Consider the following 55,946-nt stretch of genomic DNA (forward strand, 5'->3'; position numbering starts at 1 on the left):
TCCGGACCTGCTGGCGATACCTGTCGGCAAGCCGAGACTGTTCCTCGCCGACAAAGGATATGACGGTGATTTCCTGCGCGAGGAACTCCTGATCCATGGGATCAGGCCAGTCATTCCGCCGAAGGCCAACCGGAAGAACCCGCCTGCCTGTGACTTCCGGGCATACAAGGATCGAAACCGCATTGAGCGGATGTTCAACCGCCTCAAGCAGTTCCGTCGCGTTGCGACCCGATACGACAAGACCCGAAAATCCTTCTCAGCATTTCTCGCCCTGGCTGCCGCTAAGATATGGCTGCCATACTTTGTCAACAGGACCTAACCGTCTGGCAGCATATTCGGATAATGATCAGCGCGCGATTTCGCGACAAATTTTTTGTTGTGCACTCAGCATTTGCCGAAAGAGTTTTCTTTGGATTGAGAGAACTATTTTGTGCTGGCTCTTCAAGGCATGGATGCTCACGTCGGTCATTAAACTCCCCACGCCATCAATCCGCACCGCATCGTCGCAGAAATCGGCGATCTGTCTGGAAAACCGCGTCCGATTCCCATAAATGGACAGTTGGCGTGTGCTGCGTGCGCTTCGGGCTTGCCCGAAATCGACGGAGACTTTGATCAATCTCTCTTCGGGAGTCTGACCCATGTCTTCGATCCTCACCAAGGGGCGAATCCAATCCAGTTTGCGCCGGTTCCTCGATCATGAGGCGGCAGGCGGGCTTGTGCTCATGGTCGTTGCCGCTCTGGCGCTGATCACCGCCAATTCGCCATTGGCGGGCGCTTATGCCGAGGCGCTGCATCTCGAGATCGGCCCGCTGAGCCTTCAGCATTGGATCAATGACGCGCTGATGGCTGTCTTCTTCCTGCTTGTGGGACTGGAGATCAAGCGTGAGATGCTGGACGGGCAGCTATCGAGCTGGAGCCGACGGCTTTTGCCGGGGGCCGCCGCCGCCGGGGGAATGCTGGTGCCGGCGCTGTTCTATATCAGCCTGAATGGATCGAACCCTGCCGCGCTGAAGGGATGGGCGATCCCGACGGCGACCGACATCGCCTTCGCACTGGGCGTCATCTCGCTTCTCGGGCGCCGCGTGCCAGCCTCGCTGAAGATCTTCCTCGCGGCGCTTGCCATCATTGATGACCTTGGCGCAGTGGTCATCATCGCGCTGTTTTACACCGCCCATCTGAACCTGTTGGCGCTTGGCGGCGCGGCGCTTGTTCTCATCGGGCTGTTCGCCCTCAATCGCTTGAAGGTAAAGGCGCTCTTGCCCTATCTGGCGCTCGGCCTCTTGCTCTGGATCCTGGTCTTTGCCTCCGGTATCCACGCCACGCTGGCTGGTGTCATGCTGGCGCTGACGATCCCCCTGAAAGTCACACCCGGCAAGCCGGAGGCAGACCACGCCCATTCACCGCTTCACCGCCTGGAACATTGGCTGCACAAGCCCGTGGCCTTTTTGATCGTGCCGATCTTCGGCTTTGCCAATGCCGGCGTCTCCTTTGCGGGCGTCTCCGCCGCCCTTTTTTCGGAGCCCTTGACCATGGGTGTTGCGTCCGGCCTGCTGCTGGGCAAGCTGATCGGCGTGTCGGGCGTCGTCTTCCTTCTGGTGAAGCTCGGCCTGGCCGATCTTCCGGCGCAAGCAAGCTGGGGGCAGATGATCGGCACGGCGTTTTTGTGCGGCATCGGCTTCACCATGTCACTGTTCATCGGCCTGCTCGCTTTCGATGAGCCCGCCGTGCAGGATCATGTCAAGATCGGCATCCTGCTCGGCTCGCTGGCTGCCGGCCTGCTCGGGGCGCTTTGCCTGGCACTCTCAGGCCGGCGCACACGAAGCGATGGCACGGCGCGGTGATCCCGGGGCGCAGCCGATTAAAGCGGATAGTTCGAAAAGACAAGGCGTAGCCGCTTGTCATCGGCAATGCTGACGGGCGTGATCAGCGTCTGCTGCAGAATCGCGGCATAGCACTGGTCGAAACCGAAGCCATTTTCCTTGCAGGGCGCGTGGCTCTGCCAGCGTTTGCGGATCAGGCTCTTCACCGCGACATTGTCCATGTTGAGCTCGGACACCGTCTGCACGCGGCCGAGTTCGATGCCGGCGGCCTGATAAGCGCGATAGGGCAGTTCGCTGCAGTAAATCGCATCGTTCTCGAAGGAGAAGAAGATGTCGTAAGGGCGACCATAAAGCCCGCCGGCCGAAGTCAGCACGGTCTCGACCTGCGCCGGGGTCAGGGCCGGATCACGGTAGATGGCGACGCGCTTGAAGAGACCGCGCGCGATCCAAGCATCCAGCGGCGTTTCCCGCACGCGACCGGCTGCTTCGATGACGACAAGCTGGCCAGCGCGATGCCGGATGATCCCCATATGGGTATAGGTGCTGGCCGTGGCCATCAGAATCGCGAGCGACTGGCTGCTCGTGGAGGTCTGGAAAATCAGATCGCCATCGTCTAGCGGCGGCAGATCCGGCTTGGCGTGCACGGCGATCCAGCCAAACACGAGCAGGACAGCCAGGCTGAGGCCAATGAACGCACGCTTCGTTTTCATCATTCCTCACGAGAGCCCAAGCCGCAGTCCGGCGCCAGGCAGCGCGCGTCTTTTGCCAGCAGCGATTATACAACGCAAGGTCGAATACGGTCTGACGGAAACACAATGAACATATCCCCTCGCCGCCTGTTTCGATGCTGGCGAAGCTATGGGGCCGCCACGTCCTCCAAAGCGCGGATCACAACCTCAAAACAGAAGCAAACGTCTGATTCGACTGGAATTTCCGTCTTTGACGTGTGATCTTTGAGAAGGCCGCGGAGAAGCGTCAAATCTGCCATGGAGCTTTGGACCAAAATGTGAATCGGTCCGGTGCTTTAGGCACGCCCACGGCCCAATGAGGAGAATGCCATGTTCGACCAATGCCACTGGATCAATGAGCCGCAGACATGGAGGGTCGAAGACGGCCGGCTGGATGTGACCACGGATGCGAACACCGATTTCTGGCGCGAGACTCATTATGGCTTCACGCGGGACAGCGGCCATGTCTTTGCCTATAGGCGCGAAGGCGGCTTTAGCGCGTCCTTGCGCATCCGTGCGCGGTATGAGGCGCTCTACGATCAGGCCGGCATGATGGTGCGCATTGACGAGAAGACCTGGATCAAGGCGGGGATCGAGCTTTCCGACGGTATGGCCTGCCTCGGCAGCGTGTTGACGGCAGGACAATCTGACTGGGCCACGGGTCGGTATGCAGGTGACCCGGGCGATTTTTATCTGCGCATCACCGTCGACAAGGGCGTGCTGCGCCTCCAGGCCTCAGGCGATGGCCGGCATTGGCCGCTGGTCCGTCTCTGCCCCTTTCCAGAGGCTGAGACCTATCTTGTGGGCCCAATGTGCTGCACGCCCGAGCGCGCGGGCCTGAGCGTCAGCTTCTCCGATTTCAAGGTCACGGATCCGCTCGGCAAGGATCTTCATGATCTGAGCTGAGACAAGATCGCCTCCCGCATCGGCCTTCTCAGCTCCGATAGGCGACCAGCACAGCGCCGGCTGCGATCAGGGCCACGCCGAGCCAGTTGGGCCCGGAAAGCTTTTCGCCCAGGAACAAAACGCCGAAGACGGCGACAAGAACGACGCTGAGCTTATCGAGCGGCGCCACGCGCGCCGCCTCTCCCGCCTTCAAGGCGCGGAAATAGCAAAGCCAGGACGCGCCCGTCGCCAGGCCCGAAAGCACGAGAAAGAGAGTGCCTTGCCGGCTGAGGCTGCGCATTGCGCCCCATTGCCCTGAAATGGAGAGAATCAGGGCAAGCAGCGCGATGACGACAAGTGTGCGCAGGAAGGTGGCGACATCGGAGGGCATATCGCCAACCCCGATCTTGGCGAAGATCGCCGTCAAGGCGGCGAATATGGCCGACATCAGGGCCCAGGCCTGCCATGGTTCCAGCATGCTCTTCATCGCGGCGCCCTCCCGCCTGCTGGATCAGGACTCGTGCCAAGCCTGACCCAGCACACGCAGCCAATTCTCCCGGCAGAGCTTGGCGAGCTCATCAGTGCTATAGCCGGCCTCGGCAAGCGCATGGACCAAGGCCTGGTTTCCGGCCGCATCGCCAATGGCGCTCGGAATGGTCGCGCCGTCGAAATCCGAGCCCAGGGCCACGCAGTCGATGCCCATGCGCTCGACCAGATAGTCGATATGGCGAACCATGTCGGCCAGCGGCGTGTCGGCATTTTCCTGCCCATCGGCGCGCAGCATCGTCGTGGCGTAGTTCAGCCCCACCAGCCCTTTGCCGGCGCGGATGGCATCCATCTGCCTGTCCGTCAAATTGCGGGCGACGGGGGTCAACGCATGGACATTGGAATGGCTGGCGATCAGCGGCTGGTTGCTGACCTTCTCTACGTCCCAGAAGCTTTGCTCCGTCATATGGGCCGTGTCGATCAGGATGCCGAGCGCATTGCAGGCCTTGACCAGCCGAATGCCGGCTTCCGTCAGGCCGGGGCCCGTGTCCGGGCTCATGGGATAGGCGAAAGGCACGCCGTGGGCAAAGGCGTTGTGCCGGCTCCAGACGGGGCCGAGGCTGCGCAGCCCGGCGGCATAGAAGGTTTCGAGCGCGGCGAGATCCTCGTCGATCGCTTCGCAGCCTTCCATATGCAGCACGGCGGCGAAAACGCCATCCGCCATAGCGGCGCGAATCTCGCCGGTGGTGCGGCAGAGGCGCCAGATCCCGGCGCGGTGAAGCCTCAGCGCGATGGCCGCGAAGTCGAGCGCGATATCGAGCGAGGGTTGCCGCTCCAGGGGAGCAGCGAGCGGGGTCTGGTAATGGCCGTTCTCGTCGGGCTGGCGCAGGATCAGATCGCCGGAGGGGATATAGATGGCGCAGAGCCCGCCGGCCAGGCCGCCCGCTTTGGCGCGAGGCGCATCGATATGGCCATGCGCGGCCCCGTCGCGAAACTCGGCCAGCGGGTCCCCGCCTTTGCGCGCGAGAGCCCAGAGCCGCAAGAGCACGTCATTGTGCCCATCGAAGACCGCCTGCATGAGAATCCCTGCCATCCTGTCGTTTCAAAGCCGGGACACAGAGAGCGCCCGAAACCGGCGCGAGCCTAGACAAAGCATCCGGCAAAAACAATGCGCGGAAAATCTCCTCCCGCATCAAGTGTATCTTGCCGAGGCATGGCGTCCAAATGGACAGTGCCTGTCAAACCCAGGGCTGTCCCCATCCGGCAAAATGTGCCAATGGACGCAGGCGACGATGGGAGAAGCGAGGCGTGGCATGATTCTCTTCCTGGGGCCGGAGCGGCTGGCCGCCAAGGCCCTGACGCTTTGCATGGTCTTGTCGCTTGCCGTCACCGCCGGCTGTGCCGGGCGGCCGCAAGGCGTGCTGATTCCCGAAGCCAGTGCGGCGACGGTGCGTTCCGTGGGCGCCTCGACGGTGGACATGCTGGTGGCGACAACGCGCGCGCCTTCCAAGCAGCCCGGCGTTCTCTTCAGCGGCGAGCGCGGCCAGGAGATGCGTGCAGCCGAAATCGTCGTGTCGATTCCGCCCGAGAAGAACCGCCAGGTCGGCCAGGTGCAATGGCCACGCAAGCTGCCGGCCAACCCCGCACGCGACTTCGCCACCGTATCAGTGACGCCGATGGACGACACGGCCAAGGTTCGCGGCTGGATCCGCCGAACCGCGCCGCGCCAAAGGCGCATGCTGGTCTTCGTCCACGGCTTCAACAATCGGTATGAGGACGCAGTCTACCGCTTCGCCCAGATCGTCCATGATTCACGGGCCGACGTCGCGCCGGTGATCTTTACCTGGCCGTCGCGCGGCAGCATCTTCGATTATAATTACGACAAGGACAGCACCAACTATTCCCGCGACGCGCTGGAAGAGCTGCTGACCACGGCCGCCAAGGACCCGGCAATTGCCGATATCACCGTCATGGCTCATTCCATGGGCTCTTGGCTGGTGGCCGAGGCCCTCCGGCAGATGGCCATCCGCAATGGCCGCGTGGCGCCGAAAATCACCAATGTCATTCTCGCCTCGCCCGACATCGATGTCGACGTGTTCAAGAAGCAGTGGGACGCCATGGGCCCACACAAGCCGAAATTCACGCTCTTCGTCTCGCGTGACGACCGGGCGCTCGCACTCTCGCGGCGCATTGCCGGCAATGTCGAGCGCTTAGGCCAGATCGATCCCTTGCAGGAGCCCTATCGCAGCGGGCTGGAGCAGGCGGGCATTACCGTGCTTGATCTCACGGCGCTCAAGGGCGGGGATCCGCTCAACCATGGCAAATTCGCCGAGAGCCCCGAGGTGGTGAAGCTCCTCGGCAACCGCCTGATCGCCGGCCAGACCATTACCGATTCCGAAGTCGGTATCGGCGAGCGCGTCGGCGCCGTGGCGCTCGGCACCGCCCAGACGGTAGGCAGCGCAGCCAGTGTCGCCGTTTCGACGCCGATCCTGATCTTCGACCCCCGCACCCGCGCCAATTACGGCGAGCAGCTGGACCGGCTCAACCAGTCGCTCGGCAATACGGTGGGCGCGGCCACGCTGCAGTGACATGATGATCGGCGCAAGCGGGCGTTCGGGTGGCTGCGCAGCCTGCCGTCTTTTGCTGCCCTGTTGAAAACGTCAATTTTTAAGCTGCGTAGATCGATGCGTCAGAGATCGGCTCCAAGACCGGCAGGTGGCCGGCATCGTCTTAATGGAAGGTCGATTTGGAAAAGAGGTTGAGGACCAGCACGCCGGAGATGATCAGGCCGAGGCCAATCAGTGCGGGCGTATCCAGCGTCTGCTTGAAAACCAAAAGACCGACCAGCGAGACCAGCACGATGCCGAGCCCGCTCCAGATGGCATAGGCGATGCCGACGGGGATGGCCTTCAGCGTATAGGACAGGCAGAAGAAGGCGACGGCATAGCAGACGACCATCATGACCGTCGGCCAGAGCCGCGTGAAGTGCTGGGCTGCCTGCAGGGCCGATGTGCCAAGCACCTCGAAGATGATGGCGATGACGAGAATGGCGTAGAGGGTGAGCGGATTCATTGCGCGGCAGTCTCCTTTTTGCCAAGCCCGCCGGCATGTTCCAACTAGGACCCTGTGCGACGATACGCATCTTTTGCGGGCCCGGCGTTTGCTTTATGCCATGGCACAACAATGGCCGGCGCCATGGCGGCGACGCAGGCTTGACCGCCAGCGGCAAGCGTCGAGGATGACAGTGACGATGAGCAAGACGGCGCAGACCATTCCTCTTTACGAAGCGATCGGCGGCGAGGACACGGTGAAGGCGCTGACCACGCGCTTCTACGTGCTGATGGACAGTCTGCCTGAGGCGGCACATTGCCGGGCGCTGCATCCGCAAGATCTGACGACGAGCCGTGACAAGCTGACCGATTATCTGATGGGCTGGCTTGGCGGGCCGCCTGTCTATGTCGAGAAATACGGGCATCCCATGCTGCGCCGGCGGCATTTCGGCGCGGCGATCGATGCGCAGGCGCGCGATGAATGGCTGCTCTGCTTCACCCGCGCGCTGGACGAGACGGTGGACCACCCACAGTTGCGCGCTATCATTCTGGAGCCGATCACGCGGCTGGCGCATCACATGCAGAACATGCCGTAGCAAAAGCGCCCTTGCCCGTCGGTCGGACGCCCCATGCCGTTGATCAGGCTGGCACACGGACCGATCGCGGGCATCCGCATGCACGGGCACATCATAAGGAACGCACAACATGGCCTTCGACAGCCGACGGAATGCTCTCTTCATCGCCGGCCTGATGGGGCTTGCCGGCGTGGCCAGCGCTGCCGGGGCTGCGCATGGCGCAGCAGAGGATGCGCGGTTGCTCTCCGCCGCATCCGCCCTCTGCCTGGCGCATGCACCGGCGCTTGTGGCCTTGGCCGCCGCATGGGATCGGCTGCGCACGGCTGCCCTTGCCGCACTGTTGATGGCGGTTGGCACTGCGCTCTTTGCCGGGGACATGACCATGCGCCATATGGCGGGCCACGGGCTTTTTCCCATGGCGGCGCCCGCAGGCGGCTTTGCCATCATGGCCGGATGGCTGGCTGTATCGATCGGCGGGCTTCTGCCTTCGCCCAAGGCCTGAACGACCGGCACATGACAGGTGCCGGTCCAGCGCTCACCCGTTGGTGCGCGCCGGCGGCGTGGTCTTCAGATCTTCCAAGGCGCGCTGAAGGCTGGATTTGCTGCCGTTGCGCAGGGGCACGAAGGCGGTGCCGAACTTCTTGCAGCCCGTCTTCACGCGCAGACATGCGTCATGGCTGATGCAGTCGATCGGGCAGAAGACACAATCGACCGAGGGAAGAACCCGATCGATCCGCGAGACCGCCTCGCGCAGGCCGCCATCATGATGCAGCAGTTCGGCGCCGAATTGGGCGGCGATTTCACGCAGATGCGCGACCTGACAATCCCGGCCGCCGACATAAAGAAAGCTGCGGCCTTCCAGCCCTTGCGCCGAAACGGTGTCGGCCGGGGCCGCGGTCTCGACCTTGTCAGGGACATCCTTGCGTTTGGTCTTCTTGCCCGAGCGCTTGTCGCCCATCTTGCCAGTCTCCGAATGGGTTCAAAAAGTCAGGTGAGAAACCTGAGATGGCCGTACGCTAGCGCAACTGTATGACGCCGGCAAGATAATATGAGTAATTTTATCATCTTTAAGGCGCCAGTTGCCAAAGGCTGGGCGTTCCTCGAGCAGCCTGCGGGAAGAATGACTGGCACCGCGGTCCTTCGTGGCTCCACATGAACCTTCCAGCTACCGACAAGCTGCCAGCGACCTAACCCCTGCTTTTCCTAACGCTTGAACTCCAGCGGCACCTTAAACAGCCAGCTGGTCCTGTCGACGGCGGCTGGAATGGCGGGAAAGGGCGCGGCTCGGCGGACATTGTCCATCGCCGCCTGATCGAGAACAGCAGACCCGCTGCTTGACAGAACCGAGACGCGAGAGACGCTTCCACCTGGCCCGATCAGGAAGGATACGACGACTGTCCCTCGCAGGCCATCCCGCTGCGCCTCACTGGGGTATTTGTTGGCGCGTCTTAGCCGTGACTGGATCATCTGCTGGTAGCGCGATGCCGCGGCATTGCCGGCATCGCTGGAGCGGCCGGACGAACCGGCGCTGCTGGTTGCGGCATTGGCTGTTTCCGCGCCATCGGCCTCGCCTTTGCGCGCGGACTCGCGGGCGGCGCCCTTTTCCCCGCCTGTCGGCTTGGCGCGGCGCGGCGTCTCGCGCTCTGCCACTTTTTTCGGCTCAGGCTTTTTCGAAAGCTCCGGCTTTGGCGGTTGCGGCTTTTCGGGCTTGGGCGGCTCCGGCCTTTCCAGCGGCACCACCGTTTCCACAGGCGGGGCGGCAGCCACGACGTCCGGCGGCGTTTGCGAGACCGGCGGCAGGCTTTCCTCCGGCATCACCACATCGGCATCAACGGGCGGGGCCGGCGGCTCCAAGGGCACGGTGGCCGTCTGGACAGGCTGGTTGGGTGCAATCTCCTGCGGTGCTACGCTCTCGCTCGTCTGCGGCGTTACCGTCTCCGGCGCAATCTCCGTCGGCGCCAGCGGGTCGATCTCCGCCGTTTCCGTTGGCTGCTCGCTGGGGCTCAGCACCTCGTTCGGCGCGCCAGCCTGGAGCGTTTCCTCGAAGGCATTGCCCAGCATGGCCACCTGCATGGCCTGCCCTCCTTCGAGCATATCGGGCGCCTCGGTCTTCGGCATGAGGATCACGGCTCCGGCAACGGCATGCAGGCACAAGGAAAGGCCGATCCCCACCGTCCAGCGCAGTGTCTTACTCATCACCCTGATCCCTTATTCTGCTGCCGGCCTCAGCCCTTCAGCGCGATCGGCGCCTTGGAACCGGTGCGCAGACCGCTCATGCAGGCTTCGCGGGCCAGGCCTTCGCCCGTGCAGACAGGCGCGTCATTGATCAGCAGGCTGCCCAAGGCTTCGCACCGCGTGCCCGGTAGATCGAACTGGCGCACCTTGGTCTTGCCGGCCGGAAGATCGCGAAAATCGAGCACCGCCATGCGCTCGACCAGGCCCTGCCCGTTGAACAGCACGAATTCGAAGGAGACCTTGCCGACATCCTGGGCAAGCGCGCTCTCGGCGGTAAAGGTCAGCTTGCAGCCTTTATCGGATGGCGTCAGGCTGTTCAGTTCGACCAGAAGCCCCTTCGCCGCGCCGGCTGCGTCCTGGGCCCATGCGGCACCGGCAAACGGAAGGCTTGCCAGCGACAAGGCAAAGCCGGCCGCCATCATCACACTCGTCTTCATGCCCGTCATGCCATTTCCTCGCATCGCCGCCGAACCTGTCGCCTTGCGTCCATAAATAAACGTGAGTAAGGCAGTCAAGATAGCGGGTGCAATATCCTCTGTCACCCCCGTCCTCTGTTACCGACACGGGGCGGCGGATCGCAGGTGCGGCCGATGGCAAGGCCGGCTTTGCCGGAAGGAGAATGAGCATGGCAAGCGTCGAAAGACGAAGCGACGACCTGGCAGCCGGTCGGTTGCAGACGGATGAAGCAGGCAGTCGGTCCCAGGCAGTCCTGGCAAGCGACCAACCGGCCGGCCGCCGGCTGACGGAAAGCCGTGGCGTGGAGGACCATCTGGCCGGCGACCGCTCCGCCAAGGCCCGGCGCGCCATTACGCTGCTCATCGTTCTGCTGGCCATGGCCTTTCTGGCATCCATCATGCTTGGCGTCGCCAACGCCTCGGTGCCCGCCGTGATCAGGCTGATTCTCGGGATCGAGGATGGCGCGGCCTCGCTGCGCGACCGCATCATCATCCTCGACATCCGCCTGCCGCGCGCCCTTCTGGGCCTGCTCGTGGGATCGGCGCTGGCTGTCTCAGGCGCGCTGATGCAGGGGCTGTTTCGCAATCCGCTGGCCGATCCCGCGCTGGTCGGCGTCTCCTCCGGCGCGGCATTGGGGGCGGTCACGATGATCGTCCTCGGCCATGCGCTCATGCCCTGGCTGCCGCCGGCGCTATCCCTGCTCGCTCTCCCGCTTGCCGCCTTTCTCGGCGGGCTGGCCTCGACGCTGCTTCTCTATCGCATCGCCACCAGCGGCCAGGTCACCTCGGTCGCGACCATGCTGCTCGCCGGCATCGCGCTCGGCGCTTTGAGCAGCGCCGCCACCGGCCTTCTGGTTTTCATCGCCGATGACCGGCAATTGCGCGACATCACCTTCTGGACGCTCGGATCGCTGGCCGGCGCCACCTGGCAAAAGGTGGCGATCGCCGCACCGGTGATCCTGGTCGCGCTGGGGATCAGCAGCATTCTGGCGCGCGGGCTCAATGCGTTGACGCTTGGAGAAGCGGCTGCCTTCCACATGGGCTTCTCGGTGCAGCGGCTCAAAATCGGCGCCATCCTCTGTGTTGCCGCCGCGACGGGCGCCGCAGTGGCCACCAGCGGCGCCATCGGCTTTATCGGCATCGTCGTCCCGCATCTCCTGCGTCTCGTCATCGGCCCCGACAACCGCTATCTGCTGCCGGCATCCGCGCTTCTCGGCGCCGCCCTCTTGCTTGGCGCGGACATGATCTCGCGCCTTGTCGCCGCTCCGGCGGAATTGCCGATCGGCATCATCACGGCGCTGGCCGGCGCGCCGGTCTTTCTCGCCATTCTCATTCGCGGTCGGGGCCGCCTGGGCCTATGAGCATGGATCTTCTCGTGCGCGATCTCGGCGTGACCCTTGGCGGCGCCACCATTCTCTCCGGCACCGGCTTCACCGCCAAAGCCGGTGCTCTGACGGCGATCATCGGCCCCAGCGGCTGCGGCAAGACCACGACGCTCAAGGCGCTATCAGGCGAGATTGCCTATCGCGGCTCGATCCGCCTGCGCGGCCAGGAGGTGTCGTCGCTCTCGCCGCTGGCCCTTGCCCGCATGCGGGCCGTGCTGCCGCAGGCAAGCCTGCTGGCCTTTCCCTTCACCGTGCGGGAGGTGGTGGCCATGGGCCTCCAGGCAGCCGGCGGACGTGCCGGCGAGGACGGCCGGCTGATCGCGGCAGCGCTCGAGGCCGTGGATCTCGGCGGCTTTGCCGGGCGCTTTTATGGCGAGCTTTCCGGCGGCGAGCAGCAGCGTGCCCAGCTCGCCCGGGCACTCTGCCAGATCGAGGCAGCGGGACAAGAGCATGCCCTGCCCTTCCTGTTTCTCGACGAGCCCGTCTCCAGCCTAGACATCCGCCATCAGCTGTCGATCATGCAGCTTGCCCGCGCCCATGCGCGCAAAGGCGGTGGCGTCGTGGCGGTCATGCATGACCTCAACCTCACAGCCATGTTCGCCGACAATATCGTGATGATGCGCGCCGGCCGGGTAGAGGCCGAGGGCACGCCAGACGCGGTGATGACCGATCCGCTGCTCGGCCGCCTCTTTGGCTGCGCGCTCAGGGTCGGGGCCGTGCCGCCGCCGCCGATCCCCTTCGTCCTGCCGCAGACCGCCATCGAGCCGTAGGGGTAATCAAGCCTCTATAAGAGGCCGCGTTGGCCGGCATTTCGGCTTTTCCTTAGGAACAAATCCGGGCTGTGAACGTTTTGAGGCCAGGGATGTGGCAAGTCATGCATCGCCTGCCTGCCCTGTCTTGAGCCGAACCCGCGGCACGAAGGAGTTTCCCTATGTTATCAGATCTTTTCTCCGGCAAGTCCTCCCGCCGGCGTGGAAGCGCATTGTTCGACCAGTCGCTCGACGGTCAGTTGAGCGATATCCGCGACGACATCGCGTCCCTTACCCGCCTTCTTGCCAAGCGCGGTGACAAGGCGTCCCACCTCGTGCGCGACCGTGCAAGCGACGCGCGCTCCGCAGCAGAGGCTGGTTTCAGCGACATGATGGAGGGTGCGGAGGAACTGCTGTCCGATCTGCGCCATCGTTATGCCTCCACCGAGCGTCAGGTCCGCCACACGGTGCGCGAACATCCGCTTGCAGCTGTCGGCATTATCGCCGCCGTCGGTCTTCTCGCCGTCTCGATGATGCGCAAATAGTCCTCCCAGGACCGCATGCCTCGTGTTGCATGAGCCAAGAGCCTTCGCCTTATTTCGCCGATACGCGGGAACGAGCGCCTTGTTCGGCTGTTGGACTGCGCAGCGAGGATGACAGGTGCCGCTGGACCACCAAGCGGCACAGGAAATAGGCCTGCGCACCTCGAGGCGGTGAAGTGCGCAGGGCGCTTAAAATCCGAACCAAGCACGCTCGGCGGCGCGTGAAACTTATCGATGTCCGGAGCCATGTGACGATCCGGAACTGTTCTGGGAGACGCTTATGGGCCCGCTTGTGGCTTTTCTATCCAGCTTGGCCGCAACCGATATGAGCCTCGCGGTCGCTCGCATCAAACGCAATGCGATTCTGCGTGCGATTGCCGGCTCCTTTTTTCTGACAGCCGTAATCTTCGGGCTGATCGCCTTAACGATCTACCTCTCCCACAAGCTGGGACCGATCGGCGCCACGCTGGCCGTGGGCGGCGTCTTCCTGGTGTTTGGCATCATTACCCTCATCACCATGTCGATCATGGAAGCACGAGACCGCCGGATCGCCGAGGAGCGCAAGCGCAAATCGCAGGTGCAGACCAATCTGGTCATGGCCACGACGATGACGCTGTTTCGCCGCAAGCCATTGATGGCAGCCGGCATTGCCATGGCAGTCGGCGGCCTGCTCGGCTTCACCCGCCTCGGCTTCGGCGGACGCGACGACGACGCCTGATCGCTGGCCTTCTGATCGGCACAATCGGCCTTGTTGCGGCGCTCCTCTGGAGCGCCGTTTTTTTTGGCTTTATAATTTCGGGAAAGGCTTGCTTCGCGCTACCGCTTCAAGACCACGGACTGCTGCGTGCGAGATGACTGGTCAGAGTGGCAGGCGGATGATGGCGGTCACGCCATCAGGCAGATATTCGACCTTCACCGAGCTGCCCATAACCTTGTCCAGGCTGCGTTCGATCAGGATGGAGCCGAACCCCCGGCGCTGCGGCTCCTGCACGAGGGGGCCGCCAACCTCGGTCCAGGTCAGGTGGAGCACGCGCCCGCCTTCTTCCGGCACGCCCCGCGCGGTGAAGACGATCCGGCCCTTGGGAACAGAAAGCGCACCGTATTTCGCTGCATTCGTCGCCAGCTCGTGCAGAACCAGACCGAGCCCCACGGCTTGATCGGGGCCAAGCAGGATCTCGTCCTTGTGGATTTCGACCTGGGCTTGATAGTCGCGCACATGCGGAGCGAGCTGCTTCTCCAACAGAGCAGACAGACGGATTGCGCCCCATTCATGATCCGACAGCAGCCCATGCGCTTCGGAAATCGCCTGCAGCCGGCCGGCAAAAGCGGTCATGAACTGCTGCGGATCGCTCGTCTGCCGCAGCGTCTGGCGCGCCAGCGATTGCAGCATGGCCAGTGTATTCTTCACCCGGTGATTGAGCTCGCGCAGCAGCAGCCGGGTTCGCTGACTGGAGGTCTGTTCCGATGTGACATCGATATTGACGCCGAGAAACACGGTTGGACGGCCCTTGGCGTCACGCTCATGCACGCGGCCTCGCCCAAGCAGCCAGCGGCCGGTCGAGGCCACGCGGATGGTGCTGTCGTAATCGGCGGCGCCGGCCATGGCATGGCGCAGGTTTTCCAGCATGCGCGCCCGGTCGTCACGGTGGATGGCGGTGAAGAAGTCCCGCGCGTGATAGGAGGCTGCGGGCTCCATGCCGAACATGCGGGCCATGGCCAGGTTGCACGAGATCGTGCCCGTCCGCACGTCCCACAGCCAGCTGCCGACATTGGCCGCTTCCAGCGCCATGGCGTGGCGGCGCTCATCGCGCGACAAAGCCACTTCGTTGAGCGCACGCTGGTTGGCATCTTCCTTCAGCGAGATCATCGAGCCGATGATGGCGGCAAAATCGGCGAGCTTCGCCTCTTCCTCGCTGCTGAGGCCATTGCGGATCTTGCCATCCCCCAAAAACAGAAAACCGACAGGCTTTCCTTCAGCGAAGACCGGCAGAATGCAGGCGAAGGCAAGAGGCGCACCAGCCGTCACCGCCTCGTGGCCTGACAGCTCCGCATCCGTTCGGACGTCGGCAAGGACGATGGTCTGGGGCTGGTCGCCCAGCCTTGGAGCCAGATGCTGGGCAAAATCGGCGATTTCAGGGGTCAAACCAAGCCAGGCAACGGGGCTTGCCGAACGCCGGCAGCCGATCGTCACCGAGCGCACCTCCAGCACCGACGCGACCAGCTTGGCCACATGCAGCAGATCGCGATCCCCGCCTGAGTCGTGCAGTGCCCTCTCGTCATGGGGTTCGAGCGGCGCCGGCGGCACGAGCGTTGGCAGAGGCGAAACCGCCGAATGGGTCACGGTCGTCATTCAAAGTCCCCTGGACAGGATCAAGGCGAAGGCCTGTCCACTGAAAACACGGTGAAATCGGCTTCGAAACGAAGAGCAGCCATTGAAACTCGCCCTGGTCTGTCGCCGCGCTGCGGGCTGTCGCCGGACACCGCAGGCGCGCCGAAACGCGATCAATCCTTAGCGCGGTCTGGACATTCGAGCCAGCCCTCTCTTGCCAGCGCGATGATCGTTTTCAAGATCCGCTGACAATCTCACCGGTATTCGATCAAATCGACAGCGCGATTGCCGACACTCAGAGCATGACCCGGCGAAAGCGCGCCAAACAATCTAACCCGCGAGCCACGGGCGGAAAATTAAAAAAAGGCAATGCTGACATTCGCACGGACGTACAGACGCGTCGGCCCGACTTTGCTGAAGCCAACCCACGCTGATGATGAATACTGATCATGCGCCGGACCTGCCTTGCCGAATGCGCCCACCCTACAAAGAAGGCAGGCGCATCCGAAGATCAGGAGACGAAAGCGCGTGAAGTAAGCGGCGCGGATGTTGCGTCCGGGCCATATTCATTCTCGCCGGTCACCTGCAGAATATCCTGCAGGCGCTGACGTGCGCGGTTCACGCGGCTCTTGATCGTGCCCAGGGCGCAGCCGCAAATCTCGGCTGCTTCCTCATAGGAAAAGCCGGAGGCGCCGACGAGGACGATGGCTTCGCGCTGGTCCGGCGGCAGCATGTTCAAGGCCCGCTTGAAGTCCTGCAGATCGAGAGAGCCGTATTGCGACGGATGCTGGGCAAGCGATTCGGTAAAAAATCCGTCGCTGTCCTGCACCTCACGGCCCCGCTTGCGCATCTGGCTGTACAGCTCGTTTCGCAGGATGGTGAAAAGCCAAGCCTTCATGTTCGTGCCCATCTCGAAATGGTCCTGCTTCGCCCAGGCCTTCATGATGGTGTCCTGCACAAGATCATCCGCGCGGTCGTGGCGGCCGATCAACGACATGGCAAAGGCACGCAGACTCGGCAGGGCAGCCAGCATCTCGCGCTTGAAGTTCGGTTCCTCAGTCGACATGGACTTGCTCATTCCGCAACATCGGGAAGCGAGCGCCGCTCAACGGCATCAAGCTTTTCCAAGAGATCAAGGAACCTGTCAGGTATCGCTTCCTCTTGAACCGACAGGTAAAGTGCGCGAAGCTTCGACGCGATCTGCGCGTGTGTGTTGTCTGGCCGCGGCGGTTGCTCGCCTTCGTGCCTAGCCCCATTGTTGTAGTTCATTGTAGCAGCAGCACCCTCAAAAACTATCCGAGGGGGAAACGCGATATGCAAAAATTTGTTCCGGGCGGGAACAAGATTTATCGTTCCTGCGTTTTCAAAACGCATCAGGCCGCGTTTTCGGCCGGAGTGAGGGAGCCCATTCATGTCATTGTCCACCCGGATCGCCCCATACCTGCCATTTCTGCGTCGTTATTCCCGTGCTCTGACGGGATCTCAGACGTCGGGAGATGCCTATGTCGCGGCGGTTCTGGAAGCGCTGATCGCCGATGTTTCGATCTTCCCCGAGGCCAGCAGCGATCGCGTCGCCCTGTTCCAGCTCTATACGAAGTTGTTTGGCAATTCCTCGATCCTGATTCCGGAGCCGGTTTCGCCCTTTGCTTGGGAGAAGCGGGCCTCCATCAATCTCGCTTCGGTTTCGCCGCTTGCCCGCCAGGCTTTCCTGCTGGTGGCTGTGGAAGGCTTCCACGCCAATGAAGCGGCGGAGGTGCTCGGCACCGGCGAAGGCCGTATGAGCGAGTTGCTCGAACAGGCGTCGGAAGAAATCTCGCGCCAGGTCGCCACCGATATCATGATCATTGAAGACGAACCGCTGATCGCCATCGATATCGAACAGATGGTCGAAAGCCTCGGTCATCGCGTCACCGGCATCGCCCGCACCCGCGACGAGGCCATCGCCCTGTTCAAGGCCTCGCAGCCAAGCATGGTGCTGGCCGATATCCAGCTTGCCGATGGCAGTTCGGGCATCGATGCCGTCAATGAGATCCTGAAAGCCTCGGCCATCCCGGTGATCTTCATCACCGCCTTCCCCGAGCGTCTTCTGACCGGGGAGCGGCCGGAGCCGACCTTCCTCGTCACCAAGCCGTTCAACCCCGACATGGTCAAGGCCCTGATCAGCCAAGCCTTGTTCTTCAACGAGAACACCCGCGCTGCTGCCTGAGGCTGCGCATCCCCGCGCGACCAGCATAAGTTGGTGAAGCGAGACGAACAGATCCGACACTTTCGCGCGCCCGCCTATCCGCAAGGATGGCGGGCGCTTTCGCTTCGGGTTAGGCATGACAGATGGAAGCGACTGCGAGAAACCGCAACGCTATTGGTCGTCAAGGCATGCACCTCCCTTCATTCCCTGTATTTTCCTGAGCTATCGTCACAGGACGCTCCGATGTTCCGAGCGAAGTTCGGTTTTAACAATCTGAACGTGCGGATGAATTTCACACCGCGTCTGCCGTTGCAGAGTTCAGCGCAAGCTTACCATGCGATCTTTGGAACGGCTTAGGCGGTCGTTGCGTTGTTGGACAGGTCGTTCGCTTTTCGAGTGAGGCACAGGGCGTGGACAGACAGGGCATTTCCGGCATCGGGCGCAGCGGACCGGACCCACGCACGCGCTTGCTCGATCTCATCCTGCTGAAAACCGGTACGGGCTATGTGCTTCAAGATGCAGAGCTGAGCGTGCTTTCGATGGCCAATGTGCCGGCTGTAGCCCGGGACTTAGCCTCGTGCAGCGGCGTGGCAGATGGAGAGAGCGAGACCCGCAAACTGAGCTTGCTCAAGCGCCAGGTGCTGGAAACCCGTAAAGCCGCAACCACCGAAATCGAAATCGCTGCGCCGACCGGGCTGATGACGTTACGGTTCGATATCGAGCCCATAGACGGCGAGGAAGACGGAATTGTCTCCATCGTCAGCGACGTCTCGGATGTGCGCCATCGGGAGCGGGTTTTGAAAACCCTGCTGCGCGAACTCAGCCATAGGTCGAAAAATCTCCTCGCCATCATCCAGGGCATCGCCACGCAGACGGCGCGCCAGGCGCGCTCGCTCGATATGTTCCTCGTCGCCTTTCGCGGCCGCATCCAGTCACTTGCCTCCTCGCAGGATCTGGTGACGGATTCGAGCTGGCGTGGCGCTTTCCTCTTCGCGCTCGCGGAAAAGCAGTTTGCCGCCTATTGGTCCGAACCCGGCATGCCGCTCACGCCGACCGGCATCGACGCACATCTCTCGCCCAATGCCGCGCTGCATATCGGCCTGGCCCTGCATGAGCTGATCGTCAATTCCGCCTCGCACGGCGCCATCGCCATGGGTGCCGCATCGCTGACGCTGGACTGCTTCGAGACCATGATCGACGGCCGCAACGCACTTGAGCTGGTCTGGCTCGAACATCTTCCTCTGCCGGCGCCTGCCAGTGAAAGCAGCGAAGCCGGCTTTGCCCGCACGGTGCTGGAACGCGTGGTGCCCATCGCCATCGGCGGCAAGGCGCATTATCTCACCAGTCCCGAGCGGATCGAATATCACCTGTTCATCCCGCAGCATGAATATGAGATCATCACGCGGCTCGAGGAGTAAGAACGGCATGTCGGCGGCATGCGCGTGATTGCAGCTGACGTCAGCTGCCTCGGTCGTTTACGCATATTCCCTCATAAGGCTTCTTCCTGCCTTGCGCCATCGTCGTGGCGGCGAGAAACGCGCGACATGCGTGGGTCCTAGAGGCAGGCCATGAGCCGCCGTTTCAAACAAAAATCAGATCGTTTGCTATGTCTGGGTTTGCTGGTGAGGCCATACGAAAACAGCCAGTGCCGGGGGGAGGCACTGGCTGTTATCTTCAACTCACCGAGGGGGCATGTGAGTTGTATGCCGAAGATCATTTGGGGGCGGTTCGCATTGGGGGCGATACGAACCATGATCCGGACAGCCTATAAACGGCCGGACTTACCAAAGGTTCCGAGACGATTCGGAAAAAATTGCGCGCCCGCACATTTTTCTTCAAACTCACGAAAGCGAAAAATAAGACATTGATTTTATTTGGTAATATCGAAGGAGAGCCGACAAGCCAAATGCGTCAAAGCCGGTCCAGTTCGGCGCGATGGCGCTGCATCGCCAGAAATTTTCCGAAATCGCGGTCGTAGTCTGGCTTGAGCGCAAGATTGGGAAGACGCAACCGCTCGGGCGGCGCCATGGCAAGGCCGGCCGCGCCCAGATCGGCATGAAACCCGCCACCGACGGCGGCCACCATCGCCGTGCCGAGGAGAACGGCATCGGGTGTCTCGGGGATGATGAGCGGGCAGCCGGTGACGTCTCCGTAAAGCTCGGTGAGCAAGGGATTGCGCACATGGCCGCCCGTCAGATGCAGCGTGTCGACCTCGTAACCGCCATCGATCATGGCCTGGAGAACGTGGCGGATGCCAAGCGCGATAGCGACGCAGGCGCGCCAGTAAAGCCGGCAGAGCCCATCGAAGGAACTGTCGAGACTGAGCCCGCTGATCACGCCGAGCGCATGCGGATCGGCAAGCGGCGAGCGGTTGCCGTGGAAATCCGGCAGGATGTTCAGCCGGGCACCGAGGCTTGCGCCCTCCCTCGCGCGAAGCTCCTGAATGCGACGGATGACGCGGCCATGGGTCTCGGCATCCGGCACACCGCCGACGGAATGGCTGCGCACGAGGTGATCGAGCAGCGCACCGCCCACCGATTGGCCACCTTCGATTAGCCAGCACCCGGGAAATCCGGCCTCGTAATAGGGGCCCCACATGCCAAAGAGCGGCTTCGGCGTCTGGGAAAAGGCGACCAGGCAGCTCGACGTGCCCGCGATCATCGCCAGCCGCCGTTCCAGCTTCGCCGGCTCGGCGGCATAGCGGCCCAGCACGCCGAGCGCGCCGGCATAGGCATCGATCAGGCCGGTCGCGACGGTACAGTGTGTGGTGAGCCCCAGATCCTCGGCCGCGGCCGCCGTCAGCGGACCTATAGGCGCGCCGACTGCCTGGACCTCCCGAGGAAGCCCGGCGCGGGCCATGAGATCGTCCAGGCCGATCATCGCCAGAAAATCGGCCTGCCAGCCATTCTCGGTGTGGGACAGATAGTTCCACTTCGCCGTCAAGGCGCAACGCGACCGGCTGTTCGACCCCGTCGCGCGCCAGGAGAGAAAATCCACGAGATCGAAGATCAGGCCGGCTTTGGCCCATTGCGCCGGCAGGTGGCGCTTCAGCCACATAAGCTTGGGCATTTCCATCTCGGGCGACATCACCCGTCCGGAAAAGTCCAGCACGCGATGGCCAGTAGCCGTGCAGGCATCGGCTTCCGCCATGGCTCGGTGGTCCAGCCAGACGATCGTATCCCAACCCGGCGCGCCCTCGCGATTGACCGAAAGCGGCGCGCCCTCCCCGTCACGCACAACGAGGGAGCAGGTGGCGTCAAAGGCGAGCGCACCAACGGCCTCCGGCGCCACGCCCGCCGTCTCGCGCGCCGCGCGAACAGCAAGCGTCACGGCCTTCCAGATGTCCTCAGATTGATGCTCGGCATGATCGGCATCCGGCCGGTTCATCAGGATCGGAGCTTCGGCGCGGGCGAGCAGGGATCCGCCGAGATCGAACAGGCCGGCACGGGCGCTGCCGGTGCCGACATCCACAGCCATCACCAAACGATCATTCATGTGGCGCTCAGCCCGAAGCATCGGCACAGGATCGAAGTCGGGCGATTGGCCAGACGCTCGCAGCCATGCGCGTCGCGCTTCGACCCCATGCCATCCTTCCCCATCCTGCCCACTCTCCCCGCCCGCACATCGTCATGCGGCGGCCGGCCGCTTACGATGCGTGCGCGACCTTCTGCTCCCGGCGGACAAAGTGGACGAGTTCGCGCATATCGTCAAACATGCCATCGGGCTCCAGCGTGCGCAGGGCCTCGATATGGCGGTCATGGCGAGCATGGGAGGCGCCGGTGAAGGCGAAGACACGCATGCCGGCGCGCTTGGCGGCCTCCACACCGGCCGGACTGTCCTCGACCACCATGCAGGCCTCAGGCCTGACACCCATGGCCCTGGCGGCATGCAGGAAGAGATCGGGCGCAGGCTTACCATTCTCGACCATGGTCGCCGAGAAAATATGCGGCTCGAACTTGCCGAGGAGCTCCGTCACCTCAAGCGAATGACGAATGCGCTCCATCTGGCTGGAAGAGGCAACACAGGTGGCAATACCAAGCTCCTTCAGCTTGTCCACCGCAACCGCGACGCCGGCGACCGCCTGCAGCTCGTCCTGAAACCGCTGATAGAGATCCTTGCGCATCGTCTCCAGCATGGCGTCGTCGACCTCGAGGCCGTATTCGGCCTTGATGATTTCGGTCGTGGTCTTCAGGCTGCGGCCGAGAAAGCGTTCCATTGCCTCATCCGCGGCAATATCGAGCCCGCCGGCGCGCAAAACGCGCACCAGCACATCGACAGAGAGCGGCTCGCTATCGACGAGCACGCCGTCGCAGTCGAAAATCACCAATTCTGGTTCGGGCAGCATCTCGGCTGGGCTCATGATCTTGCCTCCGCGGTTTCTTTGCGGGCGGATAAGCTGCCCGGGTGAAAAGATCGACGCGTGGCAAGGCAGGTCATGGCATCAGTCTCCGAGTTTGCCGGCGAGATAGGCCTCAAGCGTGGCGCGGGTGCCCGTCTCGGTCAGCGCGGTCAGCGCTTGCGTAAAGCGTTTGCGGAAGATCTCCGACTGCGCGACCTGGCCGAAGATATCGTCCAAGGCCAAAAATTCCAGAGGATTCTCCTTGGCCTTCAGAGCCGCCGCCTTCAGCCGCTCGGCATTGGCATCGTTGAAGGTGATGGCGCGGCCGGAGTCGGAGGTGCCCTGGAAGTAGCGGCACCAGAGCGCCGAGACCAGCGCCAGGCCCTGCACATCCTCGTTGCGCGACAGGCGGTCGGCGGTCGACGGCAGGATGAATTTCGGCTGGCGGTTGGAGCCGTCCTGGGCGAGACGGGCGATGGTATCGCCGATCTTCGGATTGGCGAAGCGCCGCTCGATCAGGGCGATATAGTCGTCCAGCACCACGCCGGGAACGGCTGGCACGCAGGTGACGATTTCGGTGCGCTCCAGCTTGGCGAGGAAGGCGCGGATCGTCTCGTCCTCCATCGCCTCGTGAACAAAGTGGATGTCGAGCAGTTCGCCCGGATAGGCGATGGCCGCATGGCCACCATTGAGGATGCGGATCTTCATATGTTCGAAGGGCGCGACATCCTCGACGAACTGCACGCCGACCTCTTCGAGCGCCGGACGTCCGGCGGGGAAGTGATCCTCCAGGACCCATTGCTTGAATTCTTCGCAAAAGACCGGCCACTGGTCTGCAATCGCATAATCCTTGGCCGCGATCTCGATCTCTCGCGCGCCGGTGGCCGGCGTGATGCGGTCGACCATGCCATTGGGGAAGGCGACAGTCGCCTCGATCCAATCGGCAAATTCCGGATCGGACAAGCGCGCCAGACCGGTGACCGCATTCTGCGTCACATGGCCATTGCCGGGAATATTGTCGCAGGACATGACCGTGAAGGGGATCGTGCCAGCTGCGCGACGCGCCTTCAGCCCGGCAAGGATCAGACCAAAAACGGTCTTGGCGTCGTCAGGCGTCGCGGCGTCGGCGGCGATTGCCGGATGGCTGGGGTCGAACAGGCCGGTGGCCGGGTTGATGAAGTAGCCACCTTCCGTGATCGTCATCGACACGATGCGGATCGTCGGATCGGCCAGCTTTTCGACCAAGGCCTTGCGGTCCATCGGGTCGAGAACATCGATCATGGCGCCGGTCACGCGGGCAGCCGACCGGCCGACATCCTGCTCCACCACGGTGGTCAAGTAATCCTGCGTTTTCAGCTTGTCGCGCATGGCCGCGTCATAAGACGTCACCCCTGCTCCGATGATCGCCCAGTCATGATCGCGGCCCAGGTTGAAGAGATCGTCGAGATAGACGGCCTGGTGGGCGCGATGGAAATTGCCGACGCCGAAATGGACGATGCCGGGGGTCAACTGGCTGCGCTCATAGGCGGGCACGGTCGCCGTTGCGGAAATGGCGCCGAGCGTGGCGAGCGAGAGAGGGGTGGTTTCGGTCATCGCGGATCTCTTTCATGGCGCCGCTCATTCGGCGCGGGGATCGAGGTTTTCAGGGCCGGCATCGTCGCCGGCGGAATGGTGTCCTGTGCGGCCGGGCAGAGCGCCGGCCGGCAGCGTCACGAAAAGGTTGCATTTGCAGTGGCTCAGGCCGCATCCCCTTGAGGATACCGCAGAGGCCCCTCACCCTGCCCTCTCCGCGTTGGGGAGAGGAGACTTGTGCCACACGCAGCGCACCCAGTTTGGGTGAAGCGGCATTGTCTTGATATCTTCTCCCCCAGCGGGGAGAAGATATCGGTAGGCATGCAGGGGTCGGCGCCGCAGCTCTGCAGCGCGGCCCGGAGCCTCAGCGAACGGCCAGACCGCTCTTGTCGAAGCGATGCAGCCGGCTCTCCTCGGGGGTGAGATAGACGGTGTCGCCATGGCGCAGCGCCGTTTCGCCTGGCGCGCGCACCGTCATGGCGCCAATGTCCTTGACGTCGACATGCAGGAACGTGTCCGAACCCAGATGCTCGGCAACGCCGACTGTGCCGGTCCACACGCCCTCGGCGGTGGAGAGTTTCAGATGCTCAGGACGGATGCCGACCGTATGCGCGCCGTAGCGCTCGGCGGCCGCACCCGTGGCCAGGTTCATGCGGGGCGAGCCGATGAAGCCGGCAACGAAGAGATTGGCTGGCCGGTTGTAGAGGTCCATGGGCGAACCGACCTGCTCGATATTGCCGGCCTGCAGCACGACGATCTTGTCGGCCATGGTCATAGCCTCGACCTGGTCATGCGTGACATAGATCATGGTGGTGCCGAGCTTCTGGTGCAGCTCGGAAATTTCCAGGCGCATGGTTCCGCGCAGGGCCGCGTCGAGGTTCGACAGCGGCTCGTCGAAAAGGAAGGCCGAGGGCGCGCGCACGATGGCCCGCCCGATTGCCACACGCTGGCGCTGGCCGCCGGAAAGCTGACCCGGCCGGCGTTCCAGATAGTTGGTGAGGTTGAGGATGCGGGCGGCATCACGCACCTTTGCGTCGATGACCGCCTTGTCCGTCCCCGCCATCTTCAGGGGAAAGGCGATGTTGTTATAGACGCTCATATGCGGATAGAGCGCATAGGACTGGAAGACCATTGCCAGCCCGCGCTTTGCAGGGGCCTCGCCCGTTACATCGCGCCCGTCGATGGAGATCTTGCCGGAAGAGGTGTCCTCCAGACCGGCGATGAGGCGCAGAAGCGTGGACTTGCCGCAGCCAGACGGCCCGACGAAGACGACGAATTCGCCGTTCTCGATCTCAAGGTCGATGCCGGGGATGACGGTGGTGGCACCGAAGGTCTTGTTCACCTTCGAAAGCGTTATCCTACCCATAATCGTGTTCTTTCTCTTACTTGACGGCGCCGAAGGTGAGCCCGCGCACCAATTGCTTCTGCGAGAACCAGCCCATGATCAGGATGGGCGCGATGGCCAGTGTGGAAGCCGCCGAAAGCTTTGCCCAGAACAGGCCTTGCGGACTGGAGAAGGAGGCGATGAAGGCGGTGAGCGGCGCGGAATTGGTGGTGGTCAGCCGGATGGTCCAGAAGGACTCGTTCCAGGCCAGGATGATGTTGAGGAGCATGGTGGAGGCAATGCCGGGGATGGCCATGGGCGTCAGCACATAGGCGATTTCGCCCCAGAGCGTTGCGCCGTCCATCCGCGCGGCCTCCAGGATCTCGCCCGGAATTTCACGGAAGTAGGTGTAGAGCATCCACACCACGATCGGCAGGTTGATCATGGTCAGCATGAAGGTCAGGCCGGTGCGGGTGTCGAGCAGGCCCCAATCACGGAAGAGCAGGTAGATCGGCACGAGCACGGCGACGGCCGGCATCATCTTGGTGGAGAGCATCCACATCAAAATGTCCTTGGTGCGCGGCGTCGGCGAGAAGGCCATGGCCCAGGCCGCCGGCACCGCAATCACCAGTGCCACAAAGGTGGACAGAAGCGACAGCACCACCGAATTGGTGAAGGGCCGCCAATAGTCGCGCTGGGTCTGCACCTCGACGTAGTTCTCGAAGGTAAACGACGGGATCAGGCTGAAGCCCGAGATCGCCTCCCCTTCCGTCTTCACCGAGGTGATGACGGTATAAAGAATGGGGAAGAACAGAAGGAGCGCCACGCTCCAGGCAAGGATCGTGAAGACGACCTTGCGGCGGGTGGAAACGGCACGGGCCATGAGGTCTCTCCTTTACCGGTCGAGGTTCTTGCCGACGGCGCGCATCAGGAAGAAGGCGACGATATTGGCGAGGATGACGGCGATGATACCGCCGGCCGAGGCACCACCGACATCGTAGCCGAGCAGTGCCGTGCGATAGATGAGGAAGGCAAGGTTGGTCGAGGCATAGCCCGGACCGCCATTGGTGGTGACCAGGATTTCCGCATAGACGCCAAGCAGGAAGATCGTCTGGATCAGGATCACCACCGTGATCGCGCGGGCCAGATGCGGCAGCGTCAGATAGACGAAGCGGCTGACGAAGCCGGCGCCATCCATCTCGGCCGCTTCCTTCTGCTCGCCATCCAGCGATTGCAGCGCGGTGAGCAGGATCAGCGTGGCGAAGGGCAGCCATTGCCAGGCAACGATGATGATGATGGCGAGCAGCGGATATTGCGCGAACCAATCGACCGGCTGCAGCCCGAGGCCGCGCGCCATATCGGCCAGCACGCCGTAAGACGGGTGCATGATCATGTTCTTCCACACCAGCGCCGCAACCGGCGGCATGACGAAGAAGGGCGAGATGATCATAATGCGCACGATTCCCTGGCCGAAGATCTCCTGATCGATCAGGAGCGCGATGGCGATGCCGCCGAGAACCGTGATCAGCAACACCCCGCCGACCAGCGCCAGCGTATTCCACAGAGACTGGAAGAAGGCCGGATCCGTGTAGAAGAAGCGGTAGTTGAACAGGCCGGCAAAGCCGACATTCGCCGGGTTCAACAGATTGTAGTTCTGGAACGAAAACCACAGCGTCATCGCCAGCGGCACGATCATCCAGATCAGCAAAAGCCCTACCGAGGGCGCCATCATCAAGCGCGATAGCCCGCGCGTCTGTGCCGTCGCCATACGTCATGTCCTCCCGACAGCGATTGTTCTTCTTGCAAGCGACCGGCCGTCGGTCGCCCGAAGTTTTGGCAGAGCCGGGCCGCCTCATATGTCGAGGCGATCCGGCATTCCCACTCCGCCGCCCCCGATCAGGCGGACAGAGAGGCGGCGCGGGATGCGCCACCTCTCAAGTCGATTTATTTCATGTACCCGCCACGCTGCATTTCGCGGGATGCGACGCCCTGCGCCTGGGCGAGCGCGTCGTCGACCGACATCTGTCCGGCGAGCGCTGCCGAGAACAGCTGACCGACCGTGGTGCCGAGACCCTGGAACTCCGGAATGGCGACAAACTGCACGCCGACATAGGGCACGGGCTTGACCGACGGATTCTTCGGATCGGCCGCGTTGATGCTGTCGAGCGTCATCTTGGCGAAAGGCGCGGCTTTCAGATAATTCTCGTTCTTGTAGAGCGAGGTGCGCGTGCCCGGAGGCACGTTGGCCCAGCCTTCCTTCTCGGCGACGAGGTCGAGATAATGCTTGCTGGTTGCCCAGGAGACGAACTTCTCAGCGGCAGCGGCCTTCTGCGTGCCGGCGGGAATGGCGAGGTTCCAGGCCCAGAGCCAGTTGCCGCGCTTGCCCAAGCCCGTATCCGGCGCCAGCGCAAAGCCGACCTTGTCGGCGACCGTCGAGCTCTTCGGATCGGTGACGAAGGAGGCGGCGACGGTGGCGTCGATCCACATGCCGCACTTGCCCTGCTGGAACAGCGCCAGATTCTCGTTGAAGCCGTTGGACGATGCGCCCGGAGGGCCGGCGTCCTTCATCAGCTGAACGTAGAAGTCGAGCGTCTTCTTCCATTCCGGCTGGTCGAACTGCGGCTTCCAGTTCTCATCGAACCAGCGGGCGCCGAAGGCGTTGGAGGTGGCCGTCAGGAAAGCGATGTTTTCGCCCCAGCCCGCCTTGCCGCGCAGGCAGATGCCGTTGATGCCGGCCGACCGGTCGGTCATCTTGCGGGCGGCATCGGCGATGAAGTCCCAGGTCGGCGCGTCGGGCATTTTCAGCCCGGCCTTTTCCATCAGGTCCTTGCGGTACATCACCATGGAGCTCTCGCCATAGAAAGGCGCGGCATAGAGCTTGCCGTCCATGGTCAGGCCCGAGCGGATGGCCGGCAGGAGATCGTCGACATCGTAATCGGCACCAAGATTGTCGAGCGGCAGTAGCCAGCCCTGCTTGGCCCAGATCGGAACTTCATAGGTGCCGATCGTCATGATGTCGTACTGGCCGCCCTTGGTGGCCACGTCGGTGGTGACGCGTTCACGCAGAACGTTTTCTTCCAGCGTCACCCATTGCAGCTGGATGTCCGGATTGGCTTTGGTGAAGTCATCGGTCAATTTCTGCATACGCACCATGTCGCCATTGTTGACGGTGGCGATGGTGAGCGTTTCGGCATGGGCCATGCCGGCAAGAACGGCTGCCGAGCAGGCGCCCAGCAGGATCGCTTTCAAATTCATGAATCTTCCTCCCAGAAGAAAAGTGAGCATTTGCCTCACCGATGGGCATTTACTCACCAAGCGCCGATTGTTGTCAATTCGTAATCGTCGCTGCACCGCGTAAAAACGTCCGCTCTAATACTTTACGTGCGTAAATTTATATCATACCGCGCGACAAAAACAAGCCAGAAAGGGAATCATGACTATTCCCATCCTCCTCCGCGCGGCCTGGCTTTGAAAACGACATAGGGGTGCGCCCTCTCCACGAGGAAAGGTGCAAGAAAAACAAGAAGAAGAGAAAGATCAGACCTTAAGCAGCGCTTCGGCCGTGGCCTCGTCGGTAATCAGCCCGTTGAGCACGCGACCGCGCAGGGCGGCGGCGAGTGCGGGCAGCTTGCGAGGGCCCTTCGCCATGCCGATCACGGTGCAGCGCTGCGTGTCGGGCAGCGGCACGCTGGCCACGCGATCGCGGATTCCCGGCATCAATTGCCCGTCGCGATCGTACATCCAGCCACAGATTTCGCCTGCCGCGCCCGCCTCCACGAGTCGGCCCATCTCCGCCGGATCGAGAAAGCCGTCCTGGCAGAGCGGACCATCGACACCGAGTTCGCCAACGCCGACAAAGGCGACGTCGGCCGTGGCGCCGAGCTCCAGCGCGGAACGCACCAACGCCTGATTGTGCAAAACGTCACGCTCTTCCATGGACGAAACGAGCACCGGCAGCGGCATGGTGAAGTGGCGCGCCTTGACGGCCTCAGCCATGGAAAAGATCACGTTGTAATAGGCGACCGATCCGTCCCGCCCGATATTGCCGGTCAGAGAGACAATCCGGTGTTGCGGACAGTCCATCGGCGAGAGCTGATCGATGGCGGCCTTCAGCGTGCGGCCGGTGCCAACGGCCAGAACCGTGGGATCAGGCAGTTTCAGCCATCGTTCGATCTCGGCCGCACCGGCTTCGGCAATGCCGACGGTCGACGACGGCGAACCGGGATCGGTGGGCACCACCTCGACATGGCGCAAGGAAAACTTGTCCTTCAGCGCGGCGCTCAGCTCCAGGCAGGCGCCGATGGGGTGGTCGAGACGCACCTTGACCAGCCGCTCCGCCATGGCCAGCGAGACGAGCCGCTGCGCAGACTGGCGGGAAATGCCCATGGCCGCGGCGATTTCATCCTGCGTGCGGCCGGCGACATAATAGAGCCAGCCCGCGCGGGCAGCGTCATCGAGCCGGGCGGCGCTGTCGGGTTTGCGTGCCATGATCTGCCCTGTTCTCTCCGCCGTCTCTGCTGGCACTCTTCGCCTGATCTGTCAATCGACCCATGGCTCATCGCCATCTGTGGTTGTTAGACTCATGTCCGGAACACGGCTGTTGCAGAGCAAAAAATTTACCGATTGATAAAAAAACCGGCCGTGTTACCGTTCGTGCTTCAGGCGCGGCGACAGAACCGGCAAAAACGAGGGGCCGCCAGCGCCGGGACAGACCCGTCACGGAGAAGACCAATGGGAACCACAGACACTGGGATCGTGGCCGGGCGCTTGCCGCCGGCCGAAGTCGAAGCCAATTTTGCCGATCTGCATGCCCCGCTTACCCGCCACGAGGCGCTGGTGGAGTCGGATCGCTGCTACTTCTGTTATGACGCGCCGTGCATGACGGCCTGTCCCACCTCCATCGACATTCCCCTGTTCATCCGGCAGATCTCGACAGGGAATGCGCTGGGCGCGGCCAAGACGATTTTCGACCAGAATATTCTCGGCGGCATGTGCGCGCGCGTCTGTCCCACCGAAACGCTCTGCGAGGAGGCCTGTGTGCGCAACACGGCCGAGGAGCGGCCCGTCGAAATCGGCCGCCTGCAGCGTTTCGCCACCGATGCGGCCATGCGCGAGAACAAGCAGTTCTATCGCCGGGCAGCGCCATCGGGCAAGTCGATCGGCGTAGTCGGCGCCGGCCCTGCGGGCCTTGCCTGCGCCCATCGCCTCGCCATGAAAGGCCACGCCGTCACCCTCTATGACGCGCGCGAGAAGGCCGGCGGCCTCAACGAATATGGCATCGCCGCCTACAAGGCCGTCGATGATTTCGCCAGTCGTGAGGTCGATTATGTCACCGCCATCGGCGGCATTGACATACGCAATGGACAAATGCTCGGCCGCGACTTTACGCTGACCGATCTGACCGCCCGCCATGATGCCGTCTTCCTGGGCATGGGCCTGGCCGGCGTCAACGCGCTGATGACCGAGGGCGAAGCGGCCGAAGGCGTCGAGGATGCGGTGGACTTCATCGCCCGGCTGCGCCAGTCGCCGACCAAGACCGATATCGGCGTCGGCCGGCGCATCGTCGTCATCGGCGGCGGCATGACGGCGGTGGATGCCGCCGTGCAGGCGCGGCTGCTCGGCGCCGAAGAGGTGACGATCTGTTATCGCCGCGGCAAGGAAAACATGAATGCCTCGGAATTCGAGCAGGATCTGGCCGCCGCCAAGGGCGTGACCATCCGCCACTGGCTGCAACCCTTGCGCATCGTCACCGGCGCGCAAGGGACCGTGACCGGCATCGAGCTTGCCTATACCCAGCTCGTCGATGGCCGCCTGACGACGACGGGCGAAACGACGGTGATCGCCGCCGATCAGGTGCTGAAAGCCATCGGCCAGACCTTCGAGCCGATGGGCCTTGAAGTCATCGGGCTTGAGCGCGGACGCATTCTCACCGATGCCGAGGGGCGTACCTCGCTCGACGGTGTCTGGGCCGGCGGGGACTGCATACTCGACGGGGAGGACCTGACCGTTTCCGCCGTCGCACAGGGGCGCGATGCCGCCGAATCCATTCACCGCACCCTGATGGCCGTGGCATCGCCCGCCATCGTCGCCGTTGCCTGAGGGGGAGAAGACCATGGCAGACATCCGCAATGATTTCGTCGGCATCAAATCGCCCAACCCCTTCTGGCTCGCCTCCGCGCCGCCGACCGACAAGGCCTATAATGTCGAGCGCGCCTTCAAGGCCGGCTGGGGCGGCGTCGTCTGGAAGACGCTGGGCGAGGAAGGCCCGCCCGTCGTCAATGTCAACGGCCCGCGCTATGGCGCGATCTGGGGCGCCGACCGCCGCCTGCTCGGCCTCAACAATATCGAGCTGATCACCGACCGCGACCTGCAGACCAACCTGCGCGAAATGAAGCAGGTGAAGATGAACTGGCCGGATCGCGCCCTGATCGCCTCGATCATGGTGCCCTGCGTCGAGGAAAGCTGGAAGGCGATCCTACCGCTGGTGGAAGAGACCGGCGCCGATGGCATCGAGCTTAACTTCGGCTGTCCGCACGGGATGAGCGAGCGCGGCATGGGCGCGGCCGTCGGCCAAGTGCCGGAATATATCGAAATGGTCGTGCGCTGGTGCAAGCAATATACGCGCATGCCCGTCATCACCAAGCTGACGCCCAACATCACCGACATCCGCAATCCGGCCCGCGCGGCCAAGCGCGGCGGCACGGATGCCGTCTCGCTGATCAATACGATCAATTCGATCGTCTCGGTCGATCTCGACAATTTCGCCCCCAACCCCACCGTCGGCGGCAAGGGCACCCATGGCGGCTATTGCGGCCCGGCGGTCAAGCCGATCGCGCTCAACATGGTGGCCGAGATCGCCCGCGATCCGGAAACCTACGGCCTGCCGATTTCAGGCATCGGCGGCGTGACGACCTGGCGCGACGCCGCCGAATTCCTGGTGCTCGGCGCCGGCAATGTCCAGGTCTGCACCGCCGCCATGACCTATGGGTTCAAGATCGTTCAGGAAATGATCACCGGACTTTCGGACTGGATGGACGAGAAGGGCCACCGCACGCTGGACGACATTACCGGCCGCGCGGTGCCCAATGTCACCGACTGGCAATATCTCAACCTCAATTATATCGCCAAGGCGCGCATCGACCAGGATCTCTGCATCCAGTGCGGCCGCTGCCACATCGCCTGCGAGGATACGTCGCACCAGGCGATCACCTCCATGGTCGATGGCATCAGGCATTTCGAGGTGATGGAAGACGAGTGCGTCGGCTGTAATCTCTGCGTCAACGTCTGCCCGGTCGACAATTGTATCTCCATGGTGTCGCTTGACCCCGGCACGCTGGACGAGCGCACCGGCAAGATCGTCGAGCCCATTTACGCCAACTGGACCACCCATCCGAACAATCCGATGGCACGGCAGGCGGCGGAGTAAACAAGCGACCCGGGCCTTGCTTCTGGAAAGGCTCGGGTTTCGCCATCACATAGTAATCACGACCTTGCCAAATGGCCCGCGCTCAAGATGCGCAAAGGCCTCGTGAGCGGCTTCGAAGGGGTAGCGCGCATCGATTACCGGCTTCAGGCCGAGATGATCCACGGCATGAACTAGGTCCTCCAGGCCCCGGCGATGGCCGACGGAAATGCCCTGGATCGTGGCCTGTTTCAGCAACAGCGGCCCGGCGGAGCCTGAGACATCGAAGCCTTCGAGCACGCCGATCACCGAAATGCGCCCGCCCAGCGCCAGGGCTGCAAGCGATTGGCCGAGCGTTGGGCCGCCAACGAGTTCGAGCACATGATCGGCACCGTGGTCGCCTGACGCCTGCAACAGCGGCTCAACCCAGCCTTCACGCGGCAGGATATGGTCGGCGCCGAGCATGCGGGCGCGTTCTCCCTTTTCGGGGCTCGATGTCGTGATGAAGACTTCCGCGCCATGGGCCTTGGCAAGCTGAAGGCCGAACAGCGCCACGCCGCCCGTGCCCTTGATCAGCACGCGGTCGCCGGCCTTGATCCGGCCAAGCTCGATCAGCGCCGACCAGGCGGTCAGGCCCGCACAGGGCAAGGTGCTGGCCTCGGCCGCGTCGAACGTTGAGGGTGCGGCAACGAACCACTCTTCGGAAAAGGTGACGTGCTCGGCCAGCACGCCGGGATGGGCGCCACCCAGCGCCTGATAGGGTGGCGTGCGGGCATTGCCCTTGGCCAGACCCTCGATCCGATCTGGCGAGAAGGTCGAGATCACGTGGTCACCGGGTTTGAAGCGCTTGGCTTGCGGCCCGGCCGCGATCACCGTCCCCGCCATGTCGGAAGCTGGAATGAAGGGAAAGGACAGGGGCGATCCCATGCCGTTCTCGATCATCAGCTTGTCGCGATAATTCAGCGACACCGCTTCGACGCGCACGAGAAGCGTATTGCCTTCGGGTGCGCGGATCGGCGCCTCCGCCAAAGTCAGGTTCTCCAGCCCAAGCGCGTTCAGGGCCCAGCGGCGCGAAGTGGATGGGGTCGTCATGATCGTCCTCGCTTCTGTGATGATGCGGCCATGCGCGTCACATCGACATGGCCATGGGATGCGGGCGCACATTACCGTTGAACCTTCATCGGCATTTGCGATAGTTCTTCTCGATATTGTCGCCCTGGAGGAACCGATGGAACAGCTTCGCGATGTGCCGGTCTTTGTGGAAGCCGCCGAGGCGGGCAGCTTTTCGCTGGCGGCCGCGCGGCTCAATCTGACCCGCTCGGCCGTGGCCAAAGCCATCGGCCGGATGGAAGGACGGCTTGGCGCGCGGCTTTTCCATCGCACGACGCGGCGCCAGAGCCTGACGGAGGAAGGCCGCTTCTTCTACGAGCGCTGCCTGCGCGCGGTGGAGGAAATCCGCGCCGGCGAGGCGCTGATCGAGAGCGGGCGGCGGGAGGTGCGCGGGCGGTTGCGCGTGTCCATGCCTGTCGTCTTCGGCCGAACCTGTGTCGCGCCGATTCTCGTCTGCCTGATGCGTGATCATCCGGGGCTGGAACTGGATCTCTCCTTCAGCGATCGGGTGGTCGACATGGTCGAGGAAGGTTTCGATCTCTGCATCCGCAATGGCCTGCTGAAGGATGAGCCGGACCTGATGGCGCGGCGCATCGCCTTCCAGCGCATGACCGTCTGCGCCGCCCCGTCCTATCTCGCCCGGCATGGCACGCCGGAGCAACTGGAGGATCTGGGCGCGCATGACGGCTTGCTCTATGCCCGGCGCGACCAGGTGCGTAGCTGGATCTTTCCGACCGCCGAAGAGCCGATGCGTGCGGTGATCCCCAAGGCTCGGCTGCGGGTGGACGATCTCCAGGCGCTGCTCGATGCCGCCTGCGCCGGCCTCGGCCTTGCCTGGCTACCCTGCTGGATGGTGCGCGACGCGGTGCGGGATGGACGGCTGGTACAGGTTCTGACACACGTGCCGAGCATTCATTTCAGCAGCCATGCGGTCTGGCTGAAGACGCCGGTGATGCTGCCTAAGCTCAGGATCGCGATCGACCGATTGGCGGCAGATCTGCCGGACAGAATGGGCGTGCTGCTCGATCCGGACTGCCGCGAACCGGCTGGGCAAGCACCTTCGCGTGAACGATCCGTCACCCAAGCGGCAGTTGCTTAAATCATCAAAGCCACCGATATAGAGCGGGTCGCATGAAAACCGACGCAACCCCTCTGACGGCTGATGCAGGGCACCCGATGGCCCTGTCTGGCTGAGAGGCGAACATGCAGCGGCATCGGATGCGCGTTTTCAGGCGCAGGATGCTGCGAGGCGCTTGCAGGCGGCTTGCAGCGCGGGAACTGATCTTCAGGAGGGCTCTGCGTGAGACTCGACCCATCGAGGGTGCGCAAGCGGCTTCATCTGATTTCCGGCCTGATCCTCGGCCTCTTCCTGTTGACCCATTTCGCCAATCACGCATTGGGACTGATCTCCGTGCCGACGATGGAGCGCGGACGGTTGGTCTTCAATCTGTTCTGGCGCCATCCGCTCGGCACGCTGGCGCTCTACGGCTCGCTGGCCGTGCATTTCGTCCTGGCGCTGGAATCGCTCTATCGCCGCCAGACCCTGCGCATGCCCTGGAAAGAGCGGTTGAAGATCGGTTTCGGTCTGGCCCTGCCCTTCCTGCTCGTCGGCCATGTCACCGCCACGCGGATCGACTGGGCGCTGTCAGGCTATTCCGCCGGCTATTACGACCTGCTGCCGCGCCTTTGGGGCCGCCCGATCGATCGGATCAGCCAATCCGCGGCGCTGCTCGTCGCCTGGGCGCATGGTTGCTTGGGCATCTGGTTCTGGATGCGCCCGCGCGCCTGGTATCCGCGCATGGCGCTGCTTCTCTACACGCTGGCCCTGATGCTGCCGCTCCTGTCCCTGCTCGGCTTCGCCGCAGGCGGACGTTCGCTTGGCGCCGCCCTGCCGTCGGAAAGCTGGTTCATGAAGGGGCGCACCGATCCGGCGATGCTCGACCAGATCCGCATTGCCATCTTCGCCGCGCTCTCCCTGTCGATCGTCGGCGTGCTCGTCGCGCGCATCATTCCCATGCGCGGCAAGGTGCGCATCCGCTATCCCGATGGACGCGTTCTCTCGGTCAACAGGGGCTTCAGCGTGCTGGAGGCGAGCCGCGCCGCCGGCATCGCCCATGTGGCGATCTGTGGCGGGCGCGGGCGCTGCTCCACCTGCAGGGTGCGCGTGACCGAGGGGCTCGACCGGCTGCCGCCTGTAAGCGACGGCGAGCGGGCAACGCTGGAGCGCATCCAGGCGCCCGACAATGTGCGCCTTGCCTGTCAACTGAGGCCACAAGCCGATATCGCCATTGCCCCCGTGCTGGGCGCGGAAAATATCGGGCTGAAGGTTCAAACGGCGGAGGAGGAAACGGGCGGGCGCGAACGGCGTATCGCCGTGCTTTTTTGCGATCTGCGTGATTTTACCCGCATGAGCCAGCAGCATCTGCCCTTCGACACGGTGTTCCTGCTCAACCGCTATTTCGAAATGGTCGGCGAGGCCGTGGAAAATTCCGGCGGGGTCATCAACAAGTTCATCGGCGATGGCGTCTTCGCCATGTTCGGCCTGCAAAGCCGGATCGGCGAGGCCAGCCTTCAGGCGCTGACCGCGGCCTCCGAAATTTCCTACGGCATCCGCCTGCTCAACCACCGTTTCGAGAGCGAGCTGAACCGGCCTTTCCGCGTGGCCATGGGCATGCATGCGGGACCAGCCATCATCGGCCGGATCGGCTATGGGCAGGCAGCCTCGCTCACCGCCGTGGGCGACACGGTGAATGCCGCCAGCCGGCTCGAAGGCTTTGCCAAGGAATATGATGCCGAACTCGCCGTCTCCGCCGATCTCATGCGTCATGCCGGCGTGGCGCTTGACGACCAGCCGACCTTCCCCATCACCATTCGCGGGCGCAGCGGCACGCTGGAAACCCTGATCATCCAGGATGCCCGCAGCCTTGCCGTGATGGTCGACGAGGTGCGCAAGCCAGGCGAGATGGCAGTCGAAAGGCCGTGACATCACAGCATGCCGCGCGGATCCGTTTGGCGGCCGTGAGACAAGGACATGCTGTTCAGCCAAGACCTTACGGCATGCCATGAGAACACGACGGAATGCGACACGGCTCAAGGAACCGTGGACTGCACCTTCAGCCCATTCAGGAACAATTGCTCCAGAAACCGGGCGGCATCCTCGAAACGCCCCTCGCCCGCCAGATCCTCGCCGAGCACTGCGCGCACCTGCACGTCGAAATCGGCATAATGCTGGGTGGTGGCCCAGATGGCGAAGATCAGATGGTAGGGATCGCATTTGGCGATCTTGCCGGCCTTGGCCCAGGCGCGGATCACCTGCGCCTTCTCATCCACCAGCTGCTTCAGCGGGCCGACGAGCTCATCCTCGATATGCGGCGCCCCCTGCAACACCTCATTGGCGAAGAGCCGGCTCTCGCGCGGGAAATCGCGCGACATTTCCAGCTTGCGACGGATATAGCTGCGGATCTCGGCCGACGGATTGCCCTCGGCATCGAAAGCACGCAGGGGGTCGAGCCAAGTATCGAGCACCCGCTCGATCAAGGCGCGGTGCATCGCCTCCTTGGTACGGAAATAATAGAGCAGGTTCGGCTTGGACATGCCGGCCACTTCGGCGATTTGATCGATGGTGGACCCGCGAAAGCCATTGGTGGCGAAAACCTCGAGCGCCGCCTCCAGAATCCGCTCTTCTTTCTCCTCCTGAATCCGGGTGCGTCTCTGCGTCTTCGCTGCTCTGGGAAGTGCCATGACTCTGCGCCGCGCCCCTTCATCAATTCCAGCCGCCAGCCTTTGAGAATTTTTGATTTTTCCGTCTTGAGTGCAGGCTTGGAAGCTCATAATGTTTACCAACCGGTCAAATTATCAGTCAGTTCGCCAGTAAAGGCAACGGCCGATCGGAAGGCGGCTCAGAAAAACGGGCCGCCCGCCGAAGACCATCTCGCCATGTCTTTCGGCTTTGGCGAACAACAAAAAGGCCGCATGCGGGCGCACCCGCAAAGCAGGCCAAGCATGGGAACGACGCAAGGCACCCGATGGCATCACCACCATCGGCGCCCGCGACAATGAGAAAGGGAGACGCATGGCAGCGCCAGGCGAGAACATGCGCGTCAACGCCGACAGGCTCTGGGACGCGCTGATGGACATGGCCAGGATCGGCCCCGGCATTGCCGGCGGCAACAACCGCCAGACCCTGACCGATGCGGATGCCGAGGGACGCGCCCTCTTCCAGTCCTGGTGCGAAGCCGCCGGACTGACCATGGGCGTCGACAAGATGGGCACCATGTTCGCGACCCGCGCCGGTGAGGATCCCGCTGCCCTGCCCGTCTATGTCGGCTCGCATCTCGACACGCAGCCCACCGGCGGCAAATTCGATGGCGTGCTCGGCGTGCTCGCGGCGCTCGAAGTCGTGCGCACCATGAACGATCTCGGCATCCGCACCAAACATCCCGTGGTCGTCACGAACTGGGCGAACGAGGAAGGCGCGCGTTTCGCCCCGGCCATGCTCGCCTCCGGCGTCTTTGCCGGCGTCCACACGCTCGACTATGCCTATGGGCGCAAGGACCCCGACGGCAAGACCTATGGCGAGGAGCTCCAGCGCATCGGCTGGCTGGGCGAGGAAGAGGTGGGCGCGCGCAAGATGCACGCCTATCTCGAATATCACATCGAGCAGGGTCCGATTCTGGAAGCCGAGAACAAGACGATTGGCGTCGTCACCCATTGCCAAGGCCTGTGGTGGCTGGAATTCACCTTGACCGGCAAGGAAGCCCATACCGGCTCGACGCCCATGGCCATGCGCGTCAATGCCGGGCTCGCCATGTCGCGCATCATCGAGATGGTGCAGCGGGTGGCGATGGAAAGCCAGCCGGATGCCGTGGGCGGCGTCGGTCAGGTGTTCTTCTCGCCCAATTCCCGCAATGTCCTGCCGGGCAAGGTGGTCTTCACCGTCGATATCCGCACCCCCGATCTCGCCAAGCTCAACCGCATGCGCGCGCGCATCGAGGCGGAAGCGGCCGAGATCTGTTTGGAAATCGGCGTCGGCTGCGCGGTCGAGGCCGTCGGCCATTTCGATCCCGTGACCTTCGATCCCGGTCTGGTCGAAACCGTGCGCCGCTCGGCCGAAAAGCTCGGCCTCTCCCATCGCGACATCGTCTCCGGCGCCGGCCACGACGCCTGCTGGGCCGCCAAGGTCGCGCCCGCCACCATGATCATGTGCCCCTGCGTCGGCGGCCTCTCGCACAATGAGGCGGAAGAGATCTCCAAGGATTGGGCGTCGGCCGGCTGCGACGTGCTGTTTCATGCGGTGGTGGAGACGGCGGGGCTGGTGGAGTAACCGCAATGCCTCACCCTGCCTCGCCCCCTCATCCGACCCTTCGGGCCACCTTCTCCCCGCTGGGGAGAAGACGGGGCGGGCGGCGCATCCGTTTCAACGACTCTGCTCCCGTAGCGCTTGCTGATAGGCTGAAGCGGCGCGGCCTTCGTCTCTTCTCCCCAGCGGGGAGAAGAGACGAAGGGTCGGATGAGGGGGTCTTGCCGATGTCACCAGTCAAATCGCCTGTCAGCAAGCGGCGCCCTGGCGCCACGGCAATCGCAAGAAAGCTTCGCAAGCGGGAAACCGATGCGGAACACGTGCTTTGGGCTCAGTTGCGCAATCGGCTTCTGAACGGCCATAAATTCTCGCGCCAGATTCCTTTAGGGCCTTACGTCGTTGATTTTATTTGCCGCGAGAGGCGGTTGATCATCGAGCTGGACGGGTTTCAACATGCCGACAGCAGAGAGGATCAGGTGAGGACCGAATGGCTCAATGGAGACGGCTATTCCGTGCTGCGCTTCTGGAACCATGAGACGACCTATCATCTCGCGGAGGTTCTGACGACGATTCTGGCCGCATTGGATGGACGGCTTGTCGGTACGTGCGAAACCGTCAGGTTTTACTGCCGCAGCGATGCCATTCCAGGCGGGCAATCCGAGGGTCGAGGATAACGAGCTTATACAGGCCTAGCGGCCAGCCAGCCCATAAGAGAGCGATGCAATGTCGCCGAAGAGGAGAACAGCCATGACCAGCACCATCATCAAGAACGGCACCATCGTCACCGCCGACCTCACCTACAAGGCCGACATTCGCATCGAAGACGGCGTGATCTCCGAGATCGGGCCGAATCTGACGGGCGGAGCCGAGCTGGACGCGACCGGCTGTTATGTCATGCCCGGCGGGATCGACCCGCACACGCATCTGGAAATGCCATTCATGGGCACCTATTCGGCCGATGATTTCGACAGCGGCACGCGCGCCGCTCTGGCCGGCGGCACGACCATGGTGGTGGATTTCGCGCTGCCCAATCCCGGCCAGTCCATGCTCGACGCGCTGACCATGTGGGACAACAAGACCTCGCGCGCGGCCTGCGACTATTCTTTCCATATGGCGATCACCTGGTGGGGCGAGCAGGTCTTCAACGAGATGGAGACCATTGTCCGCGACAAGGGCATCAACACCTTCAAGCATTTCATGGCCTATAAGGGCGCGCTGATGGTGGATGACGACGAGATGTTCTCCTCCTTTCAGCGCTGCGCTGAGCTCGGCGCCCTGCCGCTCGTCCATGCCGAAAACGGCGATGTGGTGGCGCAGATGCAGGCGAAACTGATGGCCGAGGGCAATGACGGGCCGGAAGCACATGCCTATTCCCGCCCGCCCGAGGTGGAGGGCGAGGCCACCAACCGCGCGATCATGATCGCCGACATGGCCGGCTGCCCGGTCTATATCGTCCACACCTCCTGCGAGCAGAGCCATGAGGCGATCCGCCGCGCCCGGCAGAAGGGCATGCGCGTCTATGGCGAGCCGCTGGTCCAGCATTTGACGCTGGATGAGAGCGAATATTTCAACAAGGATTGGGACCATGCGGCGCGGCGGGTGATGTCGCCGCCCTTCCGCAGCAAGACGCATCAGGACAGCCTGTGGGCGGGCTTGGCGTCGGGCTCGCTGCAATGCGTGGCGACGGACCATTGCGCCTTTACCACCCAGCAGAAGCGTACCGGCCTTGGCGATTTCCGCAAGATCCCGAACGGCACCGGCGGGCTCGAAGACCGGCTGCCGATGCTCTGGACCTATGGGGTGAGCACCGGCCGTCTGACGATGAATGAGTTCGTCGCCGTCACCTCGACCAACATCGCCAAGATCCTCAATATCTACCCGAAGAAGGGTGCGATCCTGGTCGGGGCCGATGCCGATCTGATCGTCTGGGACCCCAAGCGCGGCAAGATGATTACCGCCGCCAGCCAGCAATCGGCGATCGATTACAATGTCTTCGAGGGCAAGCAGGTGATGGGCCTGCCGCGCTTCACGCTGACGCGCGGCCAGGTGGCGGTGGAGGAAGGGGCGATGAAGAGCCAGGAAGGCCATGGCCGCTTCGTGCCCCGCCCGCCGCTGACCGCGCCCGCCAAGGCGCTCTCCACTTGGAAGGCACTGACTGCGCCGCGCAAGGTGGAGCGTACGGGAATACCGGTGAGCGGGGTGTGAGAAGCGAAGGCCGCATGCGCGTCCACACCAATTTCGCGCCCGCTGCAACCTTCCGCATTGCGCCCGGCCTGGCTTGGGCGCAGTCTCCCCCGGTGATCCGATGAGCGTGCCCGCAATGATCCCCTCGCCTGCCTCCGTCATCTCCGCGCGCAAGCTCGGCCTCACCTTCAAGACCGCAGACGGGCCCGTGACGGCCCTGACCGGGGTCGATCTCGATATCGCCAAGGGCGATTTCGTCTCCTTCATCGGGCCTTCGGGCTGCGGCAAGACCACCTTTCTGCGGGTGATCGCCGATCTCGAACGCCCGACCGACGGCACCATCACCGTCAATGGCACGACGCCGGAGGATGCACGGCGCAACCGCTCCTATGGCTATGTCTTCCAGGCGGCGGCGCTTTATCCCTGGCGCACCATCGAGGACAATATCGCGCTGCCGCTTGAGATCATGGGCACGCCGCCCGCCGAGCGAAAGGCTCGTATTGAGCGGGTCTTGGCCCTGGTCAATCTCACCGGCTTCGGGCGAAAATTCCCCTGGCAATTGTCCGGCGGCATGCAGCAGCGCGCCTCCATCGCCCGGGCGCTGGCCTTCGATGCCGATCTCTTGTTGATGGACGAGCCCTTCGGCGCGCTGGACGAGATCGTGCGCGACCACCTGAACGAGCAATTGTTGAAGCTCTGGGCGCAGACGAACAAGACCATCTGCTTCGTCACCCATTCCATTCCCGAGGCCGTCTATCTCTCGACCAAGATCGTGGTGATGAGCCCGCGCCCTGGCCGGGTGACCGATGTCATCACCTCCACCCTTCCCAAGGAGAGGCCACTCGACATTCGCGAGACGCCGGAGTTTCTCGAGATCGCCGCTCGGGTGCGCGAGGGTCTGCGCGCGGGGCACAGCTATGACGAATAGACAGTCGATCCTTTCCCAGGACCGGCGGCTCTGTCGATCGGGAGATCCGGCATGAGCGGGCGTTTTCTTCTTCTTCTCGTCGTCTCCATCCCGATCTTCCTCGTCGCCGCCACTGTCTCGCGCGCCTATGTCAGCTCCGAGCGCTGGCCGCTGCTCGTGCTGTCGCTGCTGCTTTACTGCATCGGCAATCTTCTGATGATCCGGCTGATGCGCGAAGGCGGTCTCGGTCTTGCCATATCGCTGTCGGCCATCGGGCAGCTGGTGGCGATCAACGGCATTGCCTTTGTCGTTTTCGGCGAACGCTTGACGGTGCCGCAGATGGCCGGCGTGGCCCTGGGTGTCGTTGCCATGGGGCTGATGCTCTTTCCGACGGGGAGCAAGCCATGAGCCAGACCCACGCCATGCGCGACAAGATCCTGCCTGTCGTCACCATCCTCCTCGCCGTGCTGGTTTTCTGGTACGCGGCCGCCGCCTGGCTCAACGCGCCCTTCGAGCGCGACACGGCCGCACGGGCGGGAACCACCATCGCGCTCACAGACCTTCTGAAGAACACGATGATGCAGGAGCGCCCGGTGCTGCCGGCCCCGCATCAGGTCTTTGCCGAGCTGTGGGATACGACCGTCAACAAGCCGATCACCTCCAAGCGCAGCCTGGTCTACCACGCCTGGGTCACGCTCTCGGCCACGCTGCTCGGCTTTGCCATCGGCACGGTGCTCGGCATTGTGCTCGCCGTTGGCATCGTGCATAACCGGGCCATGGACCGCTCGCTCATGCCCTGGGTGATCGCCAGCCAGACGATCCCGATCCTCGCCGTCGCGCCCATGATCATCGTCGTGCTCAACGCCATCGGCCTGTCTGGCATCCTGCCCAAGGCGCTAATTTCCACTTACCTTTCCTTCTTTCCCATCGTCGTCGGCATGGTGAAGGGCCTTCGCAGCCCCGAACAGATCCAGCTCGACCTGATGCGCACCTATGATGCCAGCCCCGCCCAAGTGCTGACCAAGCTGCGCTGGCCGGCCGCCATGCCCTATCTCTTCACCTCGCTGAAGGTGGCGATCGCCATTTCGCTGGTCGGCGCCATCGTCGGCGAGCTGCCGACTGGGGCTGTGGCAGGGCTCGGCGCGCGGCTGCTCGCCGGCTCCTATTATGGACAGACTGTGCAGATCTGGTCGGCGCTGTTCATGGCGGCGGGGCTTGCCGCCGTGCTGGTGCTTGTTGTCGGCATGCTGCATGCCATGGTCTTGAAACGCATGGGGGCGCGGCCATGAACCTGATCGTGATCGGCGCCCTCGCCTTCTGGCTCCTCGCCTGGGCCTTCAACGAGTGGCTGGTGCGCCTGCGCCCGGCGTCGAAAAGCCTGAAGCGGGCGATCGACATTGCCGTGCCGCTGATCTTCGGCATCACCATTCTCGTGCTTTGGGAAGGGCTGGTGCGCGGTTTCCAGGTGCCGGTCGTGCTTCTGCCGCCCCCTTCGATGATCTGGACACGGCTGATCGGCTCGCTGCCGATCCTGTGGGCGGATTTCCAGCAGACCGTGCTGAAGTCGGTGCTGACGGGCTATGTGCTCGGCTGCGGCCTCGGCTTTCTCGTCGCCATCGCCATCGACCGCTCGCCCTTTCTGCAGAAGGGGCTCCTGCCGCTCGGCAATTTTGTTTCCGCCCTGCCGGTTGTCGGCATCGCGCCGATCATGGTCATGTGGTTCGGATTCGACTGGCCCTCCAAGGTCGCCGTCGTGGTGATCATGACCTTCTTCCCGATGCTGGTGAACACCGTCACCGGCCTCTCCGCCGCCTCGTCCATGGAAACGGACCTGATGCGCACCTATGCGGCCAGCTGGTGGCAAACGCTGGTCAAGCTCAGGCTGCCGGCCGCCTGGCCCTTCATCTTCAATGCGCTGAAGATCAATTCGACGCTGGCGCTAATCGGTGCCATCGTGGCGGAGTTTTTCGGCACGCCGATCGTCGGCATGGGCTTTCGCATCTCGACCGAGGTTGGCCGCATGAATGTCGATATGGTCTGGGCCGAAATCGCCGTCGCCGCGCTCGCCGGCTCGGCCTTTTACGGCGCGGTGGCGCTCGTCGAGCGGGCCGTCACTTTCTGGCATCCGTCCGTTCGCGGTGAACGGGCATAAAAAGGGGAACTGACAATGACACGCATGATCGCATCGCTCCTCCTGGCGGGCGCGGCCTCGCTGATGGCACTCCAGGCCCAGGCAGCGGACAAGGTGACCCTGCAGCTGAAATGGGTGACCCAGGCGCAGTTCGGCGGCTATTACGTTGCCAAGGAAAAGGGATTCTATGAAGCCGAAGGCCTCGACGTCGAGATCAAGCCCGGTGGCCCCGATATCGCTCCGCCCCAGGTGATCGCCGGCGGCGGCGCCGACGTCATCGTCGACTGGATGCCATCCGCGCTGGCAACGCGCGAAAAGGGCGTGCCACTGGTCAACATCGCCCAGCCCTTCAAGAAGTCCGGCATGATGCTGACCTGCCTGAAGGAATCCGGCGTCAAGACCCCGGCCGATTTCAAAGGCAAGACGCTCGGCGTCTGGTTCTTCGGCAATGAATATCCGTTCCTCTCCTGGATGAGCCATCTCGGCATCAAGACCGATGGCGGCCCGGAGGGCGTGACGGTGCTGAAGCAGGGCTTCAACGTCGATCCGCTGATCCAGAAGCAGGCGGCCTGCATCTCGACCATGACGTATAATGAATATTGGCAGGTGATCGACGCCGGCATCAAGCCCGATGACCTCATCACCTTCAAATATGAGGATCAAGGTGTCGCCACGCTCGAAGACGGTCTCTACGTGCTGGAAGACAAGCTGAAAGACCCGGCCTTCAAGGAGAAAATGGTCAAATTCGTCCGCGCTTCGATGAAGGGCTGGAAATATGCCGAGGAGCATCCGGACGAGGCGGCGGAAATCGTCCTGGAGAACGATGCGACCGGCGCCCAGACGGAAAAGCACCAGAAGCGCATGGCCAGCGAGGTCGCCAAGCTGACCGCCGGCTCGAACGGCGCACTCGACGAAGCCGACTACAAGCGCACCGTCGACTCCCTGCTCAAGGGCGGCTCCGATCCCGTGATCACCAAGGAGCCGGCCGGCGCCTTCACCCATGAGATCACCGAGGCGGCGCTGAAGTAGGCCCTCGGCAAAACCCAAGTCCTTGATTTATCCCTAAAGACCGCAGCTGGCCTGAAAAATGGCCTGCTGCGGTTTTTGCATTGAAATGGGATTGCGAACGAACATAGAACGATGTAAATAGTGAGGCACCATCCTTTATCGCTTCTAGCGGCTAAGGATCGTCGTGAAATAGCCGTCATGGTGGTGGACAGATGCGTGATGGGGCAATCACGCAGGCTGGAGACGTCGCACAAGGCATGCGCGGATGACGGATGACGACAGCCGGCATATAAGGGGACCTTAAGGGGTTGCCCGCGAAAATTCCGGACAAGACCGGGCGCAAAACCGGATCACCTGAGGTGAGTGGGGAAATGGGCATGATCGACCATCGCAAATCCATCTGGCTGCCGGCGCCGCTGCTGCTGGGCCTGCTTTTTGCGGGCACGGCAGCTGCCGAGGATGTGCCGGCACAGGCCGCGTCCGCCGCGCCGCGCCTGCCGGCCATCGTGGTGACGGCAGTGGAGTCGAAGCCGGTGGTCGACAGGGTGAAGGCCACGGGCACGATCCAGGCCGTCGATGAAAGCTATGCAGCGCCTCTGGTCGAAGGCCTGCCCATTGCCGCCGTCAATGTCGATGTTGGCGATCAGGTCAAGGCCGGACAGGTCCTCGCCGCGCTCGACAAGGACACGCTCCTCCTGCAAAAGAGCCAGTATCAGGCCCAGCGCGCGAAGGCCGAGGCCGCTTTGGCCCAATACCAGGCGCAGCTGGTGGAGGCTCAGGCCAATGCCGAGGAGGCCGACCGGACCAGCGCACGTTCGCAGCGGCTCGCCGCGTCCGGCTCCGTCTCCACCGCGCAGCGCGAGCAGCAGGAATCGGCGGCGGCCGCTGCGCGGGCCCGTGTCAATTCTGCCGAACAGATGATTGCCGTCGCCAAGGCCGATATTGCCGTGGTCGATGCGCAGATCAGCGATGTCGACCTTCGGCTGACGCGCACCGACGTGAAAGCACCCGTCTCGGGCGTGATTTCGGTGAAGACCGCCAAGGTCGGCGCCATCGCCACGGGCGCCGGCCAGCCGCTGTTCACCATCGTTCGCGATGGCGCGCTGGAGCTGCGCGCCGATGTGGCCGAGACGGACCTGATGCGCCTGGCGCCGGGACAAAAGGTCGCCGTGGCGCTTGCCGATGGCAATGAAACGCTTGAGGGCACGATCCGCCTTCTGTCACCGACCGTGGATGCGCAGACGCGGCTGGGCCTCGCCTATGTCTCCCTGCCCTCCTCCGGCAAGGCGCGGGTCGGCATGTATGCCGGCGCGACGATCACGGTGGCAGAGAAGACGGCGCTGACGCTGCCGCAGACAGCGGTCACCCGCAAGGCCGATGGCAGCTTCGCCCGCAAGGTCGAAGGCGGTGTCGTCGCCATGGTACCCGTGGTGATCGGCATTCAGGATGGCGGACGGGTCGAGGTTAAATCGGGCCTCAAGGCCGGCGACCAGGTGGTCGCAAAAGCCGGCGCCTATGTGCGCGACGGCGACAAGATCAATCCGGTGACGTCGGCCCCGGCCGAAACCAACTAACCCTTCAGTTTCCGTTCCAAAGCGAGCGCGATCATGAACTTTTCCGCCTGGGCCATCCGCAACCCGATCGCGCCGATCCTGGCCTTCGTGCTGTTGCTCTTCATGGGCTATCAGTCCTTCAATACGCTGCCGATCACCCGGTTTCCGAATATCGACGTGCCGATCGTGTCGATCACCGTCTCGCAGAGCGGCGCCTCCCCCTCTGAGCTCGAAGCGCAGGTCACCAAGGAGATCGAGGATGCCGTCGCCGGCATCTCCGGCGTCAAGCATGTAACCTCGACCATTTCGGACGGACAGTCGGTCACCGCCGTCGAGTTCCACATGGAAATTCCGACGCCGCAGGCCGTTCAGGACACGAAGGACGCGATCGATCGCATCCGCGGGACGCTGCCCGCCTCGATCGATGAGCCTATCGTCGCCAAGGTCGATGTCGAGGGCCAGGCGATCCAGACCTTCGCCGTCTCCGCGCCGAACATGACGCTGGAAGAGATTTCCTGGTTCGTCGACGATAAGATCAAGCGGGCGCTGCAGGGCCAGGCCGGCATCGGCAAGATCGACCGTTATGGCGGCGCCGACCGCGAAGTGCGCGTGGCGCTGAACGACGCACGGCTGAACGCCTATGGCGTCACCGCCTCGGATATCAACGCGCAGCTGCGCCAGACCAACCGCGACCTCGGCTCCGGCCGTGGCCAGGTCGGTGGGTCCGAGCAGGCGATCCGCACGCTGGGCGATACGCGCTCGGTCCAGGGGCTTGCCTCCACGATGATCGCCTTGCCGAACGGCCGCTTCGTGCGCCTGTCCGATCTCGGCACGGTGACGGACACCTATGAGGAGCCGAAGAGCTTCTCGCGCTTCGACGGCGTGCCCGTCGTCACCTTCGCCGTCTTCCGCTCCAAGGGCGCCAGTGAAGTAACGGTGGCCGAAACCGTCGCCAAGACGCTGACCAAAGTGCGCGCCGAAAATCCCGACGTCGACATCAAGCTCGTCAACGACTCGGTCTATTTCACCTATGGCAATTACGAGGCGGCGCTGGACACGCTGATCGAAGGCGCGCTGCTGGCCGTGGCCGTCGTGCTGCTCTTCCTGCGCAACTGGCGCGCGACGCTGATCTCGGCCGCCGCCCTGCCGCTGTCCGCCATCCCCACCTTCTTCGTCATGGACCAGCTCGGCTTCTCGCTGAATCTGGTGTCCTTCCTGGCGCTGACGCTGGCGACCGGCATTCTCGTCGACGACGCCATCGTCGAGATCGAGAACATCTCGCGCCATATCAAGATGGGCAAAACGCCCTATCGTGCGGCGATCGAGGCGGCGGACGAGATCGGCCTGGCGGTGATCGCCACAACCTTCACCATCATCGCCGTCTTCGTGCCAGTCTCCTTCATGCCGGGTATCCCCGGGCAATATTTCATCCAGTTCGGCTTGACGGTCGCCGTCTCCGTCTTCTTCTCGCTGATGGTGGCGCGGCTGATCACGCCCGTCATGGCCGCCTATTTCATGCGCTCCGGCGATGCCGACGGCCATGAGGACCATGACAAGGACGGGCCGATCATGCGCTTCTATACGCGCCTGGTCACTTTCACGACCCGGCGCTGGTACATGCGCTATGCCACGCTTATGGCGGCCATCGCTTTCCTTGTCGGTTCGCTGTTCCTGCTGTCCACCGTGCCCGGCAGCTTCCTGCCGCCGGAGGACGCGTCGCGCATCGTGCTCTCAGTGGAACTTCCGCCGGACGCCATGCTAGAGGATACGGACCGGACCACGGCAACGATCTATGACCGCGTCAAGGATATGAACGGCGTCGAAGGCGTCTTCGTGCTCGGCGGCGCCTCGCCGAAGGGCGATCTGGAGCTGCGGCGGGCCACCGTGACCGTCCTGCTGCACAAGCTCGACCACTCGCTCGTCAACAAGCTGGTCAACAATCTGTTCGGCAATCTTCCCGTCATCGGTCCGCACCTGCCGAAGCTGCCGCCCAAGGGCCGCATCATCCCCCAGGCGCAGATCGAGAAGGAAATCTATGCCGCGCTTGCCAACATTCCCGACCTGCGCGTGACGAAGCTCAATGACCGCGGGGAGCGCGACCTGTCCTTCAACCTTCTGTCGAAGGGCGATGCGCAGCTGACCGAGGCCGTCAGCCGGCTGCAGGCGAAGCTGCGCAACGAGACGGTGCTCGCCAATGTCAGCCCCGACGGCGCCCTGCCCCGGCCCGAGCTGCAGATCCGCCCGCGCGCCGAGCAGATGTCGCGCCTCGGCGTCACCACGCAGGAAATCGCCGAAGTGGTGCGTGTCGCCACCATCGGCGATGTCGACGCGGCACTGACCAAGATCTCGCTCGATGACCGGCAGATCCCGATTCGCGTGCAGGTGGACACGCGCATGCGCGCCGATCTCGGCGCCATCCGCAATCTCAAGGTGCGCACGGCGAGCGGCACGCTGGTGCCGATCTCCACGCTGGCCGACATCGATTATTCGGAAGGGCCGAGCTCCATCAAGCGCTATGACCGCGACCGGGTGATCACGCTGGGCGCCGACTTGCCGATCGGCGTGGCGCTCGACACCGCCTCCGGCCGATTCAGGCAGGTTGCGGCCGAAACCGAGCTGCCGCATGGCGTGCGCTTCCAGGAATCGGGTGATGCCGAGGTCCAGGCCGAAATGCAGCACAGCTTCGGCAACGCCATGCTGCTCGGGCTGATGCTGGTTCTGGTCGTGCTGATCCTTCTGTTCAAGGATGTCATCCAGCCCTTCACCATCCTGTTCTCGCTGCCGCTGGCCATTGGCGGCGTGGCCGTCGGGCTGCTTGTCACGCACAATCCCATGTCCATGCCGGTCTTGATCGGTATTCTCATGCTGATGGGTATCGTCACCAAGAACGCCATCCTGCTGGTCGATTTCGCCATCGAGATGAAGCGGCATGGCATGGAGCGCGTTGAGGCCATGGTCGAGGCCGGCCGCAAGCGCGCGCGCCCGATCATCATGACCTCGATCGCCATGTCGGCGGGCATGCTGCCCTCGGCATTGGGCGTCGGCGAAGGCGGCTCTTTCCGCGCGCCGATGGCGATCGCGGTGATCGGCGGCATCATCGTCTCCACCGTGCTCTCGCTGCTCGTCGTGCCGTCTTTCTTCCTGATCATGGACGATCTTTCGCGCCTGCTCGGCCGCCTCTTCGGCCGCTTCGTCGGCTCGAAGGAACAGGAAGCCGAACCGCTGGCGAATGCCGAGTTGACTGACAAGATCGGCGACCAGGAACGCCAGATCGAAGAGCTGCAGGACCGCATCGACCGACTGGAAGGCCGCGTCCTGCCACGCGGCGGCCATGTCGTCGCCCATCCGCGGCTGGCTGCAGAATAAGCATCGTCCTTCGGCGCCCGAAAGGGCGCCGCCATGACGCAAGAGAGACTTTACCCCTTCACCCGCCATGCTCGGCCAGCGCGATCTTGATCGTGTGGCGAAGACTGCACGCGCGTCGAAGACAGCGTTGTGGCAAGAGCTGCCGCATGCCCGATGCGGCGATAGCTCGTCTTATCGCGTCAGCCTGGGGCTGATGATGCTGGACGCCATGTTCTGGAAAACGCCGATCAGCTCGTCGGAGCGCTCGACGGAAAAGGCCTTGCCTTCATCGCTGGCGCAACTGGCGAGCTTGGCGACGGCTTCCGGCGCCACACCAACGGCAACCGTATAGACCGTGACGCCGTCGTCCTTCGCATTGCGGCAGACCTCGCCCATCAGCCTGTCGGCCTGATCGGCCTTGTTGCCATTGTGATAGACATAGTTCGTCCCCGTACCGGGGGAGAGCGTGTTGGCGCCGTCGGTCATCACGATCATGGCCTGCTTGCCGCCTGTCGGCAGCGACGCGCTTTCATCGAAGGGCAAGGCGGACGACAGGAGATTCCAGCCCCAGAGAATCCCGGCGGGAATATAGGTGTCGTTGTTGGCGACCATCGAGGACACCGCCGCGCGCAGCTTCTTGTAGTCGTTGGTCAGCGGCAACATTGGCGCGCCGCAACTGATGTTCAGGAGCCCCGTATAGCGCCGCTCGGGCTTGATGTCATGAACGTCGAGGGGATAGCTGCGCGAGCCGACACAGCCGGACCAGCGATAGCTGCGCTGTTCGTCCCCGCAGGTCCGGGTCGTGGTGTAGCTGTCGCATTTCTCCACCGTGCCGCCCGTGTCGATGCCATCGCGCACAGAGGGGACTTTGCGGCAGCCGCTTTTGCTGGTCACTGTGTTTCGACAGATGTTTTCCGTCCGGCTGAAATCATCGGGGACCGTCAGCCAGGAGTCCTTGCGGTGGGACAGGCCGACATTGACATAGTTCGAGAAGGGGACGATGCCGACCATCAGGGTCGACTTGCCCGTCTGCTCGAAAATATCGAGAAGGCGATTGGCCGCCTTCTTCAGGTCGGCAAGCTTCTTGCCGGACATGGAATAGGTATTGTCGAGAACCAGCACCACCTCGAGCAATTGCTCGAGCGCCCGGATCGCCTGCGCGACGACCCGCACGTCGATTGGCTTGCTCTGGATCATGCGGCTGAGGGTCAGCGGTACAGCCACACGCGCCTTCAGCGTCACGAGATTGTCGGCGGAGAGCTTTAGCTCTTCGATCACGGTCATCGCCGCCACGGCCGGCGGCAGGTTGCCGAGAAACACGCGCCGGCCCTCGGCAACCATCTGGCTGTCCGATCCGGTCTTCATCGCAGCAACGGCAAGCACGGCAGCATCGGCGGCGTTCTGCACCTCTGCCTTGCGGCTCATCGAGGTGCCGAAATCAACCGCCACGCCCAGCGCCGCGACCACGGGAATGGCCAGAAGGGCCGCAAACATGCCGAAATTCCCGGCGCGCGCGGCAAGAAGGGTTTTCATGAGTATCTTTCGCAGCCTGTTCGGGTTGCAGTGGGGCACGGTCAAGATGAGCCCGCTCCCGCCACAACCAGCACGATAGGCTGCGAAAATGTAAAAAAGCTAAATTGAATCAGGCTGATTTAGGGGCGAGGCAAGGCAGTTCGCACAGGACGATGCCGTGGACCGCACATCGTCTACAGGCCCCAGTAGCCAATCCTGCGCGTGATAGGCCGCTTCGTTCGAGCGAAAAGCTCTACAGCCCACCCTCGATCTGCAGAAAACGTACCACGGCATCGACACCATCGCCGCGCTTCATGTCGGAAAACACGAAAGGCTTGCTGTCGCGCATGCGCGTGGCATCCCGCTCCATGACATCGAGATCCGCGCCGACATAGGGCGCGAGGTCGCGCTTGTTGATGACGAGGAGATCGGACTTGGTGATGCCAGGGCCGCCCTTGCGCGGGATCTCCTCTCCTTGGCAGACGGAGATGACATAGATGGTCAGATCCGCCAGATCGGGCGAAAAGGTCGCCGCCAGATTGTCTCCGCCGGATTCGATGAAGACCACGTCGAGATCGGGAAAGCGCCGGTTCAGATCGGCAATCGCCTGCAGATTGATCGTCGCATCTTCGCGAATGGCCGTATGCGGGCATCCGCCGGTTTCCACGCCGACGATGCGCTCGGAGGGGAGCGCCTGCATGCGCACCAGTGCTTCGGCATCCTCCTGCGTGTAGATATCATTGGTGACGACGGCGACCGAGTAGCGCTCGCGCATGGCCTTGCACAGCTTGTCCGTCAAAGCCGTCTTGCCTGACCCGACGGGCCCCCCGATGCCCACCCGCAGCGGACCATTTTTCGATGCCATGACGCGGCTCCTTTTCTCGAATGTGCAAAGCAGGTGTGGCCGAGCCCGTCATGCCCGGCCTTTCGACAGAGACTACCCTTATTGGGCGTAGCGATTCCACACGAACGCATTGCTCCCACTGATTTCCGGTCTTAGGAGCGGAACAGGCGCGATGGCAGGGTCTCGTGCGCTAGCGTCGCAATCTCGGCAAGGAGCGTGGCGGTGCCGAGTGCCTCCAGCGAAGAGTCCGAGGCCCGCGCCGCCGTGTTCTCCACCAGCGCTTCCAGCCGCGCGAGAAGGCCGACAGCCTGAACCTGTCCGATCAGGCCGCAGCGGATCGCCACCGAGGTCTGGTTCGCCAAAGCGGCCTGAAGATAGGCCGCGACGGCTGCCATGCACCCAATTCCATGCGCACCCGCCACAGCCCCGACGGCGACCGGATAGGCCGCGCCTTGTTCGAGCATCGACAGCACAGGGTGCGGCCAGGCTGAGGCTGCGGCCAGAAAGGCGCTCCCCTGCAGCATGGTTTCCTGATGCCGCTCCCGCCCGCCCGCCAGGGCTTCCGCCAAAGCGGCGACATCGGCCAAGGGCTCCGGCCGGTCGATGCAGCGATGCGCTTCGGCCAGAAGCACGGCATCGTTCCATAGGCTGCCATGCAGCAACAGGGCCTGGAGCCAGTCGAAGAGCGCCTCTCCATCCTGCGGCATGCCGCTGGAGATCGCCTGTTCGAGCCCGGAGGAATAAGAAAAGGCGCCGACCGGAAAGGCCGGCGACAGCCAGGTCATCAGCCGCAGCAGCGCCGTCGTCGCGCTTGCGCTTCCTGGCTGGCTGGCCTCAGCCATGATCATGCCCATGGTGATAGGCCCCGCGTGCGGGCTGGAAGGGTGCTTCCACCATGCGCACGGTGGCCCCCAGCCCTTCGAGCATCGGCAGCATCACCGGATCGCGCAGGATGAGGATGCGATCGTCCTCGATGGCGGCGGGCAGATGGCGATTGCCTAGATGCCAGGCGAGCTCCGTCAGATGCCTGGCATCCCGCGCCCGCACCTCATAAAGCGGCTCCTCCGCTGCCTCGATGCGGATGTGCCCTCCGCCTTCGAGCACCAGAAGATCGCCATCGGCCAGTTGCACGGCCTGGCGCAAATCCAGCATGACCACATCGTCATCAGGCAGATGAATGAGCTTGCGGCGCACATGGCGCTGGTCATGAACAAGCGTCAGGATTGCGATCGGCGCGATGTCGGCAGGGCCTGGCGAGAGAATTTCAGTCGAACGATAGGGCATGAAGCTGCAGTCTGGCAGGATAATCGGACGGCCAATCTAGACCCGATATCGCGGATGCGAAAGCGCGAAGACAGGCCATCACCATCTTTGCCGCCGGGGGCACCGACATGCCACCGGGCTATCCCGCCTCATGAAAAAGCCGCCCCGAGGGACGGCTTCGTCTCATGATCGAGCGGACAGGATCAGGCCGCCAGCTTATGTTGCTGCAGGGCGGAGAGCACGTTTTGCGGCGAGGAGAGACCATAAGGATCGGTCTCGCAATTGTCGCTGTAACCCTCTTCCTCGAACCATTGCTCGATGACGCCGTCATTGACGACAGCTGCGTAGCGCCAGGAGCGCATGCCGAAGCCGAGATTGTCCTTGGCCACGAGCATGCCCATCTTGCGGGTGAACTCGCCAGAGCCATCCGGGATGACCTTGACGTTTTCCAGATTCTGGCTCTTGGCCCAGGCGTTCATCACGAAGGCGTCGTTGACCGAGAGGCAATAGATCGCATCGATGCCGTGCGCGCGGAAGTCCGGCGCGAGCTTTTCGTAATCGGGCAACTGGAAGGTCGAGCATGTGGGCGTGAAGGCGCCCGGCAGCGAAAACAGCACGACGCGCTTGCCGGCGAAATAATCGTCGGTCGAAACATCCTGCCAGCGATAGGGGTTGGAACCGCCGACCGCCTCATCGCGAATGCGTGTGCGGAAGGTTACAGCGGGTACTTTTCTACCGATCATCGATAAACTCCTTAAATATGGATGCACCGCGCTGAACGACCCCTCGCATGCGGCGCTCTTCACATCTCCCCAGAGATCCCGCTCCAGACAGGTCAGGGCACAGACGCCGATACCGCCTTACTCTGACAAACCATGTCAGTTGCAACGGCTCCCATGAATGCCGGGGCGGGACGCCGACACGCTGCGGATCCGCAGACAGAAGGCGCTGAAAACAGGCTGCCAACGCTGCTGCGGACTCGCCGCGAGCAATGGAATTTAACGAATGAGGCGCTGCGACGCAGCATGAAAGACGGGCGAAAAAGGCACAGCATGGCAGCCATGCATCAGATGCATGGCTGCTCCCAATTAGGATATCGCGGTGGGTGGCTTTGGGCGGTGATCGATCAGAACAGAAAATAGCGCTGCGTCATGGGCAGCACCGTTGCCGGCTCGCAGGTCAAAAGCTCGCCATTGGCGCGCACCTCGTAGGTTTCCGGGTCCACCTCGATGACGGGCGTCAGGCTGTTGTGGATCATCGAGGCCTTCCCGATGCCGCCGCGGGTGTTCTTCACCGCCATCAGCTTTTTCGACACGCCGAGCCGGGCTTCCAGCCCGGCATCGAGCGCGGCCTGGGAAACGAAGGTGACCGAGGAATTGGTCCGCGCCTTGCCGAAGGAGCCGAACATTGGCCGGTAATGCACCGGCTGCGGCGTCGGGATCGAGGCGTTCGGGTCGCCCATCGGCGCTGCCGCGATCATGCCGCCGAGCAGAACCATATCCGGCTTCACGCCGAAGAAGGCGGGGTTCCAGAGCACCAGATCGGCGCGCTTGCCGACCTCGATCGAGCCGATGGCATGGGACAGGCCATGGGCGATGGCGGGGTTGATCGTATATTTGGCGATGTAGCGCTTGACGCGCAGATTGTCGTTTTCGCCCGTCTCCTCTTTCAGCCGGCCGCGCTGGCGCTTCATCTTATCGGCCGTCTGCCAGGTGCGGATCGCCACCTCGCCGACGCGGCCCATGGCCTGGCTGTCCGACGAGATGATCGAGAAGGCACCGATATCGTGGAGAATGTCTTCCGCCGCGATGGTCTCCTTGCGGATCCGGCTTTCGGCGAAGGCGATATCCTCCGGGATCGATGGCGACAGATGATGGCAAACCATCAGCATGTCCAGATGCTCGGCCAGTGTGTTGACCGTGTAGGGCCGGGTCGGGTTGGTCGAGGATGGGATGACGTTCGGCTGGCCGCAGATCTTGATGATATCGGGCGCATGGCCGCCGCCGGCCCCTTCCGTATGGAAGGCATGGATGGTGCGGCCCTTCAGCGCCGCGATCGAATCCTCGACGAAGCCGCTTTCATTCAGCGTGTCCGTGTGGATCATCACCTGAACGTCATAGTCGTCGGCGACCGAAAGGCAGCAATCGATGGCGGCGGGCGTCGTGCCCCAGTCCTCATGCAGCTTCAACGAGGTCGCCCCGCCCAGCACCATCTCGATCAGCGCGCCTGGCAGCGAAGCGTTGCCCTTGCCGGCGAAGGCCAGGTTCATCGGGAAGGCATCGGCCGCCTCGATCATCCGGGCAATGTGCCAGGAGCCGGGCGTGCAGGTGGTGGCCAGCGTGCCGTGGGCCGGGCCGGTGCCGCCGCCGAGCATGCAGGTCAGCCCCGACATCAAAGCCTCCTCGATCTGCTGCGGGCAGATGAAGTGGATATGGCTGTCCATGCCGCCGGCCGTCAGGATCTTGCCCTCGCCTGCGATTGCCTCCGTGCCGGGGCCGACGATAATGTCGACGCCGGGCTGGGTATCGGGATTGCCAGCCTTGCCGATGGCGACGATCAGCCCGTCCTTCAGCCCGACATCGGCTTTGACGATGCCCCAATGATCGACGATCAGCGCATTGGTGATGACGGTGTCGACCGCACCCTCGGCCCGCGTCACCTGGCTCTGGCCCATGCCATCGCGAATGACCTTGCCGCCGCCGAACTTCACCTCATCGCCATAGGTGGTG

The 55,946-nt window shown here is 63.2% G+C and carries 53 protein-coding genes (1 of these 53 running past the window's edge); 26 read left to right on the forward strand and 27 right to left on the reverse strand.

Annotation, left to right across the window (positions count from 1 at the left end):
* Positions 1-319: transposase (locus tag BMX61_RS18220; protein ID WP_139198957.1), on the forward strand; the 319-nt coding region annotated here is incomplete at its 5' end.
* A gap of 27 nt (positions 320-346) precedes the next feature.
* Here BMX61_RS18220 and BMX61_RS18225 read toward each other — a convergent pair.
* Positions 347-640, reverse strand: coding sequence for a hypothetical protein (locus BMX61_RS18225; protein WP_075625598.1), 294 nt, complete (start codon positions 638-640; stop codon positions 347-349).
* Between BMX61_RS18225 and nhaA the strand changes: the two genes are divergently transcribed.
* Positions 639-1,841: a Na+/H+ antiporter NhaA gene (gene nhaA / locus BMX61_RS18230; RefSeq protein ID WP_075625599.1), complete on the forward strand. Its 1,203-nt coding sequence runs from the start codon at positions 639-641 to the stop codon at positions 1,839-1,841. The two genes, BMX61_RS18225 and nhaA, sit on opposite strands and share 2 nt — an antisense overlap.
* 17 nt (positions 1,842-1,858) lie before the next feature.
* Here nhaA and BMX61_RS18235 read toward each other — a convergent pair whose 3' ends face one another.
* The gene (locus BMX61_RS18235; RefSeq protein ID WP_083639199.1) at positions 1,859-2,533 is read right to left on the reverse strand and encodes a YiiX/YebB-like N1pC/P60 family cysteine hydrolase; all 675 of its coding nucleotides are present in this window, start codon (positions 2,531-2,533) and stop codon (positions 1,859-1,861) included.
* Between the two features lie 345 nt (positions 2,534-2,878).
* Here BMX61_RS18235 and BMX61_RS18240 point away from each other — a divergent pair, with 345 nt between their 5' ends.
* Complete coding sequence (locus tag BMX61_RS18240) at positions 2,879-3,454, forward strand: DUF1349 domain-containing protein (RefSeq protein WP_075625600.1); 576 nt, start codon at positions 2,879-2,881, stop codon at positions 3,452-3,454.
* A 28-nt stretch (positions 3,455-3,482) separates the two neighbouring features.
* On the opposite strand, the gene BMX61_RS18245 is transcribed toward BMX61_RS18240, so the two are convergent.
* Positions 3,483-3,920, reverse strand: a complete 438-nt coding sequence (locus BMX61_RS18245) for an EamA family transporter (protein ID WP_075625601.1) — start codon at positions 3,918-3,920, stop codon at positions 3,483-3,485.
* A gap of 24 nt (positions 3,921-3,944) precedes the next feature.
* Positions 3,945-4,997, reverse strand: coding sequence for a dipeptidase (locus tag BMX61_RS18250; protein WP_075625602.1), 1,053 nt, complete (start codon positions 4,995-4,997; stop codon positions 3,945-3,947).
* A gap of 235 nt (positions 4,998-5,232) precedes the next feature.
* Here BMX61_RS18250 and BMX61_RS18255 point away from each other — a divergent pair, with 235 nt between their 5' ends.
* Positions 5,233-6,507: an alpha/beta hydrolase gene (locus tag BMX61_RS18255; protein WP_075625603.1), complete on the forward strand. Its 1,275-nt coding sequence runs from the start codon at positions 5,233-5,235 to the stop codon at positions 6,505-6,507.
* A 142-nt stretch (positions 6,508-6,649) separates the two neighbouring features.
* On the opposite strand, the gene BMX61_RS18260 is transcribed toward BMX61_RS18255, so the two are convergent.
* Positions 6,650-6,991: a DMT family transporter gene (locus BMX61_RS18260; RefSeq protein ID WP_075625604.1), complete on the reverse strand. Its 342-nt coding sequence runs from the start codon at positions 6,989-6,991 to the stop codon at positions 6,650-6,652.
* 178 nt (positions 6,992-7,169) lie between these two features.
* Here BMX61_RS18260 and BMX61_RS18265 point away from each other — a divergent pair, with 178 nt between their 5' ends.
* Together BMX61_RS18265 and BMX61_RS18270 are read left to right on the forward strand one after the other, a co-directional pair.
* Positions 7,170-7,565 carry a group II truncated hemoglobin gene (locus BMX61_RS18265; protein WP_075625605.1) on the forward strand — a complete coding sequence of 132 codons (396 nt, stop codon included), beginning with the start codon at positions 7,170-7,172 and terminating at the stop codon, positions 7,563-7,565.
* Between the two features lie 109 nt (positions 7,566-7,674).
* The gene (locus tag BMX61_RS18270) at positions 7,675-8,046 is read left to right on the forward strand and encodes a DUF423 domain-containing protein (RefSeq protein WP_075625606.1); all 372 of its coding nucleotides are present in this window, start codon (positions 7,675-7,677) and stop codon (positions 8,044-8,046) included.
* A gap of 33 nt (positions 8,047-8,079) precedes the next feature.
* Here the strand turns inward: BMX61_RS18270 and BMX61_RS18275 are convergent, their stop codons facing one another.
* The 3 genes from BMX61_RS18275 to BMX61_RS18285 form a co-directional block, all read right to left on the reverse strand.
* A complete protein-coding gene (locus BMX61_RS18275; protein WP_075625607.1) occupies positions 8,080-8,502 on the reverse strand; it encodes a DUF2325 domain-containing protein in 423 nt (140 codons plus the stop codon).
* Between the two features lie 245 nt (positions 8,503-8,747).
* Positions 8,748-9,740, reverse strand: coding sequence for a TonB family protein (locus tag BMX61_RS18280; protein ID WP_075625608.1), 993 nt, complete (start codon positions 9,738-9,740; stop codon positions 8,748-8,750).
* 29 nt (positions 9,741-9,769) lie between these two features.
* Positions 9,770-10,225 (reverse strand): hypothetical protein, encoded by a 456-nt coding sequence (locus BMX61_RS18285; protein WP_075625609.1) that lies wholly within the window; start codon positions 10,223-10,225, stop codon positions 9,770-9,772.
* Between the two features lie 179 nt (positions 10,226-10,404).
* Between BMX61_RS18285 and BMX61_RS18290 the strand changes: the two genes are divergently transcribed.
* From BMX61_RS18290 to BMX61_RS18305, 4 genes are all read left to right on the forward strand, one after another.
* The gene (locus BMX61_RS18290; protein WP_083639200.1) at positions 10,405-11,595 is read left to right on the forward strand and encodes a FecCD family ABC transporter permease; all 1,191 of its coding nucleotides are present in this window, start codon (positions 10,405-10,407) and stop codon (positions 11,593-11,595) included.
* A complete protein-coding gene (locus BMX61_RS18295) occupies positions 11,592-12,389 on the forward strand; it encodes a heme ABC transporter ATP-binding protein (protein ID WP_075625610.1) in 798 nt (265 codons plus the stop codon). Before BMX61_RS18290 ends, BMX61_RS18295 begins: the two co-directional genes overlap by 4 nt.
* Positions 12,390-12,550: 161 nt before the next feature.
* Positions 12,551-12,913: an ElaB/YgaM/YqjD family protein gene (locus tag BMX61_RS18300; protein ID WP_075625611.1), complete on the forward strand. Its 363-nt coding sequence runs from the start codon at positions 12,551-12,553 to the stop codon at positions 12,911-12,913.
* A gap of 277 nt (positions 12,914-13,190) precedes the next feature.
* On the forward strand, positions 13,191-13,628 hold the full coding sequence (locus tag BMX61_RS18305) for a hypothetical protein (protein WP_075625612.1): 438 nt from the start codon (positions 13,191-13,193) through the stop codon (positions 13,626-13,628).
* A gap of 141 nt (positions 13,629-13,769) precedes the next feature.
* Here the strand turns inward: BMX61_RS18305 and BMX61_RS18310 are convergent, their stop codons facing one another.
* The 3 genes from BMX61_RS18310 to BMX61_RS25445 all read right to left on the reverse strand — a co-directional run bounded on the left by BMX61_RS18310 (position 13,770) and on the right by BMX61_RS25445 (position 16,652).
* Positions 13,770-15,260 carry a sensor histidine kinase gene (locus BMX61_RS18310; protein WP_075625613.1) on the reverse strand — a complete coding sequence of 497 codons (1,491 nt, stop codon included), beginning with the start codon at positions 15,258-15,260 and terminating at the stop codon, positions 13,770-13,772.
* A gap of 490 nt (positions 15,261-15,750) precedes the next feature.
* Positions 15,751-16,305 carry an RNA polymerase sigma factor gene (locus BMX61_RS18315; RefSeq protein ID WP_075625614.1) on the reverse strand — a complete coding sequence of 185 codons (555 nt, stop codon included), beginning with the start codon at positions 16,303-16,305 and terminating at the stop codon, positions 15,751-15,753.
* Between the two features lie 8 nt (positions 16,306-16,313).
* Entirely contained in the window at positions 16,314-16,652 is a 339-nt protein-coding gene (locus BMX61_RS25445) for a NepR family anti-sigma factor (RefSeq protein WP_407703795.1), read from the reverse strand.
* On the opposite strand from BMX61_RS25445, the gene BMX61_RS18325 reads away from it, so the two are divergent.
* Both BMX61_RS18325 and BMX61_RS18330 read left to right on the forward strand, forming a co-directional pair.
* On the forward strand, positions 16,651-17,445 hold the full coding sequence (locus BMX61_RS18325; protein ID WP_075625615.1) for a response regulator: 795 nt from the start codon (positions 16,651-16,653) through the stop codon (positions 17,443-17,445). The two genes, BMX61_RS25445 and BMX61_RS18325, sit on opposite strands and share 2 nt — an antisense overlap.
* Before the next feature lie 389 nt (positions 17,446-17,834).
* Positions 17,835-18,842: a sensor histidine kinase gene (locus BMX61_RS18330; RefSeq protein WP_234794736.1), complete on the forward strand. Its 1,008-nt coding sequence runs from the start codon at positions 17,835-17,837 to the stop codon at positions 18,840-18,842.
* Between the two features lie 493 nt (positions 18,843-19,335).
* Here BMX61_RS18330 and BMX61_RS18335 read toward each other — a convergent pair whose 3' ends face one another.
* The 8 genes from BMX61_RS18335 to BMX61_RS18370 form a co-directional block, all read right to left on the reverse strand.
* On the reverse strand, positions 19,336-20,919 hold the full coding sequence (locus BMX61_RS18335) for an FGGY-family carbohydrate kinase (RefSeq protein ID WP_075625616.1): 1,584 nt from the start codon (positions 20,917-20,919) through the stop codon (positions 19,336-19,338).
* A 151-nt stretch (positions 20,920-21,070) separates the two neighbouring features.
* Positions 21,071-21,784 (reverse strand): HAD family hydrolase, encoded by a 714-nt coding sequence (locus tag BMX61_RS18340; RefSeq protein ID WP_075625617.1) that lies wholly within the window; start codon positions 21,782-21,784, stop codon positions 21,071-21,073.
* Between the two features lie 81 nt (positions 21,785-21,865).
* Complete coding sequence (locus BMX61_RS18345; protein ID WP_075625618.1) at positions 21,866-23,356, reverse strand: mannitol dehydrogenase family protein; 1,491 nt, start codon at positions 23,354-23,356, stop codon at positions 21,866-21,868.
* A 343-nt stretch (positions 23,357-23,699) separates the two neighbouring features.
* Complete coding sequence (locus BMX61_RS18350; RefSeq protein ID WP_075625619.1) at positions 23,700-24,701, reverse strand: ABC transporter ATP-binding protein; 1,002 nt, start codon at positions 24,699-24,701, stop codon at positions 23,700-23,702.
* Between the two features lie 16 nt (positions 24,702-24,717).
* Entirely contained in the window at positions 24,718-25,542 is an 825-nt protein-coding gene (locus BMX61_RS18355; protein ID WP_075625620.1) for a carbohydrate ABC transporter permease, read from the reverse strand.
* 12 nt (positions 25,543-25,554) lie between these two features.
* Complete coding sequence (locus tag BMX61_RS18360; RefSeq protein WP_075625621.1) at positions 25,555-26,427, reverse strand: carbohydrate ABC transporter permease; 873 nt, start codon at positions 26,425-26,427, stop codon at positions 25,555-25,557.
* A gap of 176 nt (positions 26,428-26,603) precedes the next feature.
* Positions 26,604-27,914, reverse strand: a complete 1,311-nt coding sequence (locus BMX61_RS18365) for an ABC transporter substrate-binding protein (protein WP_075625622.1) — start codon at positions 27,912-27,914, stop codon at positions 26,604-26,606.
* A 282-nt stretch (positions 27,915-28,196) separates the two neighbouring features.
* Positions 28,197-29,147 carry a sugar-binding transcriptional regulator gene (locus tag BMX61_RS18370; RefSeq protein WP_075625623.1) on the reverse strand — a complete coding sequence of 317 codons (951 nt, stop codon included), beginning with the start codon at positions 29,145-29,147 and terminating at the stop codon, positions 28,197-28,199.
* A 243-nt stretch (positions 29,148-29,390) separates the two neighbouring features.
* Between BMX61_RS18370 and BMX61_RS18375 the strand changes: the two genes are divergently transcribed.
* Positions 29,391-30,758 (forward strand): NAD(P)-dependent oxidoreductase, encoded by a 1,368-nt coding sequence (locus BMX61_RS18375; RefSeq protein WP_075625624.1) that lies wholly within the window; start codon positions 29,391-29,393, stop codon positions 30,756-30,758.
* A 13-nt stretch (positions 30,759-30,771) separates the two neighbouring features.
* Positions 30,772-32,085, forward strand: a complete 1,314-nt coding sequence (preA, locus tag BMX61_RS18380; protein ID WP_075625625.1) for an NAD-dependent dihydropyrimidine dehydrogenase subunit PreA — start codon at positions 30,772-30,774, stop codon at positions 32,083-32,085.
* Positions 32,086-32,130: 45 nt separating this feature from the next.
* Here preA and BMX61_RS18385 read toward each other — a convergent pair whose 3' ends face one another.
* Positions 32,131-33,153: a zinc-dependent alcohol dehydrogenase family protein gene (locus BMX61_RS18385; RefSeq protein WP_075625626.1), complete on the reverse strand. Its 1,023-nt coding sequence runs from the start codon at positions 33,151-33,153 to the stop codon at positions 32,131-32,133.
* Between the two features lie 136 nt (positions 33,154-33,289).
* Here BMX61_RS18385 and BMX61_RS18390 point away from each other — a divergent pair, with 136 nt between their 5' ends.
* Together BMX61_RS18390 and BMX61_RS18395 are read left to right on the forward strand one after the other, a co-directional pair.
* Entirely contained in the window at positions 33,290-34,270 is a 981-nt protein-coding gene (locus BMX61_RS18390; RefSeq protein WP_075625627.1) for a LysR family transcriptional regulator, read from the forward strand.
* 201 nt (positions 34,271-34,471) lie between these two features.
* Complete coding sequence (locus BMX61_RS18395; protein WP_075625628.1) at positions 34,472-36,154, forward strand: adenylate/guanylate cyclase domain-containing protein; 1,683 nt, start codon at positions 34,472-34,474, stop codon at positions 36,152-36,154.
* 107 nt (positions 36,155-36,261) lie between these two features.
* Here the strand turns inward: BMX61_RS18395 and rutR are convergent, their stop codons facing one another.
* Positions 36,262-36,912, reverse strand: coding sequence for an HTH-type transcriptional regulator RutR (gene rutR / locus BMX61_RS18400; RefSeq protein WP_075625629.1), 651 nt, complete (start codon positions 36,910-36,912; stop codon positions 36,262-36,264).
* Between the two features lie 331 nt (positions 36,913-37,243).
* Between rutR and BMX61_RS18405 the strand changes: the two genes are divergently transcribed.
* From BMX61_RS18405 to BMX61_RS18450, 10 genes are all read left to right on the forward strand, one after another.
* Positions 37,244-38,494: a Zn-dependent hydrolase gene (locus BMX61_RS18405; RefSeq protein WP_075625698.1), complete on the forward strand. Its 1,251-nt coding sequence runs from the start codon at positions 37,244-37,246 to the stop codon at positions 38,492-38,494.
* 203 nt (positions 38,495-38,697) lie between these two features.
* Positions 38,698-39,144, forward strand: a complete 447-nt coding sequence (locus BMX61_RS18410; protein WP_139198958.1) for an endonuclease domain-containing protein — start codon at positions 38,698-38,700, stop codon at positions 39,142-39,144.
* Between the two features lie 73 nt (positions 39,145-39,217).
* Positions 39,218-40,675 (forward strand): dihydropyrimidinase, encoded by a 1,458-nt coding sequence (gene hydA, locus BMX61_RS18415; RefSeq protein WP_075625630.1) that lies wholly within the window; start codon positions 39,218-39,220, stop codon positions 40,673-40,675.
* A 115-nt stretch (positions 40,676-40,790) separates the two neighbouring features.
* Positions 40,791-41,582, forward strand: coding sequence for an ABC transporter ATP-binding protein (locus BMX61_RS18420; RefSeq protein WP_075625631.1), 792 nt, complete (start codon positions 40,791-40,793; stop codon positions 41,580-41,582).
* 51 nt (positions 41,583-41,633) lie between these two features.
* Positions 41,634-41,969, forward strand: a complete 336-nt coding sequence (locus BMX61_RS18425; protein ID WP_075625632.1) for a hypothetical protein — start codon at positions 41,634-41,636, stop codon at positions 41,967-41,969.
* A complete protein-coding gene (locus tag BMX61_RS18430) occupies positions 41,966-42,850 on the forward strand; it encodes an ABC transporter permease (protein ID WP_075625633.1) in 885 nt (294 codons plus the stop codon). Before BMX61_RS18425 ends, BMX61_RS18430 begins: the two co-directional genes overlap by 4 nt.
* Positions 42,847-43,713 (forward strand): ABC transporter permease, encoded by an 867-nt coding sequence (locus tag BMX61_RS18435; RefSeq protein ID WP_075625634.1) that lies wholly within the window; start codon positions 42,847-42,849, stop codon positions 43,711-43,713. The genes BMX61_RS18430 and BMX61_RS18435 overlap by 4 nt, the downstream gene beginning before the upstream one ends.
* Positions 43,714-43,728: 15 nt before the next feature.
* Positions 43,729-44,721 (forward strand): ABC transporter substrate-binding protein, encoded by a 993-nt coding sequence (locus BMX61_RS18440; RefSeq protein ID WP_075625635.1) that lies wholly within the window; start codon positions 43,729-43,731, stop codon positions 44,719-44,721.
* Positions 44,722-45,077: 356 nt separating this feature from the next.
* The gene (locus BMX61_RS18445; protein ID WP_075625699.1) at positions 45,078-46,274 is read left to right on the forward strand and encodes an efflux RND transporter periplasmic adaptor subunit; all 1,197 of its coding nucleotides are present in this window, start codon (positions 45,078-45,080) and stop codon (positions 46,272-46,274) included.
* Positions 46,275-46,307: 33 nt separating this feature from the next.
* The gene (locus tag BMX61_RS18450; protein ID WP_075625636.1) at positions 46,308-49,619 is read left to right on the forward strand and encodes an efflux RND transporter permease subunit; all 3,312 of its coding nucleotides are present in this window, start codon (positions 46,308-46,310) and stop codon (positions 49,617-49,619) included.
* Positions 49,620-49,790: 171 nt separating this feature from the next.
* Here the strand turns inward: BMX61_RS18450 and BMX61_RS18455 are convergent, their stop codons facing one another.
* The 6 genes from BMX61_RS18455 to ureC all read right to left on the reverse strand — a co-directional run.
* Entirely contained in the window at positions 49,791-51,131 is a 1,341-nt protein-coding gene (locus BMX61_RS18455; protein ID WP_075625637.1) for a pilus assembly protein TadG-related protein, read from the reverse strand.
* Between the two features lie 232 nt (positions 51,132-51,363).
* A complete protein-coding gene (ureG, locus tag BMX61_RS18460) occupies positions 51,364-51,975 on the reverse strand; it encodes an urease accessory protein UreG (RefSeq protein ID WP_075625638.1) in 612 nt (203 codons plus the stop codon).
* Positions 51,976-52,106: 131 nt separating this feature from the next.
* Positions 52,107-52,802: an urease accessory protein UreF gene (locus BMX61_RS18465; protein ID WP_407703797.1), complete on the reverse strand. Its 696-nt coding sequence runs from the start codon at positions 52,800-52,802 to the stop codon at positions 52,107-52,109.
* Positions 52,789-53,238 (reverse strand): urease accessory protein UreE, encoded by a 450-nt coding sequence (gene ureE / locus BMX61_RS18470; protein ID WP_075625639.1) that lies wholly within the window; start codon positions 53,236-53,238, stop codon positions 52,789-52,791. Before ureE ends, BMX61_RS18465 begins: the two co-directional genes overlap by 14 nt.
* Before the next feature lie 182 nt (positions 53,239-53,420).
* On the reverse strand, positions 53,421-53,960 hold the full coding sequence (locus BMX61_RS18475; RefSeq protein ID WP_075625640.1) for a peroxiredoxin: 540 nt from the start codon (positions 53,958-53,960) through the stop codon (positions 53,421-53,423).
* 383 nt (positions 53,961-54,343) lie between these two features.
* A protein-coding gene (gene ureC / locus BMX61_RS18480) for an urease subunit alpha (protein WP_075625641.1) crosses the window boundary here: on the reverse strand, positions 54,344-55,946 show its 3' portion. The gene runs 110 nt beyond the window's last position; only the last 1,603 of its 1,713 coding nucleotides appear in the window; its start codon lies off the right edge, out of view; the stop codon is at positions 54,344-54,346.

The organism is Xaviernesmea oryzae (assembly GCF_900109605.1).
GTDB classification, from domain to species: domain Bacteria; phylum Pseudomonadota; class Alphaproteobacteria; order Rhizobiales; family Rhizobiaceae; genus Xaviernesmea; species Xaviernesmea oryzae.

Bases quoted from the DNA above. Each gene is read 5' to 3' on its own strand.
- BMX61_RS18270 (WP_075625606.1), top strand. From the start codon at position 7,675: ATGGCCTTCGACAGCCGACGGAATGCTCTCTTCATCGCCGGCCTGATG.
- BMX61_RS18310 (WP_075625613.1), bottom strand. From the start codon at position 15,260: ATGACGACCGTGACCCATTCGGCGGTTTCGCCTCTGCCAACGCTCGTG.
- BMX61_RS18385 (WP_075625626.1), bottom strand. From the start codon at position 33,153: ATGACGACCCCATCCACTTCGCGCCGCTGGGCCCTGAACGCGCTTGGG.
- BMX61_RS18435 (WP_075625634.1), top strand. From the start codon at position 42,847: ATGAACCTGATCGTGATCGGCGCCCTCGCCTTCTGGCTCCTCGCCTGG.
- BMX61_RS18295 (WP_075625610.1), top strand. From the start codon at position 11,592: ATGAGCATGGATCTTCTCGTGCGCGATCTCGGCGTGACCCTTGGCGGC.
- BMX61_RS18305 (WP_075625612.1), top strand. From the start codon at position 13,191: ATGGGCCCGCTTGTGGCTTTTCTATCCAGCTTGGCCGCAACCGATATG.
- preA (WP_075625625.1), top strand. From the start codon at position 30,772: ATGGCAGACATCCGCAATGATTTCGTCGGCATCAAATCGCCCAACCCC.
- hydA (WP_075625630.1), top strand. From the start codon at position 39,218: ATGACCAGCACCATCATCAAGAACGGCACCATCGTCACCGCCGACCTC.
- BMX61_RS18250 (WP_075625602.1), bottom strand. From the start codon at position 4,997: ATGCAGGCGGTCTTCGATGGGCACAATGACGTGCTCTTGCGGCTCTGG.
- BMX61_RS18465 (WP_407703797.1), bottom strand. From the start codon at position 52,802: ATGATCATGGCTGAGGCCAGCCAGCCAGGAAGCGCAAGCGCGACGACG.
- BMX61_RS18345 (WP_075625618.1), bottom strand. From the start codon at position 23,356: ATGACCGAAACCACCCCTCTCTCGCTCGCCACGCTCGGCGCCATTTCC.
- BMX61_RS18410 (WP_139198958.1), top strand. From the start codon at position 38,698: ATGTCACCAGTCAAATCGCCTGTCAGCAAGCGGCGCCCTGGCGCCACG.
- BMX61_RS18475 (WP_075625640.1), bottom strand. From the start codon at position 53,960: ATGATCGGTAGAAAAGTACCCGCTGTAACCTTCCGCACACGCATTCGC.
- BMX61_RS18445 (WP_075625699.1), top strand. From the start codon at position 45,078: ATGATCGACCATCGCAAATCCATCTGGCTGCCGGCGCCGCTGCTGCTG.
- BMX61_RS18430 (WP_075625633.1), top strand. From the start codon at position 41,966: ATGAGCCAGACCCACGCCATGCGCGACAAGATCCTGCCTGTCGTCACC.
- BMX61_RS18285 (WP_075625609.1), bottom strand. From the start codon at position 10,225: ATGACGGGCATGAAGACGAGTGTGATGATGGCGGCCGGCTTTGCCTTG.
- BMX61_RS18260 (WP_075625604.1), bottom strand. From the start codon at position 6,991: ATGAATCCGCTCACCCTCTACGCCATTCTCGTCATCGCCATCATCTTC.
- BMX61_RS18440 (WP_075625635.1), top strand. From the start codon at position 43,729: ATGACACGCATGATCGCATCGCTCCTCCTGGCGGGCGCGGCCTCGCTG.
- BMX61_RS25445 (WP_407703795.1), bottom strand. From the start codon at position 16,652: ATGAATGGGCTCCCTCACTCCGGCCGAAAACGCGGCCTGATGCGTTTT.
- BMX61_RS18255 (WP_075625603.1), top strand. From the start codon at position 5,233: ATGATTCTCTTCCTGGGGCCGGAGCGGCTGGCCGCCAAGGCCCTGACG.
- BMX61_RS18365 (WP_075625622.1), bottom strand. From the start codon at position 27,914: ATGAATTTGAAAGCGATCCTGCTGGGCGCCTGCTCGGCAGCCGTTCTT.
- BMX61_RS18280 (WP_075625608.1), bottom strand. From the start codon at position 9,740: ATGAGTAAGACACTGCGCTGGACGGTGGGGATCGGCCTTTCCTTGTGC.
- BMX61_RS18245 (WP_075625601.1), bottom strand. From the start codon at position 3,920: ATGAAGAGCATGCTGGAACCATGGCAGGCCTGGGCCCTGATGTCGGCC.
- BMX61_RS18425 (WP_075625632.1), top strand. From the start codon at position 41,634: ATGAGCGGGCGTTTTCTTCTTCTTCTCGTCGTCTCCATCCCGATCTTC.
- BMX61_RS18455 (WP_075625637.1), bottom strand. From the start codon at position 51,131: ATGAAAACCCTTCTTGCCGCGCGCGCCGGGAATTTCGGCATGTTTGCG.
- BMX61_RS18340 (WP_075625617.1), bottom strand. From the start codon at position 21,784: ATGAGCCCAGCCGAGATGCTGCCCGAACCAGAATTGGTGATTTTCGAC.
- BMX61_RS18315 (WP_075625614.1), bottom strand. From the start codon at position 16,305: ATGTCGACTGAGGAACCGAACTTCAAGCGCGAGATGCTGGCTGCCCTG.
- BMX61_RS18350 (WP_075625619.1), bottom strand. From the start codon at position 24,701: ATGGGTAGGATAACGCTTTCGAAGGTGAACAAGACCTTCGGTGCCACC.
- BMX61_RS18300 (WP_075625611.1), top strand. From the start codon at position 12,551: ATGTTATCAGATCTTTTCTCCGGCAAGTCCTCCCGCCGGCGTGGAAGC.
- ureG (WP_075625638.1), bottom strand. From the start codon at position 51,975: ATGGCATCGAAAAATGGTCCGCTGCGGGTGGGCATCGGGGGGCCCGTC.
- BMX61_RS18405 (WP_075625698.1), top strand. From the start codon at position 37,244: ATGGCAGCGCCAGGCGAGAACATGCGCGTCAACGCCGACAGGCTCTGG.
- BMX61_RS18235 (WP_083639199.1), bottom strand. From the start codon at position 2,533: ATGATGAAAACGAAGCGTGCGTTCATTGGCCTCAGCCTGGCTGTCCTG.
- BMX61_RS18450 (WP_075625636.1), top strand. From the start codon at position 46,308: ATGAACTTTTCCGCCTGGGCCATCCGCAACCCGATCGCGCCGATCCTG.
- rutR (WP_075625629.1), bottom strand. From the start codon at position 36,912: ATGGCACTTCCCAGAGCAGCGAAGACGCAGAGACGCACCCGGATTCAG.
- BMX61_RS18420 (WP_075625631.1), top strand. From the start codon at position 40,791: ATGATCCCCTCGCCTGCCTCCGTCATCTCCGCGCGCAAGCTCGGCCTC.
- BMX61_RS18275 (WP_075625607.1), bottom strand. From the start codon at position 8,502: ATGGGCGACAAGCGCTCGGGCAAGAAGACCAAACGCAAGGATGTCCCT.
- BMX61_RS18335 (WP_075625616.1), bottom strand. From the start codon at position 20,919: ATGAATGATCGTTTGGTGATGGCTGTGGATGTCGGCACCGGCAGCGCC.
- BMX61_RS18325 (WP_075625615.1), top strand. From the start codon at position 16,651: ATGTCATTGTCCACCCGGATCGCCCCATACCTGCCATTTCTGCGTCGT.
- nhaA (WP_075625599.1), top strand. From the start codon at position 639: ATGTCTTCGATCCTCACCAAGGGGCGAATCCAATCCAGTTTGCGCCGG.
- BMX61_RS18370 (WP_075625623.1), bottom strand. From the start codon at position 29,147: ATGGCACGCAAACCCGACAGCGCCGCCCGGCTCGATGACGCTGCCCGC.
- BMX61_RS18240 (WP_075625600.1), top strand. From the start codon at position 2,879: ATGTTCGACCAATGCCACTGGATCAATGAGCCGCAGACATGGAGGGTC.
- BMX61_RS18265 (WP_075625605.1), top strand. From the start codon at position 7,170: ATGAGCAAGACGGCGCAGACCATTCCTCTTTACGAAGCGATCGGCGGC.
- BMX61_RS18375 (WP_075625624.1), top strand. From the start codon at position 29,391: ATGGGAACCACAGACACTGGGATCGTGGCCGGGCGCTTGCCGCCGGCC.
- BMX61_RS18225 (WP_075625598.1), bottom strand. From the start codon at position 640: ATGGGTCAGACTCCCGAAGAGAGATTGATCAAAGTCTCCGTCGATTTC.
- ureE (WP_075625639.1), bottom strand. From the start codon at position 53,238: ATGCCCTATCGTTCGACTGAAATTCTCTCGCCAGGCCCTGCCGACATC.
- BMX61_RS18290 (WP_083639200.1), top strand. From the start codon at position 10,405: ATGGCAAGCGTCGAAAGACGAAGCGACGACCTGGCAGCCGGTCGGTTG.
- BMX61_RS18360 (WP_075625621.1), bottom strand. From the start codon at position 26,427: ATGGCGACGGCACAGACGCGCGGGCTATCGCGCTTGATGATGGCGCCC.
- BMX61_RS18355 (WP_075625620.1), bottom strand. From the start codon at position 25,542: ATGGCCCGTGCCGTTTCCACCCGCCGCAAGGTCGTCTTCACGATCCTT.
- BMX61_RS18390 (WP_075625627.1), top strand. From the start codon at position 33,290: ATGGAACAGCTTCGCGATGTGCCGGTCTTTGTGGAAGCCGCCGAGGCG.